The organism is Echinicola rosea, assembly GCF_005281475.1.
In the GTDB taxonomy this organism is placed as follows: Bacteria; Bacteroidota; Bacteroidia; order Cytophagales; family Cyclobacteriaceae; genus Echinicola; species Echinicola rosea.
On record NZ_CP040106.1, the window covers coordinates 2,185,515 to 2,242,833 of the forward strand.

At 43.9% G+C, this 57,319-nt stretch carries 55 protein-coding genes and 1 tRNA gene (2 of these 56 only partly in view); 28 read left to right on the forward strand and 28 right to left on the reverse strand.

The annotated features are described in order from the left end of the window. The 4 genes from FDP09_RS08875 to FDP09_RS08890 form a co-directional block, all read right to left on the reverse strand. Positions 1–1,278, reverse strand: partial view of a SusD/RagB family nutrient-binding outer membrane lipoprotein gene (locus tag FDP09_RS08875; RefSeq protein WP_137402324.1) — the 5' portion only. Its footprint begins 162 nt before the window's first position; only the first 1,278 of its 1,440 coding nucleotides appear in the window; it begins with the start codon at positions 1,276–1,278; its stop codon lies off the left edge, out of view. Between the two features lie 20 nt (positions 1,279–1,298). Beyond that, positions 1,299–4,802 (reverse strand): SusC/RagA family TonB-linked outer membrane protein, encoded by a 3,504-nt coding sequence (locus tag FDP09_RS08880; protein WP_137402325.1) that lies wholly within the window; start codon positions 4,800–4,802, stop codon positions 1,299–1,301. A gap of 71 nt (positions 4,803–4,873) precedes the next feature. Continuing rightward, a complete protein-coding gene (locus FDP09_RS08885) occupies positions 4,874–5,809 on the reverse strand; it encodes a FecR family protein (RefSeq protein WP_137402326.1) in 936 nt (311 codons plus the stop codon). 97 nt (positions 5,810–5,906) lie between these two features. After that, positions 5,907–6,488 (reverse strand): RNA polymerase sigma factor, encoded by a 582-nt coding sequence (locus tag FDP09_RS08890; RefSeq protein WP_137402327.1) that lies wholly within the window; start codon positions 6,486–6,488, stop codon positions 5,907–5,909. Positions 6,489–6,789: 301 nt separating this feature from the next. Here FDP09_RS08890 and FDP09_RS08895 point away from each other — a divergent pair. Next, positions 6,790–6,863, forward strand: a tRNA-Ala gene (locus FDP09_RS08895). A gap of 101 nt (positions 6,864–6,964) precedes the next feature. Here the strand turns inward: FDP09_RS08895 and FDP09_RS08900 are convergent. From FDP09_RS08900 to FDP09_RS08920, 5 genes are all read right to left on the reverse strand, one after another. Continuing rightward, positions 6,965–7,747: a nucleotidyl transferase AbiEii/AbiGii toxin family protein gene (locus FDP09_RS08900; protein ID WP_137402328.1), complete on the reverse strand. Its 783-nt coding sequence runs from the start codon at positions 7,745–7,747 to the stop codon at positions 6,965–6,967. Next, the gene (locus tag FDP09_RS08905) at positions 7,740–8,351 is read right to left on the reverse strand and encodes a type IV toxin-antitoxin system AbiEi family antitoxin domain-containing protein (protein WP_137402329.1); all 612 of its coding nucleotides are present in this window, start codon (positions 8,349–8,351) and stop codon (positions 7,740–7,742) included. The genes FDP09_RS08900 and FDP09_RS08905 overlap by 8 nt, the downstream gene beginning before the upstream one ends. A 358-nt stretch (positions 8,352–8,709) precedes the next feature. Continuing rightward, positions 8,710–9,048 carry a HepT-like ribonuclease domain-containing protein gene (locus tag FDP09_RS08910; RefSeq protein ID WP_137402330.1) on the reverse strand — a complete coding sequence of 113 codons (339 nt, stop codon included), beginning with the start codon at positions 9,046–9,048 and terminating at the stop codon, positions 8,710–8,712. Then, positions 9,038–9,346 (reverse strand): type VII toxin-antitoxin system MntA family adenylyltransferase antitoxin, encoded by a 309-nt coding sequence (mntA, locus tag FDP09_RS08915; protein ID WP_137402331.1) that lies wholly within the window; start codon positions 9,344–9,346, stop codon positions 9,038–9,040. The genes FDP09_RS08910 and mntA overlap by 11 nt, the downstream gene beginning before the upstream one ends. Before the next feature lie 411 nt (positions 9,347–9,757). Continuing rightward, positions 9,758–10,918, reverse strand: a complete 1,161-nt coding sequence (locus tag FDP09_RS08920; protein ID WP_137402332.1) for a hypothetical protein — start codon at positions 10,916–10,918, stop codon at positions 9,758–9,760. A 601-nt stretch (positions 10,919–11,519) separates the two neighbouring features. Here FDP09_RS08920 and FDP09_RS08925 point away from each other — a divergent pair. The 6 genes from FDP09_RS08925 to FDP09_RS08950 all read left to right on the forward strand — a co-directional run bounded on the left by FDP09_RS08925 (position 11,520) and on the right by FDP09_RS08950 (position 20,243). After that, positions 11,520–12,212 carry a response regulator transcription factor gene (locus FDP09_RS08925; RefSeq protein ID WP_137402333.1) on the forward strand — a complete coding sequence of 231 codons (693 nt, stop codon included), beginning with the start codon at positions 11,520–11,522 and terminating at the stop codon, positions 12,210–12,212. 1 nt (position 12,213) lies between these two features. Continuing rightward, positions 12,214–13,578, forward strand: a complete 1,365-nt coding sequence (locus tag FDP09_RS08930; RefSeq protein ID WP_137402334.1) for a sensor histidine kinase — start codon at positions 12,214–12,216, stop codon at positions 13,576–13,578. 108 nt (positions 13,579–13,686) lie between these two features. Continuing rightward, the gene (locus FDP09_RS08935) at positions 13,687–14,976 is read left to right on the forward strand and encodes a TolC family protein (protein WP_187328827.1); all 1,290 of its coding nucleotides are present in this window, start codon (positions 13,687–13,689) and stop codon (positions 14,974–14,976) included. A 14-nt stretch (positions 14,977–14,990) separates the two neighbouring features. After that, a complete protein-coding gene (locus FDP09_RS08940; protein ID WP_137402336.1) occupies positions 14,991–16,109 on the forward strand; it encodes an efflux RND transporter periplasmic adaptor subunit in 1,119 nt (372 codons plus the stop codon). Positions 16,110–16,114: 5 nt separating this feature from the next. Next, positions 16,115–19,210, forward strand: coding sequence for an efflux RND transporter permease subunit (locus FDP09_RS08945; RefSeq protein WP_137402337.1), 3,096 nt, complete (start codon positions 16,115–16,117; stop codon positions 19,208–19,210). Between the two features lie 28 nt (positions 19,211–19,238). Further along, positions 19,239–20,243, forward strand: coding sequence for a bile acid:sodium symporter family protein (locus FDP09_RS08950; RefSeq protein WP_137402338.1), 1,005 nt, complete (start codon positions 19,239–19,241; stop codon positions 20,241–20,243). Between the two features lie 12 nt (positions 20,244–20,255). On the opposite strand, the gene FDP09_RS24285 is transcribed toward FDP09_RS08950, so the two are convergent. Both FDP09_RS24285 and FDP09_RS08960 read right to left on the reverse strand, forming a co-directional pair. Then, the gene (locus FDP09_RS24285) at positions 20,256–20,531 is read right to left on the reverse strand and encodes an AraC family transcriptional regulator (protein ID WP_373289301.1); all 276 of its coding nucleotides are present in this window, start codon (positions 20,529–20,531) and stop codon (positions 20,256–20,258) included. Between the two features lie 238 nt (positions 20,532–20,769). Next, on the reverse strand, positions 20,770–21,093 hold the full coding sequence (locus FDP09_RS08960; protein WP_137402339.1) for a hypothetical protein: 324 nt from the start codon (positions 21,091–21,093) through the stop codon (positions 20,770–20,772). A gap of 422 nt (positions 21,094–21,515) precedes the next feature. Here FDP09_RS08960 and FDP09_RS08965 point away from each other — a divergent pair, with 422 nt between their 5' ends. Continuing rightward, positions 21,516–21,701, forward strand: a complete 186-nt coding sequence (locus FDP09_RS08965) for a hypothetical protein (protein ID WP_137401170.1) — start codon at positions 21,516–21,518, stop codon at positions 21,699–21,701. A 726-nt stretch (positions 21,702–22,427) separates the two neighbouring features. Here FDP09_RS08965 and FDP09_RS08970 read toward each other — a convergent pair. The 4 genes from FDP09_RS08970 to FDP09_RS08985 are packed head-to-tail and all read right to left on the reverse strand — an operon-like array spanning position 22,428 to position 25,986. After that, the gene (locus tag FDP09_RS08970; protein WP_137402340.1) at positions 22,428–23,108 is read right to left on the reverse strand and encodes a phosphonatase-like hydrolase; all 681 of its coding nucleotides are present in this window, start codon (positions 23,106–23,108) and stop codon (positions 22,428–22,430) included. Further along, a complete protein-coding gene (locus tag FDP09_RS08975; RefSeq protein WP_137402341.1) occupies positions 23,105–24,262 on the reverse strand; it encodes a TIGR03364 family FAD-dependent oxidoreductase in 1,158 nt (385 codons plus the stop codon). Before FDP09_RS08975 ends, FDP09_RS08970 begins: the two co-directional genes overlap by 4 nt. 46 nt (positions 24,263–24,308) lie before the next feature. Further along, a complete protein-coding gene (locus tag FDP09_RS08980; RefSeq protein WP_137402342.1) occupies positions 24,309–25,385 on the reverse strand; it encodes a zinc-binding dehydrogenase in 1,077 nt (358 codons plus the stop codon). A gap of 13 nt (positions 25,386–25,398) precedes the next feature. Continuing rightward, on the reverse strand, positions 25,399–25,986 hold the full coding sequence (locus tag FDP09_RS08985) for a helix-turn-helix domain-containing protein (protein ID WP_244940524.1): 588 nt from the start codon (positions 25,984–25,986) through the stop codon (positions 25,399–25,401). A 228-nt stretch (positions 25,987–26,214) separates the two neighbouring features. On the opposite strand from FDP09_RS08985, the gene FDP09_RS08990 reads away from it, so the two are divergent. Then, a complete protein-coding gene (locus FDP09_RS08990) occupies positions 26,215–27,513 on the forward strand; it encodes a DUF5690 family protein (protein ID WP_137402343.1) in 1,299 nt (432 codons plus the stop codon). A 192-nt stretch (positions 27,514–27,705) separates the two neighbouring features. Here the strand turns inward: FDP09_RS08990 and recR are convergent, their stop codons facing one another. Then, a complete protein-coding gene (recR, locus tag FDP09_RS08995; protein WP_137402344.1) occupies positions 27,706–28,326 on the reverse strand; it encodes a recombination mediator RecR in 621 nt (206 codons plus the stop codon). Positions 28,327–28,339: 13 nt separating this feature from the next. Beyond that, on the reverse strand, positions 28,340–28,633 hold the full coding sequence (locus tag FDP09_RS09000) for an ATP-dependent Clp protease adaptor ClpS (protein WP_137402345.1): 294 nt from the start codon (positions 28,631–28,633) through the stop codon (positions 28,340–28,342). A gap of 54 nt (positions 28,634–28,687) precedes the next feature. Here FDP09_RS09000 and FDP09_RS09005 point away from each other — a divergent pair, with 54 nt between their 5' ends. After that, the gene (locus tag FDP09_RS09005) at positions 28,688–30,139 is read left to right on the forward strand and encodes a sodium:solute symporter (RefSeq protein ID WP_137402346.1); all 1,452 of its coding nucleotides are present in this window, start codon (positions 28,688–28,690) and stop codon (positions 30,137–30,139) included. A gap of 133 nt (positions 30,140–30,272) precedes the next feature. Here FDP09_RS09005 and FDP09_RS09010 read toward each other — a convergent pair whose 3' ends face one another. The 3 genes from FDP09_RS09010 to FDP09_RS09020 all read right to left on the reverse strand — a co-directional run bounded on the left by FDP09_RS09010 (position 30,273) and on the right by FDP09_RS09020 (position 32,576). Further along, a complete protein-coding gene (locus tag FDP09_RS09010) occupies positions 30,273–30,674 on the reverse strand; it encodes a helix-turn-helix domain-containing protein (RefSeq protein ID WP_308420971.1) in 402 nt (133 codons plus the stop codon). 695 nt (positions 30,675–31,369) lie between these two features. Further along, complete coding sequence (locus FDP09_RS09015) at positions 31,370–31,708, reverse strand: MGMT family protein (RefSeq protein WP_137402347.1); 339 nt, start codon at positions 31,706–31,708, stop codon at positions 31,370–31,372. Continuing rightward, entirely contained in the window at positions 31,698–32,576 is an 879-nt protein-coding gene (locus tag FDP09_RS09020) for a mechanosensitive ion channel family protein (RefSeq protein ID WP_137402348.1), read from the reverse strand. Before FDP09_RS09020 ends, FDP09_RS09015 begins: the two co-directional genes overlap by 11 nt. Positions 32,577–32,664: 88 nt before the next feature. On the opposite strand from FDP09_RS09020, the gene FDP09_RS09025 reads away from it, so the two are divergent. Genes FDP09_RS09025 through FDP09_RS09035 form a run of 3 tightly spaced genes read left to right on the forward strand, consistent with a single transcriptional unit; the run spans position 32,665 to position 34,545 of the window. Then, positions 32,665–33,345: an SDR family NAD(P)-dependent oxidoreductase gene (locus FDP09_RS09025; RefSeq protein WP_137402349.1), complete on the forward strand. Its 681-nt coding sequence runs from the start codon at positions 32,665–32,667 to the stop codon at positions 33,343–33,345. An 18-nt stretch (positions 33,346–33,363) separates the two neighbouring features. Beyond that, complete coding sequence (locus FDP09_RS09030; RefSeq protein ID WP_137402350.1) at positions 33,364–34,059, forward strand: head GIN domain-containing protein; 696 nt, start codon at positions 33,364–33,366, stop codon at positions 34,057–34,059. 12 nt (positions 34,060–34,071) lie between these two features. Further along, positions 34,072–34,545 (forward strand): nuclear transport factor 2 family protein, encoded by a 474-nt coding sequence (locus FDP09_RS09035; protein ID WP_137402351.1) that lies wholly within the window; start codon positions 34,072–34,074, stop codon positions 34,543–34,545. Between the two features lie 59 nt (positions 34,546–34,604). Here FDP09_RS09035 and FDP09_RS09040 read toward each other — a convergent pair whose 3' ends face one another. Next, a complete protein-coding gene (locus FDP09_RS09040) occupies positions 34,605–34,802 on the reverse strand; it encodes a hypothetical protein (protein WP_137402352.1) in 198 nt (65 codons plus the stop codon). 211 nt (positions 34,803–35,013) lie between these two features. On the opposite strand from FDP09_RS09040, the gene FDP09_RS09045 reads away from it, so the two are divergent. Next, on the forward strand, positions 35,014–35,466 hold the full coding sequence (locus FDP09_RS09045) for a hypothetical protein (RefSeq protein ID WP_137402353.1): 453 nt from the start codon (positions 35,014–35,016) through the stop codon (positions 35,464–35,466). 8 nt (positions 35,467–35,474) lie between these two features. On the opposite strand, the gene FDP09_RS09050 is transcribed toward FDP09_RS09045, so the two are convergent. Next, positions 35,475–35,804 carry an META domain-containing protein gene (locus FDP09_RS09050; protein WP_229683287.1) on the reverse strand — a complete coding sequence of 110 codons (330 nt, stop codon included), beginning with the start codon at positions 35,802–35,804 and terminating at the stop codon, positions 35,475–35,477. Between the two features lie 400 nt (positions 35,805–36,204). Between FDP09_RS09050 and FDP09_RS24175 the strand changes: the two genes are divergently transcribed. The 4 genes from FDP09_RS24175 (at position 36,205) to thrC (ending at position 41,102) form a co-directional block, all read left to right on the forward strand. Further along, positions 36,205–36,330, forward strand: coding sequence for a hypothetical protein (locus tag FDP09_RS24175; protein WP_262710655.1), 126 nt, complete (start codon positions 36,205–36,207; stop codon positions 36,328–36,330). A gap of 92 nt (positions 36,331–36,422) precedes the next feature. After that, positions 36,423–38,870, forward strand: coding sequence for a bifunctional aspartate kinase/homoserine dehydrogenase I (gene thrA, locus FDP09_RS09055; RefSeq protein ID WP_137402355.1), 2,448 nt, complete (start codon positions 36,423–36,425; stop codon positions 38,868–38,870). Beyond that, complete coding sequence (locus FDP09_RS09060) at positions 38,867–39,802, forward strand: homoserine kinase (RefSeq protein WP_137402356.1); 936 nt, start codon at positions 38,867–38,869, stop codon at positions 39,800–39,802. Before thrA ends, FDP09_RS09060 begins: the two co-directional genes overlap by 4 nt. Position 39,803: 1 nt before the next feature. Continuing rightward, the gene (gene thrC, locus FDP09_RS09065; RefSeq protein WP_137402357.1) at positions 39,804–41,102 is read left to right on the forward strand and encodes a threonine synthase; all 1,299 of its coding nucleotides are present in this window, start codon (positions 39,804–39,806) and stop codon (positions 41,100–41,102) included. Positions 41,103–41,218: 116 nt separating this feature from the next. Here thrC and FDP09_RS09070 read toward each other — a convergent pair whose 3' ends face one another. Both FDP09_RS09070 and FDP09_RS09075 read right to left on the reverse strand, forming a co-directional pair. Next, entirely contained in the window at positions 41,219–43,063 is a 1,845-nt protein-coding gene (locus FDP09_RS09070; protein ID WP_137402358.1) for a M56 family metallopeptidase, read from the reverse strand. Beyond that, complete coding sequence (locus FDP09_RS09075; protein ID WP_137402359.1) at positions 43,063–43,437, reverse strand: BlaI/MecI/CopY family transcriptional regulator; 375 nt, start codon at positions 43,435–43,437, stop codon at positions 43,063–43,065. The genes FDP09_RS09070 and FDP09_RS09075 overlap by 1 nt, the downstream gene beginning before the upstream one ends. A 320-nt stretch (positions 43,438–43,757) precedes the next feature. Here FDP09_RS09075 and FDP09_RS09080 point away from each other — a divergent pair, with 320 nt between their 5' ends. Then, entirely contained in the window at positions 43,758–44,462 is a 705-nt protein-coding gene (locus FDP09_RS09080) for an NRDE family protein (RefSeq protein WP_137402360.1), read from the forward strand. Positions 44,463–44,614: 152 nt separating this feature from the next. Then, positions 44,615–45,595, forward strand: coding sequence for a YpdA family putative bacillithiol disulfide reductase (locus FDP09_RS09085; RefSeq protein WP_137402361.1), 981 nt, complete (start codon positions 44,615–44,617; stop codon positions 45,593–45,595). Between the two features lie 14 nt (positions 45,596–45,609). On the opposite strand, the gene FDP09_RS09090 is transcribed toward FDP09_RS09085, so the two are convergent. Both FDP09_RS09090 and ade read right to left on the reverse strand, forming a co-directional pair. After that, positions 45,610–46,899 (reverse strand): sensor histidine kinase, encoded by a 1,290-nt coding sequence (locus FDP09_RS09090; RefSeq protein ID WP_137402362.1) that lies wholly within the window; start codon positions 46,897–46,899, stop codon positions 45,610–45,612. A 138-nt stretch (positions 46,900–47,037) separates the two neighbouring features. Continuing rightward, positions 47,038–48,675 carry an adenine deaminase gene (ade, locus tag FDP09_RS09095; RefSeq protein WP_137402363.1) on the reverse strand — a complete coding sequence of 546 codons (1,638 nt, stop codon included), beginning with the start codon at positions 48,673–48,675 and terminating at the stop codon, positions 47,038–47,040. 184 nt (positions 48,676–48,859) lie between these two features. On the opposite strand from ade, the gene cmk reads away from it, so the two are divergent. The 8 genes from cmk (at position 48,860) to FDP09_RS09135 (ending at position 55,925) form a co-directional block, all read left to right on the forward strand. Next, positions 48,860–49,543 carry a (d)CMP kinase gene (gene cmk, locus FDP09_RS09100; RefSeq protein WP_137402364.1) on the forward strand — a complete coding sequence of 228 codons (684 nt, stop codon included), beginning with the start codon at positions 48,860–48,862 and terminating at the stop codon, positions 49,541–49,543. Positions 49,544–49,549: 6 nt separating this feature from the next. Next, positions 49,550–50,446 carry a 4-hydroxy-3-methylbut-2-enyl diphosphate reductase gene (locus tag FDP09_RS09105; protein WP_137402365.1) on the forward strand — a complete coding sequence of 299 codons (897 nt, stop codon included), beginning with the start codon at positions 49,550–49,552 and terminating at the stop codon, positions 50,444–50,446. A 127-nt stretch (positions 50,447–50,573) separates the two neighbouring features. Continuing rightward, positions 50,574–51,938, forward strand: coding sequence for a Na(+)-translocating NADH-quinone reductase subunit A (locus tag FDP09_RS09110; RefSeq protein WP_137402366.1), 1,365 nt, complete (start codon positions 50,574–50,576; stop codon positions 51,936–51,938). A gap of 5 nt (positions 51,939–51,943) precedes the next feature. Continuing rightward, complete coding sequence (locus FDP09_RS09115; RefSeq protein WP_137402367.1) at positions 51,944–53,146, forward strand: NADH:ubiquinone reductase (Na(+)-transporting) subunit B; 1,203 nt, start codon at positions 51,944–51,946, stop codon at positions 53,144–53,146. Further along, positions 53,133–53,882 (forward strand): NADH:ubiquinone reductase (Na(+)-transporting) subunit C, encoded by a 750-nt coding sequence (gene nqrC, locus FDP09_RS09120; RefSeq protein WP_137402368.1) that lies wholly within the window; start codon positions 53,133–53,135, stop codon positions 53,880–53,882. Before FDP09_RS09115 ends, nqrC begins: the two co-directional genes overlap by 14 nt. 46 nt (positions 53,883–53,928) lie before the next feature. Continuing rightward, the gene (locus FDP09_RS09125; RefSeq protein WP_137402369.1) at positions 53,929–54,612 is read left to right on the forward strand and encodes an NADH:ubiquinone reductase (Na(+)-transporting) subunit D; all 684 of its coding nucleotides are present in this window, start codon (positions 53,929–53,931) and stop codon (positions 54,610–54,612) included. A gap of 14 nt (positions 54,613–54,626) precedes the next feature. Then, positions 54,627–55,238 (forward strand): NADH:ubiquinone reductase (Na(+)-transporting) subunit E, encoded by a 612-nt coding sequence (gene nqrE / locus FDP09_RS09130; RefSeq protein ID WP_015265830.1) that lies wholly within the window; start codon positions 54,627–54,629, stop codon positions 55,236–55,238. Between the two features lie 120 nt (positions 55,239–55,358). Then, positions 55,359–55,925, forward strand: coding sequence for a DUF502 domain-containing protein (locus FDP09_RS09135; protein WP_137402370.1), 567 nt, complete (start codon positions 55,359–55,361; stop codon positions 55,923–55,925). A gap of 50 nt (positions 55,926–55,975) precedes the next feature. Here the strand turns inward: FDP09_RS09135 and trxA are convergent, their stop codons facing one another. Both trxA and dnaE read right to left on the reverse strand, forming a co-directional pair. Further along, positions 55,976–56,296 carry a thioredoxin gene (gene trxA / locus FDP09_RS09140; protein ID WP_137402371.1) on the reverse strand — a complete coding sequence of 107 codons (321 nt, stop codon included), beginning with the start codon at positions 56,294–56,296 and terminating at the stop codon, positions 55,976–55,978. A 116-nt stretch (positions 56,297–56,412) separates the two neighbouring features. Then, positions 56,413–57,319: the 3' end of a DNA polymerase III subunit alpha gene (gene dnaE / locus FDP09_RS09145; RefSeq protein ID WP_137402372.1), read on the reverse strand. 3,380 nt of this gene lie beyond the right edge of the window; only the last 907 of its 4,287 coding nucleotides appear in the window; the start codon falls outside the window, past its right edge; its stop codon occupies positions 56,413–56,415.

The following is a 57,319-nucleotide window of genomic DNA, read 5'->3' on the forward strand; positions in this document are numbered from 1 at the left end:
TTCTGGGAGTCCCGTCCGTCGTTGCTCGAACCATGCTTGGTAATCGGTAAAGAAGAGGTCGTAGTATTTTTGGAGTAAAATACGATCCAAGCTTCCGTCGTAAGCAGCGGCTGGATTGTCAAAATATCCTTCGGGAACTTCTTGGCTCCACATCTCTATCGCCGCCTTTACGCCATTCTCATAATGTTCTTGGGCATCAGTGGTATAGCCTCTTTGAGCCATTTCGGCCTTAATGAATTCCACTTCGGCATAGCTCATGATAGGGATGATCAGCGGAGCTTCCGCCAAACTTCTTTTTACGCCTGACGCGGTAGCAATACTGTCAGGTAAAGGATTTTCGACAAAGTCCGTAGGCTGTCCGATATAGCCATAATCTTCACCCTCTAGGCCTTTAGCCGTACCGGCAAAGACACTGATCCTAGGGTCTTCAAAATTATTAAGGTTATCAATAAAAAACGCTGTGTAATACCGGAACACCCCAAAATCCTGGGGCCTGTCCCAAGGGGAAAGGGTAGGTGCCACGCCATCCAAATGGAGTACTGCACCATCCTCACTTGAAGAAAATACCGGGTAGGTCTCCGGTTGGTTGATCATTTCGGTGATTTTTTCAAAAGCTCCCGTTTCGGATCGATTGGACACCCGGAGAAGCAGCCTCAAGTGGAGGGAGTTGGTGAATTTTTTCCACTTCTGCACGTCGTTTCCGTACAGGATATCACTTACGTAAGGCATGCCCTGTTCTTCATCATAGATACTGTTAGCTCGCTCTAGGTCCGCCAGTAGCTGGGAATAGATGTCTGCTTGGGGAGAAAACTCCGGATACCATACATCTTCTTCCGCTTGTAGGGCATTGGCCATGGGCACATCACCAAAACAGTCTGTCAGGACAGAATAGGCGTAAGCTTTCAAGGTCAGGGCAATGGCTTCATAATTGGGCAGTCCATCGCGCACTGCAGCCTCTTCCATTTCCGCGATATTGCTGAGGTTGGTGTAATAATTGTTCCAAGTGGAAGCCCCGATGTTTTGGTCAAAGTCATAGAAGAAAGGCGAATTGTTAAAATCATCCGTTTGCAGAAACATCTGCATCAAGGGCGCTGTGACGCTACGCATTTGTTTTGCATTTTGACTTGCCAGACTATATAAAACAGGGTTTAGGGTGCTTCCAGCGGTGATTTTGCTTAAGTTGTTCGGGTCCGTATTGGTCTCTTCAAAGTCTTTTGAGCAGGAGCTGGCCCACATACAGAAGGAAGAGACAAATAATGCATATATGTATTTTTTCATGACTGTTATTTTAGCGTTGATTAAAATCCAATGACGACATTCACTCCGTATTCATTAGGGACTGGCATTTGTCCAACTTCCACGCCCGGATGCATATTGGTTCCTCCGGCAAAACCGGCCACTTCGGGATCGTATATCGGGAAGTCCGAAAGGACTGCCAGGTTCCTGCCATACACCGAGAGGCGCATTTCGTTCAATGGTGTTTTGGACAAGAATTTTTCTGAGAAATCATAGGAAAGGGTCACTTCTCTCAGCTTGATAAAAGAAGCATCGAAGGAATTGGCTTCAGTATTGGCCAGTGGATACATCAGGTTGTAGTAATTGGCGATGGAGATCGGGGTAGTGTTTTCGGAATACGTACCGTCGCCATTGTCCACGACACCTTTGCCGACAAGTTCTCCTTCTTCCCTGCCCACGAGCGTATGGTCCAATTTTCCCTGCTGGGTCAACTTATGGTGGGTGTGGGAGTAGATGGTGCCTCCGTATTTCGCGTCAATCACTGCGTTGATGCGGAAGTTTTTGTACTGGAAGGTATTGATAAACCCTGCGACCCATTTGGGCTGGGTGTCCCCGATGTAGATGATGTCATCGGTCATTTCAGGAGAGCCGTTTTCGTCAAAGATGATCTCTCCTTCCGGGCTTCTTTTATAGCCTCTTCCGTAAAGAGCTGCTGGTGATCCTCCCTCTACAGCAACCAATTTTGCTCCAGAAGAACTTAGCATTTCGAATCGGCCGCCTTCGGCATTTTCATGCAGGGACATGACCGTACCCTTGTTCTTGGCCCACGTCAGGGTCGTATTCCAAGTGAAGTTTTTATTTTTGACAGGTGCCCCGTTAAGCATGACTTCTACCCCACGGTTACGTACTTCTCCTGCATTGATCGTGACACTTCGGTACCCTGATGAGTAGGGGAGCGGTGCATTGAAGATTTGGTTTTTACTGTTGTTTTGGTAAACTGCCACATCCAATTTTAGCCTGCTTTGGAACATCCTGAAGTCAATGCCCAGTTCTTTACTGGTGGTGATCTCTGGTTTGAAATCCGTATTGTAAAGCGAAGTAGGGGCAAGGGCTGATCCTGGGAAATCAGAACGTCTGTAATATTTGTCCGTGCTGTAGCGGTTGCCGTATTTACCCGCTCCACCCACTTGGGCGATGGAAGCTCGTAGTTTTGCGAAGCTGATGCTGTTTGGCATGGTGAAAATTTCACTCAAAATGATGCCAGAGCTTGCAGAAGGAAAGAAATAGGACTGGTTGTGTTTGGGCAAAATACTGTTCCAGTCATTCCGTCCGGTAAGGTCAAGGAATACCTTGTCCTGCCAGCCCACGGTTACCATTCCGTATAAACTGTTTACTTTGTTATATCCGTCAAATTTACTGGTGAAAAGCTGGGAGCCGTTGACCAAGTTATATTCTCCGGGGATTTCAAGTCCTTCGGCCCAAGAGTCCTGACGAAGGTAGCGGTAATCCATCCTGTTTCCACCCACATTGGCCGTCACTTCCCAATCATCAAAGGTATCGGTATAGGTCAGCAGGAAATCAGTGTTTACTTCTTGCTTAAATACGTTTGTTTTGCGGTAATATCCGCGGGCATAACGGTTGATGTCATAAGGTCTTTCCTGATCCATGTTTTTGTCGTACATGTTCAATGCTCCACGGAGCATCAAGTTGACCTTAGGGTGTAGTTCAATGTCCATTTTGAAATTACCGGTAATGGCATATTGGTCCAGGCTGTTTTGGATTTCATATACCATCGCATAGGGATTGTCGATGTAGCTACTGTAGGGTCTGATCATGTCCACCTGCTCTTGGCCTTCTTTCCAGATAGGCTCGTACCAGGCGAGGTCCACATTGGGATTTTGGAAAATCATAAAATAGGCTATGGAGTGGTTGTTGTAGCCTTGGCCAGGGAGGTTGTCACTGGTACGGTTTCTGTAGTCCACGACGGAGCTGAGTTTGATGCGGTCGGTCACTTGATAGTTTCCATTGACGGATAGCGAGAGCTGCTCAAAACCCGTATTGGGCATGACCCAGTCATTTTTGGAGTGGGTAACAGAGCCGCGCATAGAGCCTTTTTCATCTCCCCCTTGGATGGATATGTTGGTGGTTTGGGTCACGCCTGTTTGCCAAAAATCCTTACGGTTGTTTTCATAGGGTCTCCAAAGTTGTCTTTCAAGTGACTGTCCTTCCACTGTCGGATCGTACTGATAGTAGTATTGGCCGTCGAATTTAGGACCAAATGCACTACTGCTACCGGCAGTGCTGTTGCCATCTTCAGAGGCGCCATAGCTGTAATATAGCCTGTCGTTATACGGAACGGGGTTGCCATTTTCATCCGTTGCAGGCTTTAAGTATCCGCCTTTGCCACTGCCCTGGCCGTATTCATATTGCCAGTCTGGCCACCGTTGGATATTGTCAAATTTGGTATTGCTGCTGACCGTGACGCCCAGCCCCTTTTGGCCTTTGCCTGATTTGGTAGTGATGATGACGGCACCATTGGCCGCTTGGTAGCCGTAAAGTGCTGATGCCGCTGGGCCTTTTAGTACCGAGACACTTTCAATATCGTCCGGATTTAAGTCAGAAATGGCATTTCCATAATCCACGGGGGTGTCATTGCTGGCACTTCCGCCCATATAGCCGTTAGAAGGGCCCGATCCGGGATGTTCATTCTGGATAGGTACACCGTCGATAACGATCAGGGCGCCGTTATTACCAGGATCCAGAGAGCTGTTTCCTCTAAGAATGATTTGTTGCGAGCCCACTGGCCCACCCAGCCCGTTGATCTGGAGTCCGGGGACTTTGCCACGAAGGGCTTCTGACCAATTGTTTGGACGGGCATCGGTAAGCTGTCTAGCGTCAATGGTTTGCTGTGCATAGCCTAGTTTTTTTTCTTCCCTTTTCATGCCCAATGCTGTCACGACTACTTCATCCAGGGCGTTGATGTTTTCTTCAAGGATGATGTTCAGCTCGCCTGCTTTCTCTACAGGCACCTGCTGTGAATTATACCCCAGATAAGAAACGATCAAGGTCACTGGGAAGGATTCGATATCCATGTTGAATTCCCCATTGGCATCGGTGACCCCTCCTTTTGAGGTGCCTTTGATCAGTAAGGTGACCCCTGGAAGTGGTTCACCGGATGTATCGGTGACTTTTCCGGTCAGTGTTTGGCGAAGAGATTCGAGGGGTAAGACGGTGATGGTCTTGTTGGTGGCTTCGAATGATAGCCCCGCTTTTTGGCCGATTTCGTTTAGGATCTCCGGCAGTGCTTCATCGGTAAATTGGAAAGAGAACAATTCAGCATCTTGACTTACTTTTTCATCAAACACGAAGTAAAAAGCAGTTTTACGCTCGATTTCAGTAAGTACCTGGGTGATCTTGGCATCTTCCAGGGACAGTGATAATCGGACCTTTGAGAGCTTGCTCCCCTCTGCATGGGAATTTGCTTGAACGGCTATGAGGAATAAACAGGCCAATAAAAGCCCTGTCTTTCGGCTCATTGCAGCTAAAAATCGTAATGGTGTTTTCATTTTTACTGAAATTAACTGGGTTAAGTTTATTTAAGTGATATCCTTGTTCGCTAGCATTAAGGTGTATCGTTTTATTTTTCGGTTATAGTGATGGTGTTCGCATTTTGAAATTCATAAGAGAATCCCTTTAGCAGGCTGATACTTTTCATGATATTAGCAGGCGTTTCATCTTTGAATTTTCCGGTGATGCGCTCTTCCTTTAATGCGTCCGATTCAAATATGATGTTCAATCCAAAGCGGTTTTCGAGGAGCTTGGCTGCTTCACCCAGATTCGTGTTGCTAAATACAATCAGTTTTGTCCAAGCGATAGGTTGTTGGCCTTCGAAAGCGGAAACTGACGACAACCGTGATGAGGTACTGGTGACCTGTTGGTTTTTGGTCAGGAACACATTATGTTTTGGATGATTTATAGGAGTTACTTGCACCTTCCCACTGATTACACTGACGGTGGTAGTTCCAGCCGTTTTAGTGTCCACGTCAAAGGAGGTGCCTAATACCTTGACATCTGTGGTTTGGGTGTGGACTATAAAAGGCCGTTCTATATCACGTTGGATATCAAAGAAGGCTTGTCCTTTCAGCGTGACATTCCTTTTCCGCCCAAATTGCTTTGCATACGTCAGGCTACTGTTTTCGCTAAGGGTGACGACACTACCGTCATTAAGTGGAATTTCGATTTGTTCACCCATTGCTGTGGAAACAGTGGTGCCTTTGTTGTCAGTTAGGTGCTTAATGGTGATCCCCACGACAAAAATTAGCGTTATGGCAGCGGCGGCTTTTACGATGTGCCACATAGGTCTGGAGGAGGTGTTTTTCTCCTTTGGCAGTTTTCCTAAAATGGCTTGAAATAGTTGCTGTCCTTTTTCGTCTGACACCAGGCCTTCGACTTCATCTGTGGAGGTACGATGCTGCATGCTATCATAGAACTTTTCGATTAATTTTACTTCGCTTTTTGTAGCGGTACCTTGCTGGTGCTTTTCTACCAGCTTCAAGAATTCTTCCCTTTTCAAAATGTGCTCTTTAAGAGATAGTGCTGTAAATGGGAGGCACACGTAGCTGAAAAAGTGAACTTAAAGGTTTCTTAATTACAGGGGCGCGAAGGTTACATTACCATAATCTTAGGGTAATAAAAAGTATAAAATAGCTGGTTTCGCGGAGGTTGGAGCGCAATAGTTTGAGGGCATTGCTGATGTGGCTTTCTACTGTTCGTTTGGAGATGTTCAGCTCCTGGGCAATTTCACTGTTGGACTTGTTTTTTAGCCTGCTGAGGACAAATACCTCATGGCATTTTCCTGAGAGTTTATGGATTTGGTTGGTAAGTGCCTTTTCGAGTTCGAGGTATTCCATATTTGTCTTTTCACTTTCCGGATTAGTGAGCAGCTTTAATTCCTCCTCATGGACAAAGTCAAATTTCAGTTTCTTGATGTGTGCGGAGAGTTTGTATTTAATGGCTTTAAAAAGGTAGCCTTCCAAGTGCAAGATGGTGGTCTCTTTGTTGTTTTGCCATAGGCTAATGAAAATTTCCTGCACGCAGTCTTCACAGACACCTTCATCCTTATATACACTGTAGGCATATGCATATAGACGCTTCCAGTACCGGTCAAAGATGACTTGGAATGCCGTATTGTCGCCCTGCTTCAACAGCGACAAAAGTTCGGAATCAGAAGTGCTGTTATTGGATTGGTTCATGGTTTTACCTATGATAAGGCAAAGTAAGTGAATGTTAAAAATTAAAGTTTGGATATGGTTTTAAGTTTAGGTTATCCTAATGTGAACCCCGTAACTGGAACTGCGATGCTGCACAACCGGCTAGTTCTTTTTGGAGGAATAGAGATGAAATAAAAAAAGGCACCAAAAAGCTGCAAACGCTTGCATCAATAAAAACCCTGTTCTATATTTGTGCCCTCATTAAGGGGAATTAGCTCAGTTGGCTAGAGCGTCCCGACGGCTGTCGGGAAGGTCATCAGGGGTAGTTTTCGGATAAAAATATGGGGGATTAGCTCAGTTGGCTAGAGCGCTACACTGGCAGTGTAGAGGTCATCGGTTCGAATCCGATATTCTCCACAACATTAATTGTAATGTTTTAAGGTTCAAAGTTGTAAGATATGCAACTTTGAGCTTTTTTTTGGATTACACCAGTTTAGATTTTTTCAATTCACCATTTGTTATGCCAGTTTCACTTGCTCCATGTATTTTGAAAATAAAACCACCTTTTTTTCATCCTTCTGGTCAAATAAAAAGGGGCTGACATCAGCTGCCATTTTCTTCATATCCAATTGGGTACACTTCTCCAGTATCCGTTTCCGGAGTTCATCTGGGGTTTGAACACCAATTTTAGTATATAGGTATTGATAATTAGGTGTTTCTCCTTGCCCCAATAAAAAAACAATATCAAAAAAATCCCTTCCTTTATTTCTCTTTCGATTGATTACTGCATAAAATTTCTGTGCTAATAGTAAATCCTTTGGTGTTGCATTTATTTGAGTAAAGACATCAAATTTATTAAGCAATGGTTGCTCAGGTTGGTAGTCAAAATCATGTGGTTCTGTATCAAGTTGAATAAGAATTTTTTCCTCTTTATGATTACTCAATCCTTCTTTATACAATAATTCAGGAAAACGAATATAACAATGGTATGCGCCCTTTTGTACGTTACGCATTTCTACTTCATATCCCAATCTTTCCAGTTCGTTCTTAACAATTTCAGTGATGGCATTAAAATCCTCCATGGAAAGGTTGAAATTATCGAAGTCCAAATCTTCAGAAAACCGGTTATTTCCATGGACAATGCGCAAGCACGTACCTCCCAAAAATGCCAGTTTATTTTCAAATGAGCTGTCGAAAATAATTTCAAGAATTTTATATTGCAGGTATTCACGAATCATGAACCTTTCATACCCTTGTAATGATACCGGGTAATACGGTCTGATTTCTTCTAAACTAAGCATTAATCATGTTTTTAAACAGTTGCATCCTTTTATTTATTACTCTGGAATCAAATACTCTTTGATATTTATCCAACTTTTCGAAGTTTATGATTTCTTTGGCTTGAATTTCATTCAAGCGCAGTTCTTCCATTTCCTCTGGAGAATCAATCTTATTGAGGTAGAAGAAATCAAGCACTACTTTTTCGGGCTCAGCGATTTTAAAAGTGAAGCTTTGCTCCTTTAACAGTCTATATCCAAAAAATAAGCGTTTATTAATATGTCTATAATCAAAAATCCCAATCGATGTATTATGGTTCGCCGTATTTCTGGTGGTTACCGAAGTTGTTATAAATACTCCTTCTGGGATCAAATTATAAAAAGCCAAGCCACTTTCCAAGGATAAATATGACGGCGAATACATAGCATTAGCCAAGAAATACGAAAACTTTTCATCTTTTCTTTGTTCTGTAAAACAGTAGTATCCACGCCTGACTTTTAACAAATATCCTTTTTCCTGCCATTCCACTAATCTCCTGTTATCAAAATCCGGAAACCGCTTTTGAATGTCCTTAACAGAAAAGACCGGAAAATTTTGAAATGCCTCTTTAAACACTAAATATTTCATTATATATTAAAAGTTTGTTAAAAATAACAATTATCTAATATAAAACAAAAATAGAATAGTAAGATTCATTAAAAAAAATGAAAAGTTATCCCCTCCTATATAGCAGTATATCCTTTATACAGCACACTCCCCCTCTAAACTAGCCAACAACCTCAAATTCTCCGCCAAATGGTTCGAGTTCAATCCGGTCAGCTCCACGGAAAGGCTTGCAGCACTGCAGGCCTTTTTTATTTTATACCTATGTGCTATCTCTATATTTTATATTCCAGAATAACTATCAAGCTATTTCAGGACGAGACAATACCTATAATTAATACTGATCTATAAATATGGAAGCAGTTACAAAATAAAAACCGGATTATGCACCTTTTAAATTTCGAATTTCATCAGCTAAAACAGGAATGTTCTTTTGAATTATTCCCCACAACATTTCAGATTCAACCGAGTCATAAGCATGTGAAATAATATTTCTTAATCCAATAATGTTTTTAGAAGCTGTAATTTTGATGTTAGGGTTGATCTCAATCATTTTCCGTATCGCTTCTCCGATAATTTCTAAATCCCGCTCAACTGCCCGCTGCAAAATGATATCTTCAGAAAAATTGTTAAAGTTGTTTTGAGTTCTCTGCTTAATAAATTCGATCTCCTCAATAACACTTTCAATATCTAAAATGTATTTGAGTAGTTTAGGCTGCATACAAATCTACTTTTGACTTATAAACTTCTTTTTTTAGAACTGGGTTCTTAAGTGATTTGCTAGACACAAGATCTACTTTTCTATTTAAAATATCTTGAAGCTGATCTAATAACGAAAAGTAGTTGTCGGCATATTCCAAAACATCAATATCATCAGAAAACTCGACAAGCAGATCGATATCGCTGTCTTCATGCATGGCATTTTTTGCAGCTGATCCAAATAGAGAAATGGCCTCAACGTGATGTTGCTTACACGCTGTTATTATTTCATCAAGTTTATTTTGAATCAATTCAATCATAATTCCAAAGATACATGAATTTCGAATAATACCCATGCCCTGCTTAATGGTGTAACTCGTTATAACAAAACAAAAATGCACATTATCAATTAAAATCAAAGGTATAACAACACATTTTGGTGTTATTTTGTAGCTAATGAAACAGAAACCCTCTTAGTTTAACTTAAAAAGAATAACTCAACAACCTCAAATCCTCCGCTAAATGGTTTGAGTTCAGTCCAGCCAGCTCCACGAGAAGCTTGCAGAGATGCAAGCTTTTTTTATTTTTTAGGGGTGTGTTTTGGGTTAAGGATAAAAGCTGGGACGGCCAGTTTGTTTAATTGGGAAACCACGGTTAACTATAAATGCCACAAAGGCACCATGTGGACGTTGTAAACCTTATTACATATATAATATGATTATTAACATAAACTATTGTACGCTAACTTCGAAAATGGAGTAGCTTGAGAACTCAGGTTCTACATCCCCATTGTAAATATCGCGCATCAAAATTCTATTTCCTGGTAATTGCACAATTTCAGAATTTGGTTCACAATCTGGAAAAGGAAATGGAACTTCAACTTCTATCGATTTGTCATCTTTAATCAAAATTAATCCATATAATTTTGGGTCAAAAAATGGAACGTAGTTGGGATCTACACTTTTTTTAGCGACTTCAGAGGATTCATTTAATCCCTTAAAATAAAGAATACCAGTAAGACCTTGATCAAACCGAAAAAGGCCAACATTTTTGGAATTATTAGATTGGTTAAAAACATCATGATTAAAATTTACATTATATTTCAATTCAAAATTTTCACGTAAATCATAAACACCAATTTCATTAGAATGCTGAAACGTTAAATACATCAAATTTTTTTCTTTATCTAAATGATAAACCTGAACAGGCATGCTTGAATTCCCTTTAGGCAAATCAATTCTGGGAATATCGGCACTTTTAAATAATATAACTTTTTCTAATCGATCTGCCACAGGATTAAATTGCTCAACTAGAAAGTCAATATTAGTATCCTTAATACCTGCATTTGAGTTAAAACCAGAAAAAAAGTTCGTAAAGACAAAAATATCAGAACCGTTCTTCTGATAATAATAGGGAACAGCATATCTAGGACCAGTGTAAAAAACTGCATACCATTCGGAAACGAACCTAAATCTGTCATTTACCTCCCAAACATCACTATACCATATAAGGTCACGTGAACTAAGTAAAAGATACCCCCCCTTTTCTTCAAAAAAAGATGCAGCAATCAAACTAGAATTATACTCATTAGGCCCATCTCCAAACCTTTGTATTGACTCCAACACCTTACCTGTGTTATCAATAATCAAAAATTCTTTTGTCACTTGATCAACAGCCAGGTATCTACTTTTATTTTGATCAAAATCAAGGATTGTAATCTTAGTCTCCCAATCTACTCTAATTGAATCAACTTTTTCAATAGTAACAAGGTTACTTTCTTCTTTATTGGATCTTTTATCGCAGGAAGGACATAGAAATAAAAGAAGAAAAACAATAAAAAGATTAAATACTATTTTACATACTTTTAATAAATCACAAAAAAACATCTCCATCAAAATTAATGTATATTCTAAATTATTTAATAAACGCTATTTCAATTTACGATTTTAATGGATAATTATTATGATGGTACAAATCATCAATAGTTCAAAAATGATAAAATTGTTAGCATCTTGAACGAAATAGTAGGATAGTCTTGCTGCGCGTCTCCGGAATCGGGGGAGCGGGATTTTTCCTTGATTTTACTTACAAAGCCCAACTCAACAACCTCAAATCTTCCACCAAATGGTTCAAGTTCAGTCCAGCCAGCTCCACACAACCGGAATGGAGCGAAAATTTCGCTCCTTTTTTTATTTTTTGCTTCGTAACTCCTTGTCTATCTAGTGTATAGAACCATATATCAAAAATTAATGTCTGGTGACTCTTCTTGGAAAGAAGATATTTTGAAAATGGGTAGTTACGTTATTTAGTACGCTATTGGTTTCGATTTATTTAATCTTGGGATGCTAAAATTTAACAAGCAGCATTGTTGATATGTGGTGCCGGAAACATTTTATGTGATTATTCGTTTTTTTCCTTTTAGTTTAAACTTACCAAGCTCATAAAATATAGGCCTGTTTTGGGTTATATTTACGCGAGCACATTAAAGGAGCGATGAATAGAATTTTGATAGTCGAAGATGATCCTGACCTCAGTCGAAACATTACCGCGGCCTTAAAAGCTGAAGGAATCGAACCAGTGGCGGTATACGATGGGCTTTTGGCGGCCAAGATGCTGGAAAGGGAGTCCTTTGACGGGGTGATCATGGATATCAATCTTCCGGGCTGGAACGGCTTTGAGCTGTGCAGGAATTTTAGAAAAACCAATCAACAAACCCCTGTATTGATGCTTACGGCTTTTGGTGAGCTGGAAGATAAAGTGTCCGGTTACGAAGCCGGAGCGGATGATTACCTGACCAAGCCGTTTTACATGAAGGAATTGTTGATGAAAGTCCAAGTGCTGTTGAAAAGAGGACAGTTCCTCGCAGAGGGAAAGGCATTGGACGAGATCGTTGTAGCGGGAGCGTTGCGACTTGATCGCAAAAATAAGGAAGTGTTTTACAAGGACGTCAGGGTCGACCTAACACCCCGTGAGTTCCAAATTCTGGAGGCCTTGTTGGATGCAAATGGCAGCCCTGTAAGCAAATCAGCCTTGGTGAAAAAGATCTGGGGGACTTCTATGGATATTTCTTCCTCTACCAATACCATTGAAGTTTACATCAATTTTTTAAGGAATAAACTGGACAAGCCCTTTGGAAAGCAGTCCATAAGAACGAAGGTAGGCTTTGGCTATTATTACAAAGATTAAGATGACCATTCGAAACAAAATATTACGTTACTTTTCCATCAGCATCATTCCTCTATTGGGCGTTTGCCTGTTAATGGTTTACCTGGTCTTTGATGGGTATCGGCAAGAGGAATTTCGCCAAAGACAACAAGAAAAAATCACTTCCACGTTGGCGTATTTGTCAGCATACACCGAGATGGACTCCGAAATGCTGAAGAGCTTTAACAGGACGGTGATCGATTCCATGCTGAATGAAAAGTTACTTATTTTTGATGTGGACAAATCGCTTGTTTATAGGTCATTGGATGATACCCAAATCGGATCCGTAAACATGATATTGGGTAGATTGTCTCCAAATACCACTGAAATCAGCCTCAAGGAGGGTGACTATGAAGTGCTCGGGATGTATTTTGAATCAGGAGGTAAATCCTATTATGGGATTTATAAAGCCTATGACGAATTTGGGTATACGAAATTATATTTTTTAAGAAATATCCTCTTAGGTACCTTTATTGCCATTTCCGTCTTGTTGTTTGTCATGACATTCTTGCTTTCCAAGCATATAGCAGCCCCCATCCATCAGGTGGCCATGGCCATTCAACAATATAAAATCGGAGCCAAAAGCTTTAGATTGGACATGAAGGGTGGTTCCAGAGAGGTAGAGGCGCTCATCAATAAGTTCAACGAACTTCTGGACCGCATAGACTTGGCCCTGATGTTCCAGAAAAATGCCACGCATCATATTTCCCATGAACTCAAAACACCACTGGCAGTACTGGTGTCCAATTTCGAGAAAATGGAACAAATGGAAGGAGATCGTGAGCTGAAAGACTTGCTGACAAAGCAGAAATACACGACCATGGGAATCGCCGAGGTGATCAATGTATTGCTGGAGATATCAAAAAAAGATACTGGCACTGGGCTGGAAGAAAAAAGGTTAAGGGTGGATGAGTTGCTTTTTGACCTGTGCGAAGAATTGTCGGTCATTTATCCGGACTTCATGTTTTCAATAGATTTTGAAAGCAGTATCGAATCCCCTGAAACATTGGTGTTTTCAGGAAGTGAATCATTGATCCGTGCGGCACTGTCAAACCTCCTTACCAACTGCATCAGATATGGGCATAGCGGCATGGCCAACATCTTGGTGGCGGTAAGGCAAGAGACCCTGTCCATCGAATTTACCAACAAAGGGGAAACCCTTTCCAAAAAAGAAGTGAAGTCCCTGTTCAAGCCCTATTTTAGAGGCGTCAACAGTAAGGGTATTTTGGGCAATGGTCTTGGACTTGCCCTGGTCAAAAAGATCATGGAGGTTTATGAAGGAGATATTACCTACTCCATCCCAGAAAAGAACACCAATAAATTCACCTTACACTTACCTTTAAGGTAATCTTTATTTCTATTAAGGTTTTTTTAAGGTCGTTTTGTTGTCCTTTGACCTGTATAAGAACAGGCAAAGATGCGCACCAAACACATTTATCACCTATTATTCCCAATCATGCTAACAGCGATTGGTGTCCCCAGTCTTCGGGGTCAATCGCTGTCAAATCAAGTCCAGGCTGATACCCTCAGGATGGACAGGTTTTCTTGTGAGGCTTATCTCCTCCAAAACAGCGTCATGATTTTGGCCGAAAAGCTGGAGATTGAAAAAGCACTCGCCCAAAAATGGCAGGCCCAACTGTGGCCCAATCCTAGTTTGGAAATCGATGAGGTAAACCTTTGGGCATCGCCTGCACAGCTGGGGTATTTTGGGGAGGAATTACCCCCTCTGGTAGGAGGATTTGGTAAAAACCTTCAAATGTCCATGGCGCTTGAACAGCTCGTTCAAACAGCAGGGAAGCGCAGAAAACTTATCGCGGTGGAGGAGGTTGCTGTCCACCAATCAGAGGCCTATTTCAAGGATTTTCTCAGAGAGCTCAAACAGTCCTTTAGGGAACTGCTTAACCAATGGGAGTATCTGGAAAGGAACAAGGCCCTTTTGTCAGGACAATATGAATCCCTCTCCCAGTTAAAAGCTGCCATGGGCAAGCAAGTAACCCTTGGAAATACCGGTAAAGCGGAGTATGTCCGGTTGATGGCTGCCCAATTGGAACTGAAGAAGGCCTTATTTGAAAAAGAGGAAGACCTGATTTCCTTACAGCAAGAACTTTCCCTACTCATGAACCTTCCCTCAGGAACCATACTGGAATTGGTGTTGGAGGAGGGCTTTCCAGAGCTTGAAAAAATAGTCCTGGTAACGCTTGGCGAATTAGAGAACAGGGCATTGGAAAACAGGCCGGACCTTAGAGGAGCCTTGCTGGAGGAAACGATGCAAGAAAAGCAGTTGACCTATGAAAAGGCTCAGCGGGTTCCAGACCTGAACCTCAAGGTAGGCTACGATAGAGGAGGGAACTTCATGCTGGATTTTATTGGATTTGGGGCAAGTATCGATCTGCCATTTTTTAACCGTAACCAGGGTAATATCAAGCGGGCACAGCTCCACCAACAGCAGGCTGCGCTTCGGTCACAACACAAACAAGCCACTGTTTTGGCTGAAGTGCGCACGGCATACCTTTCCCTGATGAAGGAAATTGGGTTCTATCAAGACATAGACGGACAATATGATGAGGAGCTGGATAGGCTGTTGGATAATTACACGAGAAATTTCAGTGAAAGGAATATCAGTCTGGTGGACTACTTGGATTTTTTGGAAGCCTATCTCGAAAACAAGGAAATCCTTCTGGATACCAAAAGGTCTATCAAAGACAAAATCGAAACATTGCAATCAACCATTCACGGGGATATTTAAAAAGTTTAAATAAGATGGAAGTGTACAGAAATATAAAAAATTATCGGCTTTTGTCCGTTTTGTTGTTGTCCACGCTAGTTGCTTGTGGTCCTCGGGAAATGACCAAACCTGATGTCCAAACCCCAAGGCTATGCTTGGAAGGAAAGCTCAAAGAAGGAACGCATCTGGTCAGGGCGGAGAAGGTGAAAATCAAAGAATCCCTGCCCTTGACGGGGAAAATAGAGCCTGATCCCGATAGGGTGATCCACTTTACAAGCCTTGTAAGCGGGGTGGTGACCAAAACCTATTTTTCCTTGGGAGAACAAGTAATAGCAGGCCAGTTGCTGATGGACATTGTCAGCCCAGAGCTTAGCGCCCTTCAAGCAGACAAAAAGCGATTGGAAAGTGAAATCAGGGTAGCAAAACGACAACTAGAAGCCAAAAAGTCAATGTTTGAGGACAGACTTGCCTCAGAAAGTGACTTCATGGAGGCAGAGAGCCTCCAGCTTTCACTTGAGGCTGAGTTGGAGAAAGTCAATGCTAATCTATCCCTATACCGCGCCAGTCCCGAACGGAGCGTCTTTCAGGTCTTCGCTCCTTCGGCTGGTGTGGTTACGGCTAAGAATATCACCGCTGGAATGCAGATTGTTGCCGATGACACCCCATTATTCACCTTGGCAGACTTGGATGCGGTATGGGCCATGGTCAATATTTATGCAGGTAACCTTTCCCAGATCCACATAGGAATGCCAGCAGCCGTTTCGTCCCTGTCTTACCCGGATGATATTTTTTCAGGACAGATTGATCACCTCTCGGAGATATTCCAAAATCAAGAAAAGGTGCTGAAAGGAAGGGTGGTGCTGGACAATCAAAACCACCGGCTGAAACCAGGAATGGTAGTGGATGTTACCGTGGCCAATGAACGGGACGAGACGGCCATCAGCATTCCCTCCAATGCCCTTGTTTTCGATAACAGCACCTACTACGCAGTCACCTATAAGGATGATTGTGACCTTCGCGTCAAGAACATCCAATTGCTATTGATGAACGAGGGAATAGCGTACGTTAAAAGTGGCTTAGAGGAAGGCGAACAAGTAGTGGCCGCTAACCAGCTCTTGATCTATGAACAGCTAAAAAACCAGCTTAACCACTAATCGATATGCATAAACTGGTCCAGCAAATTGTTGCTTTTTCCCTTAGAAATACCGTACTGGTCTTCTTTGCCATTCTACTGTTGGTAGTAGCAGGAATCGTTTCCTATACCAAAACCCCGATCGAGGCTTTCCCAGATGTGACCAATACGCGGGCACGGATCATTACCCAGTGGCCGGGAAGGAGTGCCGAAGAAGTCGAGAAGTTTATCACTCTGCCCATTTCAAAGGTGATGAACACGGTGCCAAAGAAGACTTCGGTAAGGTCCATTTCTTTATTTGGACTTTCCGTGGTCACTATCGGTTTTGATCAATCCGATGACTTTTACGCCCAACAGTATGTGGCCAATAAGCTACAGTCCGTAAACCTTCCGGATGGGGCGGATGCTGAAATAGAGCCGCCATCTGGAGCTACAGGAGAGATATACCGATATGTTTTGCGCAGCAATCGACCTATCAAGGAAATCACCGCATTGCATGACTGGGTGGTGGAAAGGGAATTGCTGGCTGTTCCGGGAATAGCCGACATTGTGAGTTTTGGAGGAGAGGAGAAGATCTATGAAATCAAGATCAATCCTACCGAACTGGCCAATTACGACCTTTCTCCGCTAGAGGTATTTGAAGCCGTGGGCAATAGTAATGTGAATGTAGGTGGGGATGTGGTCGAGCGTGGCGATCAGGCATATGTGGTTCGGGGGATAGGCTTATTGGATCATATTGATGATATCGGCAATATCATCGTCGAAGAAAACCAAGGAACCCCAGTGCTCGTCAAACATGTGGCTTCCGTAGAGCTCTCCGCCAAGCCCCGATTAGGGCAAGTGGGGCTTCAGGACGAAGACGATCTGGTCCAAGGTATCGTGATCATGCTCAGGGGGGAAAATCCCAATGAAGTGATTGGACGTCTGAAGGAAAAAATCACTGAACTCAACTCAAGGATACTTCCTGAAGATGTAAAAATTGAACCGTTTGTGGACCGGACAGAACTGGTGGACATCACGGTAAATACCGTGACCAAAAATTTGGTGGAAGGGATCATCCTGGTGTCCATTGTAGTCTACATATTCCTGTACAATTGGCGGATGACCGTAATCGTGGCCAGTGTCATTCCCTTGGCATTCCTTTTTGCGATCATCATGCTGAAAATCTTAGGAATGCCGGCCAATTTAATATCCATGGGCTCCTTGGATTTTGGTCTGCTGCTGGAAGGGACATTGGTGATTTCCGAAACAGTCTTCGTCAGCTTGGAGCGGAAGGCACACCACTTGGGCATGGAGCGGTTCAACAAGATTTCGAAATCCGGAATCATCAAAAGAAGTGCTGGCAGCGTAGCCTCATACATCTTTTTTGCCCTGATCATTTTGATCGTGGCCTTGATGCCCATATTCTCATTTCAAAAGGTGGAAGGCAAGATGTTTACCCCTTTGGCCTATACCTTGGGCTTTGCACTGCTTGGTTCCCTTATCCTTAGCCTTACCTATGTGCCGGCCATGTGTAAGGTCATGCTGACCAAGGACATTGTGGAGAAGGATAACCGAATTACCAGGGGAAGCAGGGAAGGATTGTACCGATTGTATTTATGGAGTGCCAAAAACAAAAAGGTGACCATCGCGGTGTTTGGAGGGTTGTTGATAGCGAGTATCATAGGGTTTTCAAGGCATGGATCCGAATTCCTGCCGAAATTGAATGAAGGGGCGATCTATGCCAGGGCAACGCTTCCCAATAGCGTAAGCCTCACCGAGTCCGTCAGGATCACCAAGGAAATGAAGGAAAAGGTACGGTCCTTTGAGGAGGTGAAGTTTGTGCTCACCCAGACGGGAAGGCCAAATGACGGTACCGACCCTACAGGCTTTTTTAACATCGAATTTCATGTTCAGCTGTATCCTGAGGGAGATTGGGAAAGGGACATCTCCAAAGATGAACTGATTGGAGAAATAAGAAAGGAGTTGTCTATATATCCCGGGGTCGTGCTCGGTTTTAGTCAACCCATTCAGGATAACGTAGAGGAATATGTCGCTGGGGTGAAAAGCTCTTTGGTCGTCAAAATATTCGGACATGACCTTTTCGAACTGGAAGCATATGCTGACCAAGTGGCCAAGTCCTTGGAAGGAGTTGAGGGCATTGAGGACCTGAATGTGTACAAGAATATTGGATTGCCAGAGCTTCGTATCCAACTGCACGACCATAAAATGGCGAGGTATGGCGTAAACGTGGCCGATGCTCAGGCAGTGGTGTCCATGGCCATCGGTGGACAAGCAGCTACCAATTTTTACGAGGGTGAAAGGATCTTTGATGTCCGTGTCAGGTATGAAGAAAATTACCGGGACAATGAGGACAGGATAAGAGAAATCCTTATACCTGCGATGGACGGGGGCAAGGTTCCCCTCAAGGAAATTGCCACGGTGGATTTCCATACGGGACCGGCTTTTATCTATCGGGAGGATAACAGCAGGTATATTGGAATCGGTTTCAGTATTGAAGGGCGGGATCTTGGTAGCACCATTGAAGAAGCCAAGCAACGCGTAGCGGAAAAAGTTGATTTCCCTGCGCACCTTACCACGGTATGGGCGGGAGAATTCGAAAGCAAGGAGCGTGCTACCAGGCAATTGGCCTTGATCGTACCCGTTTCCATTCTCTTGATCATGTTTTTGCTATACATGAATTTTCAAGGGAATATCAAGGATACCTTGGTGTCTTTCTTGACCATTCCATTTGCCTTCATTGGGGGCTACCTCTCCTTATGGTTGACGGGGACTACCTTTGGGATTTCGGCTGGAATCGGGTTTATCATCTTATTCGGAGTGGCCACCATTGATGGAATTGTCCTTATTGGAAATATCAAGCAGCAACTTATGGACCGTGTTCCATTGAAAGAGGCCATCGCCAATGGAGTTTATTCCAGGATCAGGCCAATTTTGATGATCGCATTGATGGGGGCAATGGGCCTGTTGCCTGCAGCAATGTCCACGGGAATGGGGTCGGAAGTCCAAAAACCATTGGCCATCATGATCGTGGGAGGGCTGATCGTATGCATGTTGCTTTCGTTGACCGTTCTGCCACAGGTTTACTACTTGGTTTACCGAAGGGACAAAAATTTTCATTGATCATCACCGAGTCTAAAACTTATCAAACATGAACAACGTGCTCCAACGTCTGGCAAAAGTAGGGTTAAACGGTTTCTTTTTGACGTTACTGCTGGTAATCCTAATGGCTTACCTGAATCCAGCTATCGGTGCCGATCACCAAATAATGCCCTGGAAATATATGATCATGATCGGAAATGGATTGATCTTTTTCTTCTATGGTGTTAAACTGGATCCCAGGCAATTAAAGGTTGCAGTGGGTAATTGGAAGTTGCACACGGTTGTTCAATTGACCACTTTTCTGGTTTTCCCGTTGTTTGTTTATTCATTTGTTTCGCTGGGGGAACTGGAGGGAGAGATGCGGTTGGGAGTAGTGTTTCTTGCGTCACTTCCTTCCACCGTATCCTCCTCAGTGGTCTTGGTGAGCATGGCCCGGGGCAATGTTCCAGCGGCCATTTTTAATGCCAGCATATCCAGTTTGTTAGGGATTTTTATCACGCCATTTTGGATGAGCATGTTTATGGATAATGGTGATAGGGATTTTCTAATGGACTTTTTGCCTACCATTGGCAAATTGACCGTGCAGGTTTTATTACCGTTTGCACTGGGGCTTTTGCTGCACACAAAGCTGAAGAAGTGGGCTTCTCATCATGGATCATCTCTTAAGAAATTTGACCAAGGGGTCATCCTGATGATTGTCTTTACCTCCTTCTCCAATGCTTTTTTTGACCGGATGTTCGATGGGATTTCTACCAATGCCCTTATGTTTCTTGGCCTTGGGATGACGGCCTTGTTTTTGATGATCGTTGCCGTGATGGATTTTGTGGCCTATGCCTGGGGAATGGCAATGGAGGATAGGATTGCCCTGGTTTTTTGTGGCTCCAAAAAATCATTGGTGCATGGTGCCATTATCGGGAGTGTGCTGTTTCCGGACCCAGCCGTTCTAGGGGCAGTTATGCTGCCTTTAATGATTTACCATGCACTTCAATTGCTTATGGGAAGTGCGTTGGCGGGCTATTTTAAGGAGCGTGTGGAATACGTTTCGGAGACATAATGGGATTATCCATTAGGATCGATCATGTTTTATTTGATACTGCATGGGACTAATGCCAAACTCAGCCTTGAAGGTCCTTGATAAGTAGGACAGGTTTCTGAATCCGACCTGGTAAACAATTTCACTTACATTTATAATCTTTTCCAATGAGTAATTTTCTGTTCTGCGCCTTAAGGTATTTGACGTTAAGAAATCAAAAAAGTGGGCTGGAAAAGGCGCAGGCTTTCCTGCCTGGCGGCCTAGGCAGGCAGGACGTGAATCAGCACAAAAAATTCGTTTCCTGCTCAAACGGAGGAGTTTACCTGCGCGAGTACTGGCTTTGATTGTAGCCGAAATCGCTCACCGCAGCGTGGTTTTCGACCAATACGGAGATATTCGATGTCCATTCGATCATCTTCCCGTAGCCTCGAAGCTTTTTTTAATGACATGAAAAAGATGATGCCATATACTTACATCCTTAGAGATGAGGTTGTATGATCCACTATTGGTAGCGCCAGGTTTGATGAACGATAGATTAAACCCGCATTCAATGCCGTTTAGTTAAGGGGATTTCGTTCTTTTCATATACCAAAAAGTCCTTTTTTTGATTGACTTTGGTTGGGGAAACCTGATCATCCTGGTGGATTTTATCCTTTTCCTTTTTTCCATTGATGAAAAAAGAAAGAAAAAAATCCAGGCCGGTGGTATGCCTTTTAAAGTGGGACATGGATTTACCCTGCGACGTGGATCCGTCACCCATTTTAATTTCCACCCGATGGCTACGGCCTAAAAGTGAGTGGGTCTCGCTGTTCCACGACGCGAGCCAACTCACTTTCTTAACGGCCTCCACCATCGGCTGGAAAACAGGCATACCAAGGGCCGTAATAAGGAAGCGATACCTTTTTGGGACTTATTAACCTCAGTTCGATTTTAAAATCGTCACTGCGAGGCTTAGAGGGAGATATGAGGGGTGGAAGCCGTGGCAGTCTCAGTATTTCAGGATTGCCACCCCCTTTTCCAACCCACATCCTCCTTAAAAGGGTTCGTATGACGATTTTAATACAAAAATTAAGTCGAGCTCAGGTTATTAACTGAATCCGCCTTGCAGGTATTGGGCGTTAAGAAATTAAATAGCGGGTGGGCAAAAAGGCAGGCTTGTTTGACGAAGTGCTGCCCAAATGTTGGCAGCTAAAGAAGGTTTACCTGGCTTTAGATAGGCCTGCTTGGCTTTAGACAGGAGGAGTTTGCCTGCATGAGGGGAGCCTTTAATTTTAGCCCAATAGCTGCACACCTGTGCGCCGTGGCGTAGCGGCGGGGTTTTTTGGTTACTTTGTGTGTCCTGAAGTTCGGGAAACCGGACATGCTATCCAACTGATGTCGAATAGGGCGTTACAACCCTTGGCACGACGGCTGGGACTGGATCAGGCAGACCAGTCAAATTCCCCTGATGGTGCTGCGCTTTCAAGGCTGTGGTACTGAGCGATCAGAAGGGATGCGTTTCGAAAAGCTGAACGAAAGTGAACCGTTCGATGAAGTGTCGTGAAAAATACTTCCTGTCAAAACCGGGGGCTAGAGTAACTTCCGGGACAAAATAGGCAGCGCAGACTGAGAGTTGGCCTATTGGCAGGCGGCATTAAGGCGGCAGGAGTTCGAAACAGGCGGTTGGATGGAACAGGAGAACCATCCCCTTTATTAGGGATGGGGCGGATCAGTCCGTAGTAGTGTTGAAAGCTCTGGAAACGGAGAAAGAGCGAAGGGACTGAGGCAATCAGTTTTAAATGGTTACACAACCTAAAATTAGGGAAGATGGAGTTGTTTGAAACAAAATCTGGAACATCAGATTTGATTGTCAAGAGCCGTATGACGGGAGACTGTCACGTACGGTTCTGAGAGAGGCTTGGGCATAGGGCCCAGGCCTACTCGACTTTGACCTGCAGCAAAAAAGTGACAAAGGTAAAGAGATGAAAACCATCTTGGAATTTAGCAGAAAAACAATAGAACCAACATTTCCAGGTACATACTAACTAAACGGCATTGAACCCGCTTTATGCATTAGGAATCGTTATGAGAGCTGAAACTACAAGAAAATCAGGCTGTTTGGAGATTGAATCATAGCATCGCTATGGTGAAATCAAAAACAGCAGCGAAGCGATTGATTTTGAAGTAGTTTTAGGTCGCAATAGATAGGCTAATGTATAATGCGGGTTAAAGCAGTAGGGTCTTGAGGTCTGCCACACTTTCAAGAATATAATCAGGATTTGCAGTTTTTAGTTGGGCGGTGTTTTGGGCTCCAGTCAATACGCCAACAGTAAGGCCGCATTTTGCATTTTTACCTTCTTCTATGTCGATAGTGGAGTCACCTGCCTTTAGTACTTCCTGAGGATCTGAAATGGAACAGATTTCCATAGCTTTAAGGATCATATCAGGCCCTGGCCTGCCGTTGGTTACATCATCTGCAGTTACAAGTCCATCCATGTCAGGTCCGATTTGCCAGTTGAGTTTGGTAAGAAGGGAACATGCAGTTTTTTTATCATAACCGGTGTTTAGGACCACCGCAGTCCCTGCATGTCGAAGGGCTTCCATAGTTTCCTTGACTCCCGGAAATGTTTTGACATTCATCTGTTCATAGGCAAGCTTTAGCTCGGCTTTGAAATTGGCGAAAGCGCTGGCCGCAGTTTCGGTGACATTACCGATATGGGTGCAGGCCATTAGCACATCGGTAATGGCTTGATGTTTTTCCTTTCCCGCACCATGCAGCATGACTTCTTCCAAAGGGATATTGAACCCTTTATCATTGATTACCTTTTGGACGGTTTTGTACACTACATTATCTTCGTCCACGGTGGTTCCTGCCATGTCGAGGACCACAAGCCTGATGTTTTTCATGTTGTTAAGTTAAATAAATTCTGAATGTTTTCTTTGGCATATCCTGCGCTTCCGGTCATGCCTTTTCCACCTATGCCTGTCACAATGTGGATATGGTCATTGATGGTAGTTTGGAACAAGTCTTTTGTCTTGCATTGAGAATACATTCCGTACCATCGATGTGCAATTTCGTAGTTTGGTAAGCGAAAGATTTCCTTTGCCTTCCGGACCATGTAATCGTCGATTTCCATGTCCAGATCGTAGCCAAGGTCGTCAATGTCCTTTGCCTCGGCATATTGGTGGCTGTCTCCGAGGATAACCGAGCCGTCTTTGGCCTGTTTGAAAAGAATGTGGATGCCCCATTTTTTTTCTGGGGAGTCTTGAGCTTCTCGGCTTTTGATGACCGAAAAGGAAGGACATTCGCTGAAAGCTTCGTATCTCCGAATGGAAAGTCCCGTAAGGACAGATCCGGGGAGAGAGTATCCAGTGCCTTGCGGTTTGGTCTGCATCATTTGGAGCTTTGAAACCTGCAGGTCACTCTGGGCAAAAAGTGCTGGGTAGAGGATTTTAAACTCCCTTCCATTACAAATGATCACTTTGGAGCCTTTTAGGGTTGAGCCGCAGGCTGTGTCCACGTTGACTGTATTACCGGTATGCTCGCAGGATTTTACGGTTTTACCGGTGTGGATTTCAAGGTTTTTTTCGGTTTTTAAAAAATCCAACAGGCGGTGGATCATTATTCGAGGCTCTACGGTCACTTCATCAGGAAAATACAGTCCCCCTTTTGCATAACTGCTTTTTAGCCCGGGGTAGTGGTGAAGACAAGTCTGTTTGGTCAGCATTTCAGAAGTATAGCCATTTTGGATATTGATGTCATGGAGTTCTTCGATGAGTTGCATCTCTTCTTCATCAGAGGCAAGGTAGATCGTTCCGTTTTGGCGTACGGAAATATCAAACTGGGTTTGAAGGTTTTTATAAATACTCAGGCTTTCACGGCCATAATTTTGCCATTTGGAATTCATGCCCGAAGGGACTACCTGTCCGAAATTTCGGGTAGTGGCATCCTGTGGTGCCTTGTCCTTTTCGATCAAAGCCACCTTTAGGCCAGCTTCCAAGGCATGGTAAGCATGAAAAGTACCCAATACTCCTCCGCCAATTACAATCAGATCAAACATTATTTATGGTTTTGTTTTAACAATCAATGATGGTTTATTTATTCAGTTATGGTTTGATACCTACCCTGTAATAGCGTCCTTCATTGCCCGCTTCAAATGCGGAGTCCAACTCTTCTAGAGCAAACTCTTTTCCTACCAAACTTTCAAAGGGGTATTTGCGTTTTGCGGTGGATAGAAAGTCAATGGCGCTTGCCAAGTCTTGAGGGATGTAGTTGTGCAGCCCTTTAATGGTAAGGAGATTGCGGACCAGGTGTTCCGCATTGACCAACAGATCTCTTTGGGGAAAGACAGCGCCCACCAATATCATTGTTCCTCCAATTCCCAATAGTTGAATACATTTTTCCATTGCTTCAGGCACTCCTGAGGTTTCGATAATGATATCTATTTTGCCATAGGGTTTGGTCAATATCTTGCTTTCCAGATCTTTAAATAGAATGGTGTGATCAGCCCCAAAGGATTTTGAAAATGCTAATTTGTCGGGGTGGAGGTCCTGTGCCCATACCTGTGCAGCACCCTTTTCTTTTGCCATGGCGCATGCAGAAAGTCCAAGCATCCCCACACCGTTGACCAGTACGTTTTTACCTTTCAGGTTACCGGCAAGCCGGAGTGCCCCAGCGATCGTGGCATGCGTGCAGTTTAGCGGAGCCGCTTCTTTTTCGGTGAGCGAATAAGGGAGCTTAAAAATGGTCGTACCTTCCCTTAAATGGCAGTGGCTGGAAAATCCTCCGTTCAGTTTGTAAGCTTCGTTCATCTGCTCGTGGCCGTACTTATACAGTGCCTCGGATTTTTGGGGAAATCCTTTTCTTGAAGTGGGTGATTGAGGGTCGTAGGCATAAACAGACCAAGTGATTTTGTCCCCTTTCTTTAATGGATTCCCAAAATAATCTAACACACCCTTGCCCGCTAGTGCCGTAATGGTCCCGATGATTTCATGGCCCAAAATGCTATGTCCGCAGGATTTACGGCGGCCATAAAAAGTATGTAGATCACTGGCACAGATCGTTGCATAGTGGTTTCTTACAAGCAATTCCCCTTCTTTTAATTGAGGTAGATCTATTATAGTAGGTGAAAAAGGCGTATTGGCATCTATAAATACCATTGCCTTTGCGGTTGGTGCTGTCATGCTTAGTTCATAATTACCGTAATTCTATAAAGTAGATCACCAAAATGATGGCATCGGATTTTCGGGTATTGACCGGGACATGGGGGAAGTTTCCGTTGAAGAATAAGCTGTCCCCTTCTTCCAGGTCAAATGTGTGCTCACCGAGTTCATACTTTAGGGAACCTTTCACCATATAGAGGTATTCAAAGCCGTCTGTAGATACCCGTTCCCTTTGGGAATTGCCCTTAATCGTCAATAGGGAGATTTCCATGGACGATCGCTCTATTTTATGGTTAAGTATCAGCTCATAATCAAAGCCTACTGCTGCTTCTTCCTTTTTGATAGACTGGTATTGACTACGTTTTTTGAGTAGAAAACCGGGGAATTCCTTGTCTCCCTTGAGATCGGCAAAGAATGCATTCAGGTCTACCTCCAATGTACTGAGGATTTGGATCAAAGAGGGAAGTGTAGGGAACACCCTTCCGTTTTCTATCTTGCTCAACATAGCAATACTAATCCCGCTCTTGTCAGCCAGTTCTCCGAGCTTTAAATTATGGGATTTTCGGATGTCTTTTATTTTGGCACCAATCCAGCTGGTGAGGTATTCAGGATTCTCCATCATCTACTGTTTTGTCGTAATGTGAGTGTACGGTCGATTTTCCTTCTATGAAAATTCGATTGGGAATGCAATATGAATATATTTTTCCTCATAAGAAAATTAATTTCTATTAATGAAAAATTAACGCTATCATAATACTTTTAATGGTCTAGCAACCACCCGTTAAATCTACCTTTAGTGGATCATGATGGTGTAGAATCATGCCTTGTTTTATCGTTACGAAAAATTCATATGACTAAGCTTAATAAAGTCTCCATTTCCAAGACGGATTTGCTGCTCATGGGGGGTGCATTTATGGCATACACGGGGATGTATGCCGTGAGGAAGTCCTTTTTAGCAGGCCAATATGAGGGGATGGAGCTACTGAGTGATTTTCATTTCAAGACGCTGTTGATTATAAGTCAGGTGGTCGGTTATATGTTGTCGAAGTTTATTGGTATTAAGGTGGTTTCCGAATTGCCTGTACAGAAGCGCTTTATGGCGCTTGTGGGATTGGTAGGTTTTGGCTTATTGATGCTTTTGGTTTTTGCTTACTCTCCGGTTTGGCTTAAGCCTATTGCCATGTTTTTTAATGGGCTTCCCTTGGGAATGATCTTTGGATTGGTGTTGGTTTACCTGGAGGGGAGAAAAAATTCAGAACTATTGGTGGCGGGATTAAGTGCCACATTTATTTTTTCGACAGGCCTTATCAAGACGACAGGGGTTTGGTTGATGCAAGAACTTCAGGTAAGTGAGGCGATGATGCCTTTCGTGACGGGAGCGATTTATTTTCCATTCTTGGTTTTGGCAGGATACGGGCTCAGTAAATGCGGTGGCCCGACAGCGCATGATAAGCGTTTGAGGACAGAAAGGGTTCCGATGAAAAAAGCCGAGCGGAAAGAGTTTCTGCGACAACATGGTTCCGCTTTTCTGGGCTTGGTGTTGATCTATGTGGTACTGACCGTGGTCAGGGATTTCCGAGATAATTTTATCGTTGAATTCTGGGCGGAATTAGGGCTTTCCGGTCAGCCAGAATTGATTACCTTGACTGAAATCCCTGTTGCCTTAATCGTTTTGGTTGTATCTGCACTTGGGATTTTGATATGGGATAATAGAAAGGCGTTTAATATAGGTATGGGGATGACAGTGCTGGGAGCGGTTTTGATGTTGGTATCTACACTCTTGTTTAAGACGGGAATGATAGGGGCTGTTGCTTGGATGGTCAGTGCCGGTTTTAGCATTTATCTTCCCTATATCCTGTTCCATTGCCTGTTGTTCGAACGATTTATTGCAGTGTTGAAGTACAAAGGGACGGTGGGGTATTTGTTTTATGTCGCAGATGCATTTGGCTATTTGGCCAGTGTGGGCATTATGATTTTCAAAGAAATCATCCCCTATCACTATTCCTGGGTGGGATTCTTCACTAAGCTCAATTTTATTGGCGGCTTGCTGATTGTTTTTTTAGTGGCTGTTTCAGTGTTGTTGATGAATGCCGGTATCATTAAAGTAAAATTACGGAGATTATACGGACTATCGGTTGATAAGCCTTAGAAGGAAACATACTTCTTTCGAATAGAAGTAAATATACTGAGCTAAATTCGAATGGAAGGCAATAAGGGTGTATTCCTGATAGGATAACTTACTTGATGTCCTTTTATGTTGGGGGATGGGTAGTGTGTATTCTTTAATGTGGTATTGAAAAATTGGTAAAAGCAACTTCCTTATGGTTCCAGAAAGGAAAAGTCAATCCACGGAATAATTTATCCTGGTGAGAATGCTTCTGCCAAGGGTAACCTCGTCAGTGTATTCCAATTCCCCGCCGACCGGTATGCCGCGGGCGATGGTGCTGACTTTGATGCCTTTTTCTTTGAGTTTCCGAGTGATGTAAAAAGCCGTAGTGTCTCCTTCCATCGTAGAAGGCAGGGCTAGGATGACTTCGGATACAGGATTGTCTGAGTGAGGTTTGTCGATGCGTTGCAGCAAGGATTCTATTTTGAGCTCTTCTGGGCCGATTCCTTGGATGGGGGAAATTACTCCGCCGAGCACATGGTAAAGCCCATTGTACTGCGAAGTGTTTTCGATGGCGAGGACATCTGGAATGTCTTCTACGACACAGATCAGGCTTCGGTCTCGCCGGGCACCTTGGCATACACTGCAGATTTCCTGATCGGAAATATTGTGGCATATGCGGCAGTAGGAGGTTTGTTTCCGGAGTTTGGTGATCGCTTCGGTGAGGTTTTCAGAAACCGCTTCTGGTTGCTTCAGTAAATGCAGGGCAAGTCGCAAGGCTGTTTTCTTGCCGATACCGGGCAACCTGCTGATCTCATTGACCGCGTCTTCGATGAGTTTGGAGGGGAAGTTCAACGGTTGTAGGGGATTAGACGATGGCTGCTTGGATACCTGCGTCCAAGATGGACTCGCACATTGGCTTCAATTGCTTCATACTGCCTTTTTTGACAGCACATTTGCCCTTGTAGTGGATGATCATGGTGCACTGTTCAGCCTGCTCCTGGGAGTGTTTACAAACTTTGATCAGTACCTTGGTGACATGTTCAAAGGTATTGATGTCATCGTTAAATACCACGAGGTCATGCTCTTCCGTATCCACCAAATCTTCCAGCAAGATTTCCACTTCCTCTTCTACAGTATGTTCTAATGGTTGCATGCTCATTTTGCAAAGTTAATAATTATAAACAAATTAGCAGCCTTTATGATATAGCATACTATGAATTCAAATTTAATACTCCTCGTCATAACATCCTATTTTCTGTTGTTGTTCATTATTTCTTATTTAACATCCAGAAAAGTTTCGCAGGAGACGTTTTTTACGGGAGATCGGGAGTCGCCATGGTTTTTGGTGGCCTTTGGGATGATCGGTGCTTCGCTTTCTGGGGTGACCTTTATTTCGGTACCAGGGGAAGTGGGGAATACCAATTTTTATTATTTCCAAGTCGTATTGGGCTACACAGTAGGCTATTTGACGATTGCCAAAGTGCTTCTGCCGCTGTATTACCGGATGAATTTAGTGTCCATATATGCCTATTTGCAAGATAGGTTTGGGTTTTGGTCGTACAAGACCGGGGCTTTTTTCTTTATACTTTCCAGGACATTGGGCTCTTCTATCAGGGTGTTTTTGGTGGCAGGAGTGCTGCAATTGATCTTATTTGATGATTGGGGAATCCCATTTTGGGTGTCCGTACTGATCACCGTTTCCCTAATCTGGCTATATACCCACAGGGGAGGGATCAAAACCGTCGTGTGGACCGATACACTACAGACCTTGTTTATGCTGTTGGCGGTAGGGACGAGTATTTATCTGGTGGCAAAAGACCTGGGCATAAGTGGAGCGGGGGAGCTTGCTGCGAACGTAGTTGCGGATTCCCGATCGGGGATCTTTAACTGGGACTGGCAAGCAGGCACCAATTTCTTCAAGCAGTTTGCCAGTGGAGCCTTTATTACCATTGTGATGACGGGCTTGGATCAGGACATGATGCAGAAAAACCTTACTTGTAGGAATATCGGTGATGCCCAGAAGAACATGTTTTGGTTTACCATAATCCTGGTATTTGTAAACCTCTGCTTTTTAGTGCTTGGCGTTTTGCTATACCAATACTGCGAAGTAAACAACATCACGCTTCCCCTTAGGACGGATGATCTTTATCCCATGTTGGCGACGGAGCATTTCAGTGTGTTTGCTGGGACGGTTTTTGTGTTGGGGATTATTGCGGCGGCTTACTCCAGTGCAGATTCCACGTTGACTGCGTTGACTACCTCTTTTTGCTATGATTTTTTGGATATAGAGCGCAATTACCCCAAAGACCGTCAGCAGACAATCCGCAAAAAAGTGCATTTGATCTTTACCGGGATAATGTTTTTGGTAATCCTTCTATTTAGGTGGATCAATGATCAAAGCGTAATCAATACGGTATTTGTAATTGCAGGCTATACATACGGTCCATTACTGGGGTTGTACAGTTTTGGATTGTTTACGAAGCGGATAGTAAAAGATAAAGCGGTACCATGGATAGCTGCCATAGCACCGCTTTTAGCCTTCATTGTAAGTTTGAATTCTAAAAAGTGGCTTTTCGGTTATGAATTTGGGTTTGAAGTACTCATTCTGAATGGAGGGCTAATGTTTTTAGGCTTGTTGATTTTTAGCCAAAAGGAAAGGTTTTAAAGATCTCCTTTAACCTCTCTAGTTCCGCATTTGGAATGTGGCACTAGAGAGGCATTTGGAATGTACCCTTGTGGTAAAGCCGTTTCCATAGAATTGCGGCTTGATCCATGATTTTGAGCCGGCTTCTAGGATATTATACTTCCCCATGCTCGATGAGGGTATTGAGCTTCTTTAAGCGTTTCATTTGATTCTCCAACGTGTCGATGGATCCATCGAGTGATACCATGACGGAGAAATGACCTCCCTGTTTTGATGTTCCATTGATTCGACTGTGTTTGATGGCAGGGTTTCCATTGATCAGTTCTTGGATTTGCACATCATACAACTCGGAGAGTTTGATGGCATCATCCATTTTCAGGTTCGAACGTCCCTGTTCATATCTGGAGTATGCGGTGTAGTCTTTTTTGCCAAGGTAGTCCGCAATGTATTCTTGGGTAAATCCTCTAAGTACTCGGTATTTCCTGAGGTTTTCGGCAATGTGTTGTTTTAGTTCCTTTTCCATATTGGTAATATGTTTGATTTCAATTTTCGACATGCGAAAGTGTGTTAGTTTACGTTTTCCAGTAATTCACTTTAGAGCAAGTGTTATTTACATGTTTGAAGAGATCCCTATGATCCCTTCTGAATAAATCGACTGGTTTTTGGGCCCGAACACGTGATTTATAAATACTTTTAGGAGTAGTAACGTTATCTAATTAGATAATGAACTATTGTAAAATTCATGGTTTTGTGATTTTTTGTATGATATAAATGTAAATAAACCAACACATTGTGGGCAAAAAATGAGCTACGCACATGTACGCAACAGTTGAAAAATGCAGTAAAAAAGGTTTTTTATGACTTTTTTATGTGTATTTATCCCCGATTTTGTGCGTTTTTTGGCCGTTTTACATGAGGAGAGTCTAGTGAGAAGTACTATGTCCCATCGGTAGATGAGGACTGTCGGAAACCTTGATTGCTACTAACCTGAGCTCGACTTAATTTTAGTATAAAAAGCGTCATGGCGAACCCTTTTTAGGAGGATGTGGGTTGGAAAAGGGTGTGGCAATCCCGAAATACCGAGACTGCCACGGCTTCCACCCCTCATATCTCCCGCTAAGCCTCGCAGTGACGATTTTATAATCGAACTGAGGTTACTATGATCAAATCCTTGATTTCCCAATGGGGTGTTTGAAAATAGGGAGGTGAACTGCCATGGAATGAAGGGGGAGCTGATACCCGCTAAAAGTCCTACAATTCCAGTTCTTTGTTGGGATCCCAATAGACAGTTTGAAAATCAAGAACTTGGTCATTTTTGATGGTGACTCCTTCAGATTCCAGCAAGGCTTGCATCTTTTCGGGCGGGGAAAAATGAAATTTCCCTGTAAGGAGGCCTTTGCTGTTGACCACACGGTGAGCAGGTACATCGTCCATGGTGTGTGCGGCGTTCATGGCATATCCAACAGTTCTTGCACCACTTTTTGCACCAAGGTAATTGGCAATGGCACCATAGGAGGTTACCCGGCCTTTTGGGATCAGGCGCACTACTTGGTACACCAAGTCGAAGAAATTTTCCTTGTTAGTTTTCACGTGCTATCTCAATGATGGTTTGATTGATGGATCTTCTGATATCTTTTTCCGTCGCTTTGTTGGCCACTGCCATGAGAAACTGGCATTTCAGTTGTACGGTTTGGTGCTTGATTTCGGTGGTTTTCAGGGTAAAGGTGTTCTTGACAATCGCTTTATCAAAGGAAAATGCTACCTCTTTGAGTCGTTCCTCGAGTGCTGTGATTTCCAATGTCGGCTTCAGGCTCATTTCAAATTCAAACGTTAGTTTTTTATGGTGTTGCCTGGAGTAATTGATCACTTGGGAAGTAAGGATGGAGGCATTTGGGATCATGACCGTATCTGCCTCTTCATTCACCAAGATCATATTCAGTAGTGTGACATCTTGGATTTTTCCTAACTGGTCACCGATCTTGACGGTGTCACCCAGGGTAAGCTGGTCCGAAAACATGATGATGAGCCCATTGATCATATTGGTGATATAGTCCTTGGAGAGTAAGGCGATGGCGGCCGCAACGATGGTGATACTGGTGAAAAACTCTTTAGGCTCGATTCCCAGAAGAAACATCATGGAAATAATCAATACGACGACATTAAGGATGCCTGCAATATGGTTTATACCTAATATAAAGTTGCTTTTGAACGGGGCTTGTCCTTTTTTTCGAAGGTAAATACGAACAGTGATCAGCCTGCCCAGCGAGATGATAATATGGCTGCTGAGCAAAAAGATGGTTGCTTTGAGAATGTTGTCCACAAAGGAAATGTACGGTAGTAATGTCTTCGAAAGGTCGTCGGCAAACCAAAGGAGGAGGATGAATGTGATCACTTTGAAGAGGAAAAGAACTCTTTTACGCTTTTCACGCTCCTTAATCTCGGATTTGTCAGTAGTCATGCGGTTTTCAGAAATAAAGTCTTAATTTTAACGATGCCGTATTTTTATCAATACTAGTCAAAATTACTAACATAACCATATAACTATTATGAATAGGAATATCATTATTACAGGAGCCGCAGGGAATTTAGGGAGTGCTGTAGTGGATAAGTTTAAGCGAGAAGGATTTAGGGTAATTGCTACTGTAGCACCGGGAAAAGGAGAGGAAATGGAGGAAGCAAATGATATCTATGAGCTGGATGTGACCGATGAGGAGCAGGTGGCGGAGTTTGCAAAGGAATATACCGTTCAATACGGCTCGGAGCTGGAGGCGGTGGCGATGTTGGTAGGAGGCTTCTCAATGGGAGACCTTGCCAAGACGTCCAAGGCAGATGTGGAAAAGATGCTGCAGCTGAATTTTTTCAGTGCATATAACCTGACAAAGGCTTTTTTGCCCGTGCTAAAGAAGACCGGGAAGGGAACGTTTTTATTTGTGGGAGCAAAACCTGCCTTGAACCTCGGGGAAGGCAAAGCCACTGTGGCATACACTTTGAGTAAGAGTTTAGTGGTCAATTTGTCCGCGCTGGTAGCAGCAGAAACAGAAGGTACCGAGATCAGGTCCCATGTTTTTGTGCCGAGCATTATCGATACTCCGCCCAATCGGGAGGCCATGCCGGACCAAGACTTCTCCAAGTGGGTCCGGCCGGATGAAATAGCCGAATCGATGCATTTTGCGGCGACAAACCCATCTTTGAGGCAGACGACCTTTAAACTTTATGGCAGTGTATAACAACCTATTAAAAAAGTAATGAAGAACACCCTAAAATGCATGCTGGTGGCTTGGATGGCACTGGCAGTGAGTACGGTCTCCGCCCAGACCAATGACGAAGTAAGGAGCCTTTCAATCTTCAATGGAGTGGAGGTTTCCAATTCCATCGAAGCGAAACTTGTAAGGGGCGATCAGTACCAGGTAGAGATATCTGCATCCGGAACGGAGGTTGCCAATGTGGTCACGGAAGTGGAAGATAGGCAACTGCAGGTAAAAATGGGCAAAGGGAATTTTGGCTCCACGAGCGTAAAAGTAACAATTACCTATGCTGGGGACCTTGATAAGGTACAGACAAGCACCAGTGCCAGCGTCTTTGTGCAAGATGTTTTGGACAGCAAGTCATTGGCGCTAAGGGCAGAGACCAGCAGTTACATCGAAACCAGCGTCAATGTCTCCAAACTGAGCTTGGAAGGAACTACCAATGCCAAGATATTTGTAGAGGGAACGGCAGCTGATTTGAGGCTGGAGGCCTATACCAAGGCGGATATCAATGGCGAAGGCCTACAAGTGAAAAATGCCGATGTGAAGACCAATACCGCAGCAAAATCGGTCATCAGCGTTAGTGAGTCGATAAAAGGGTCTGCAGGTACTGCTGGAAAAGTCCTGTACATCGGAGATCCTAGCTTGGTAGATGTAAAAACCAACACTGGTGGTGATATTTCAAGAAAAGAATAATGAAATCACAATATGAAAACATTGAAGATTGTTTTGATGGCCCTGCTCGTTTCGGCAGGGCTTTCCTTTGGCACCTGTAGTGCTCAGGGAGTAGCTGGAGCCAAAATGGAGGTGAAAGCGACTATAGATGCACTGTTTGAAGGACTCAAAGACAAAGATCCCCAAGCGATAAAAGCCGCCTTCGCTGAAAGGGCCTCATTGGAGACCGTGAAGAAAAATGCCTCCGGGAATGCAGTGGAGCGGGTATCGGTTGGCGGATTTGTGAATAGCATAGCAGCCATTCCGCCTGAGATGGAAGTTGAGGAAAGGCTTTTGGAGTATGATATTAAAATAGATGGGGAAATGGCTTCCGTTTGGACTCCATATACGTTCTATATTAATGGAAAGCTGTCACATTGTGGCGTCAATTCCTTTCAGTTGGTGAAGCTGGACGGAAAATGGAAAATTGTGTATTTGATCGATACCCGGAGAAAGGAAGGTTGCTAGCGGCATAGGACAGTGAGCCCTAGTAGTAGTGCCATTGGCATGCCTGCAGAAATGTTTTGCTACCCTTTCCTTTTTCTATTAAGGGCTACTGCGGTAATGATAGCGATCTCGAGCACTACAAAAGCGACGGCAAAAATAATCTGGGCTTGGTCGCTCTGAATACTTCCTTTGAAGAGGATGAAAAGTAAAAAAACCGCAATGGCGGCTATAAAACCGTTTTTGATGCTCATGTCCCAAAGAAACAAAAAAATGACCAAGATGGGAAGCCTTTTGATCAAATAGGGGGCTGCATCTCATGATCCACCGACACGACTCACCTCTCCCACAAGCCACCAATATCATCGTCAAATTAACCAAAAACGGGGGGATGTCCTATAGTGACATTATCATATCGTCTATCGCTACCGAGGCGTCAAAGTGTGGCTTCAAAAAGGCAGGTAGAAGTAAGTTGTTGCTAAATCACTAACCATGTCAATTACCAAAAAAGAAGTATATCAAGAACTGTATCGATTGCTGCTAGAGAAGCAAAAAGAGATCGTAGAGAGCATCGGGCAACTCAAACAATCAGCTGCTGAGGATACCAAAAGCAGCGCTGGTGATAAGTATGAAACTGGCAGGGAGATGGTGCGTCAGGAGATCGATAAGGCAGAACTTATGCACAGGGAATACCGCGTCCAGATGGACCGGTTAAAAAGTATCGATCCCAGTGAAAAACATGAAAAAGTAAAAATCGGCAGCTTGGTGGCCACTGATCGTGCAGCGATGTTTATTGCGGTGGGTTTTGGGAAAATCGAAGTGAACGGACAAGTGGTGTTTGTGATTTCTCCCCAAGCGCCACTTGCCCGATTGATGATGGATAAAACCACTGGGGAGTCATTTACTTTCAATGGAGCTGCCCAGCAATTGGTCCAAGTAAGCTGATGCCGAATTTATTTGCCTTGAGGAATCAGCGTCATCAATTCAGAAGCTCCGTCCAGCAGGGTGAGTTTGTCCTTCCCCACTTTGAAATTGGAGACATTTTTTAAGGCATCCAAAAACTGGCCTTCACCATTGCCCGGACATGCTTTTTTGGTCATGGCTCCTGGATCCAAGTTGATGTTGGTGCCGTTAAGCTCATAGCCACCGCTGAATGAGTTGCAGCCAGTAGAACCAGACAGCTTGCCATCATCGGTAAATCCCAAAGAAGGAAGCCCTCCGCTGAACATGTCCAGTCCGCCCCCCATCAAGGAAGAAAGGACCCAGTTGTTTCCAGTTAGCATTTGGAGCGGGTTTAGGTTAGAGACTGAACTGCAAGAGCTAAAGCCTAAGAATAGGAAAAGCAATAAGGTGGATAATTTTAACTGTTTCATGGAAAAATAATTAAAAGGGTTGACGATTTATTGTTCTGGTGAAAAGTTAAAAAATAAACGGCACTTTCTTTCGGTTATTTGGTATTAATTTCTCTATTTATTGTAGAATTTAAATAAACCGTACACTTAAAAATGATTTGTCTGCCCAATAAAGTACCGCCTTGGCTAGCGAAGATTGGGTAAAGTTCTGTGGTGACGATGGTGTTGTTTTGTTAATGTTTTAATAGATGAAACTTTATATTGAGGATTTGTTAACGAAAAATTTGGCATAATAGAAATTTGTGATTAAGATTGTCCCGTTAATAAGTAAATGATGTTTAGCACAGTCAAAAACCATATCGCCATCGAACGCTCTTTTACACCTGAGCCAGTGGACTGCGCCACTTTTTTTACCATCATTATCCCTACCGTTTTTACGACCACCATTACGGGGTAATCCCGTGTCTATCTATTATATTGCCGCTAATTCCGGTCCGCTACCAGCGGACGTATAAATCCATAAACAAGCCATAAAAAATACTCATTTTCATGAAAATCATAAAATTCGGAGGATCATCCATCGCAAATTATGAAAACATCCAAAAGGTGTTTTCCATAGTGGAGCAGAAATCGGGAAAGGAAGCGTTTGCCCTGGTGTTTTCAGCTTTTGGTGGAGTCACTGAACAATTGCTGCAATGCGCCAATATCGCGCAACAAAGTGAGGAAAGCTACCATACCATCCTTCAGGAACTGGAAAAAAGGCATTTGGAGATTGTCAAAAAGCTGGTACCCGTACAGCAGCAGTCAACTGCCTTGACATTTGTAAAAGTCCGCTTCAATGAATTGGGGGACCTGTTCCATGGGATCTATTTGATAAAGGAATGTTCTGATAGGACAATGGACTATGTGCTTAGCTTTGGCGAGCGCCTGTCCAATTTTATATTAGCCGCAGGTCTTCAGGCCAAAGGCATGGGTACAACCTATGTGGATGCCCGTGATGTGGTAAAAACAGACGGCCGATTTGGCCATGCCAAGGTGGATTTTGCTACCACCAATAGGCTGATCCAGGAATATTTTGAAAAGCACGATGGGATCAAGGTGATTACTGGTTTTATCGGGTCCACTGAGAAAGGGGAAACGACTACCGTCGGCAGAAGCGGATCAGATTATACAGCATCTATTTTTGCAGCAGCACTGGGAGCAGAACAAGTAGAAATCTGGACGGACGTTTCTGGTGTGATGACAGCAGATCCAAGGTTGGTTTATACTGCTTTTACGATCCCGCAGCTCAGCTATAACGAAGCCATGGAGCTTTCCCACTTCGGGGCAAAAGTGGTCTTCCCGGCCACCATGCAGCCGGCAATGAAGGAGGATATTCCGATATACATTAAGAATACTTTTAAACCCGAGGAAGAGGGCACCCGAATCAGCAAAGAGTCAGGTGAAGGAAAGATCATAAAGGGGATTTCCTCGATGGACAATATCTCCATCCTGAATGTCCAGGGACCGGGCTTGGTAGAAGTCGTTGGGGTCAGCCAGCGTTTCTTTGGCACTTTGGCCAGCAATGGCATCAATATCATCTTGATCAGCCAGGCTTCTTCAGAACACAGTATCTGTGTGGCGATTGCTTCCAAGGATGCCAGTCGGGCCAAATCAGTGATCGAAGAGGAGTTCAGGTACGAAATCCAAAGCGGTGAAATGTCCGAGATTGAGGTAGTTCCTGAAATGGCCGTCATCGCTGTTGTGGGTGAAAACATGCAGCATAACCCAGGTGCCAGTGGACGGATGTTTCAGGCCTTGGGAAGAAATAACGTCAATGTGGCCGCGATTGCCCAGGGAAGCTCCGAGTTGAATATCTCTGCAGTGATCACGCAGGCTGACTTGCAAAAGGCACTGAATGCATTGCATGAGGCATTTTTCTTGTCAGATTATAAAGTGCTTCACGTATTCTTGGTAGGAGTAGGCCTGATCGGCAAAGCTTTGACCAAGATGATCAATAACCAGCTTAAGAACCTCCAGGAAGAAAATATGCTGGACATCCAGATCCATGGAATGGCCAATTCCCGCTATATGAAATTTCACGAGGATGGCTTTGACCTGGCCACCGTGGGGGCGCCGGACGAAAATGACGAGCCGATGGATATGGATAAGTTTATTGGCATGATGACAGAGATGAATTTCTCCAATTCAGTATTTGTGGATTGTACCGCCAGTCAAGATGTGGCCGATATATATGAGCAAATCCTTGATTCCAAAGTGGGGATCGTCACGCCAAACAAGAAGGCCAATTCGGGGCCTTTGGATACGTATAAGAAGCTTAAAAAATTAGCGGGCCAACGTGGTGTTAGGTTTTTCTATGAGACCAATGTGGCCGCAGGTCTGCCAGTAATCAACACCCTTCAGGACTTGATGCTGAGTGGTGATCATGTGCACCGTATCGAAGCCGTGCTGAGTGGGTCGATGAACTATATTTTCAGCGAATTGGAAAATGGCATGCCATTTAGTGAAGTGGTGGCGCAGGCCAAAGAAAAAGGTTATACCGAGCCAGATCCTAGGGATGATTTGAGCGGCATGGATGTGGCGCGTAAAATCCTTATCCTTGGTCGTGAAGCCGGCCAGGACCTGCACTTCGAAGACGTGGAGATCCAGAGCATGGTGCCGGAGGATTGTGAGGATGCGGCTTCTGTTCCGGAGTTTTTCGAGAAGTTGCAAAAGCACGACGGTCATTTCCAGCAGCTATTGGATGAGGCAAAAGCCAAAGGAGAAAAGCTCCGTTTTATGGCGACTTTAGAGAATGGCAAGGCCAAGGTAGGACTGAATTCCCTGGATAGTGAGCACCCGTTCTTTACCCTTAAAGGCAGTGATAATATGATTTTGTTCACCACCGAGCGTTACAACGATTTCCCAATGATCGTTAGGGGGCCCGGAGCCGGCGCAGATGTGACGGCCGCTGGAGTATTTGCTGATATTATCAGGTTAGGAAATTATTCAAGATGAAAAAAGTAACTGCTTTTGCTCCTGCCACTGTGGCCAATGTTTCTTGTGGATTTGATATTCTGGGCTTTGCTGTGGAGGAAATGGGAGACAAGGTCACGGTTTCTTTGGCAGATGAGCCGGGGGTACGTGTTGTTGGAATAGAAGGTGATGGGGGAAGATTGCCATTTGATGTGGACAAAAATACTTGTGGAGTAGCCTTAAAGGCTTTTACGGCAGCCATAGAATTTAAAGGTGGATTGGAGGTAGAACTGTACAAGGGCTTGCCGCTTGGAAGTGGTATGGGATCCAGTGCTGCCAGTTCTGTCGCAGCATTGGAGGCTGCCAATCAACTACTGGGCAACCCACTGGAAAAAAAGGCTTTGCTGCCCTTTGCCATGAAGGCAGAAGGCGTGGCCTGCGGGGCGGAGCACGCTGATAATGTGGCACCTTCGCTGCTGGGAGGATTTGTACTGATCAGGAGCTACCATCCCTTGGATGTGACCAAGCTCCATGTCCCAAAAGGGTTGTATTGCACTTTGGTGCATCCCCATTTAGAGTTGAATACGGCAGATTCCAGGAGTGTCCTGCGACAGCAGGTGCCGCTTAAGGACGCTATTACCCAATCGGGGAATATCGCTGGATTGGTGGCAGGACTTTACCAAGAAGATATGGGCTTGATCAGCAGGTCGCTACAGGACGTGATTGCAGAGCCTTCAAGGTCCGTTTTGATTCCCTGCTTTGATGAAATTAAAGCTGCCATAAAGGAAATAGGGGCATTGGGAGCGGGCATTTCAGGTTCCGGCCCTACGACCTTTATCCTTGCTCCCAGCAGGGATATTGCCGAAAAGGCCAGTGAGATTTGCCAAGAAGTATTTGATAAAATAGGACTGGAAGTGGACCTGTATGTTTCGGCCGTAAACACCAAAGGGACCTACGTCATCAATAAAGCATAACATGAAATTCTACAGTACAAATAATAAAAGCCATAAGGTTTCCCTTAAAGAAGCCGTTATCAAAGGCCTGGCGCCTGATCAGGGGCTATACATGCCAGAGCGGATTCCTCAATTGTCTGCGGATTTTATCGATCAATTGCCCCATTTGTCCTTTAAGGAGATGGGGTATGAAGTGATAGGAGCGCTGTATGGGGAAGATCTTAGCCGTGAACATATCAAGGAACTGGTTGACCATACGTTGGCTTTTGATGCTCCTTTGGTAAAGGTGGAAGAGGGCGTGTTTACCTTGGAGTTATTTCATGGCCCTACCTTGGCATTTAAGGATTTTGGGGCACGTTTTTGTTCCAAATTGATGAGCCTTTTGGTAAAGGATGAAAAGGTGCGGGTATTGGTAGCGACTTCAGGTGATACTGGAAGTGCCGTGGCCAATGGTTTTTATAAAGTGCCCAATGTCGAGGTGATTATTCTGTACCCTTCGGGTAAAGTAAGTACGCTGCAGGAGAAGCAATTTACCACCTTGGGAGAGAATATAACCGCCCTTGAAGTGGACGGGGTTTTTGATGATTGTCAGCAAATGGTAAAACAGGCCTTCTTGGATAAGGATCTGAATGAGAAAATGCTGCTGACATCTGCCAACTCCATCAATATTGCCCGGTGGATACCACAGTGCCTGTATTATTTCTATGCATATAGCAGGTTGCCGAAGACGCATGGAAAGGTGGCTTTTTCCGTGCCAAGTGGAAATTTTGGAAACATTGCAGCAGGGATGCTTGCTGAGCGAATGGGCTTGCCGATCACCACGTTCGTGGCAGCGACCAATGTCAATAAGATCGTTCCGGATTTCCTGAAAGGTGTTCCTTTCCGGCCAAGGCCATCCTTGCAAACCATCAGCAACAGCATGGATGTGGGCAACCCAAGCAACTTCTACCGTTTGCTGGACCTGTATGGAGAGGAATCAGAGCTTAAGGAGATGGTGAGAGGGTACTTTTTTGATGATGCTACCACGAGAGAAGCCATGGCAGCGGTGAAAGCAGAAACTGGGTATGTCATGGATCCCCATGGGGCAGTAGCTTATCTTGGACTAAAGGAATTTATGAAAGAACATCCGGACTTTACAGGTGTTTTCTTGGAAACTGCACATCCCGGTAAGTTTGGCGATGTGGTGGAAGCTGTCCACCAAGAGAAGGTGGAATTGCCCGACCGATTGGCAGCATTTTTGGAAGGAAAGAAAAAGACCCAATTGATCGGTAATGACTATGGTGAGTTTAAGGAATTCTTGTTGTCAGGAAAACGGCATTGATAAACCAGGTTATAAATTTTGGTTGTCAAAAAAAAGCCGTCGCGATGCTCCGAAAAGGGCCGCGGCGGCTTTTTGACATATTAGGCTAATGTATCTTTTCCTGATCACCTTTAGAATTAGGGATTGGATTCTTTCTGGCGTTCACGTTGCCGCTCCTGCCAAGCCTCCATTTTGGCTTCGAATTCCTTTATTTTAGGCTCGTTCGCTTTTTCCCAAGCTTCGATTTTTCTCTCGTATTCTTCCATTTGGGGCTCATAGGCCGCTTCCCATTCACTTTGCTTGGTTTCCATTTCTTTGCCCCAGGCTTCCATTTTAGCTTCCCACTCTTCCATTTGGGCCTCATGCTCTTCTTCCCAGATTTCCATTTTTTCTTCGTAAACCTCGGTTTTAGCTTCCATTTTTTCCTGCACTGCTTCGAGCTTAGCCATTAGTGCTTCACGTTTCTGTTCCGCTTCTTGGGAGTCGTCACCTTCTAGCTGGCTGATTTTGATGGACAGGTTGCTTATTTCCAAGGCTTCTTCGTTAATGTCCAGTTGGAAATCGGGCATCGGAGGAATGAAATTCATCCCTTCAAACGGAGGAACAGCAGGCACTGGTGGTATCTGTAAGTCCATCTGCGGCATAGGGCTTAGGTCAAGGACAGGCATTGGGTCTGTTGGGTGACTGCCGCTAACTACTTTTAGTTTGACAGCAGGTTTAGGAGCAGGAGACGTGTCTGTTTTATAAGTGTAATGATAAGTGTTGGTTTTACTCTTGATTGTTTTCTTAACGACTTCATGGCTGTTAATTACCGCTGTATGTGGTTCTCGTACTTCACAAGGAAGGGATACTTTTTTGTTAATGGATTTATAAGTGATTTTCGTGAGCAAATAGTTATCCGAAAATATATTTTCCTTTGAGGGGATAGCTCCCATTACCAAGGAAGCGCTTACCATTAGTGAGATGATCATGGTCAATGTAATTATAGGTGAGATTTTTTGTTGGTCGGGTTCCTTTCCCAATATCCGTTTGATCCTATTGAGGAAAGAATGTTGGTTTCCCGTGGCGGCAAGGGCCATTTCGGGGGTGTATGTTTGGGCTTGCTCAGCCACTTCTGCTAGTGCATGGGCAAGTTCTGCTGGGGAGTAGCCGAGGGACAATACGAGGTCATCACAGGCATTTTCCCGTTCCACATCGATCATTTCATTGATCCACCAAAAGCATGGATGGAAAAAGAAAAACACTTCCATGATGCGTTGGAGGATGTTGGCGAGGTAATCGTAGCGTTTTATATGGGCCAGTTCGTGAGCGATGATCGCTTCCAGATGGCGTGGAGAAGTACTTAGCAAAAGCCCAGCGGGTATGAGGATTACAGGTTTCAAAAAACCAAACGTTACAGGGACTTGGATAAGGTCGCTTTTCAGTACCTTCACTCCCCTGTAAAATCCCATAGCGGCGATCATGGAATTGACCTTTTTGACCAGTGGTGCAGGGACAGTTTGCTGGTGCTTTTTGTGGAGGTTTCTCAAATCAAGAAGCCCTCCAGAGAGTTTGAACAAATAAAACAAAGCACCGAGGAGCCAGAGGTTTACCAAGGAGGGAAGGTATTTTTCAAGTCCGGAAAACCACGTTCGGTCCAGTAGTTTTTTTTCAGTATCCAGGGCAGCTGAAATGGTGGCAGGTTGTGGCGTGTCCACTTGCCGGTGCGCTGTTTCAGCTATTGCCACTGTGACTGCCTTAGAATTGGGGGGAATTGAAGCGTTTTTCAAAGCTGCCGAAAAGGTGATCCCACTGGACAAGATAATGATCAGCAGTGCGCTGAGCCCGGCCCCATGGCGGAGAGCCGAATTTCTGTGTGGAATGGCCCGAAGTACTCCCCAAAGCAGCAGGCTGACCAAGACTATCTGCCATACCGAGTGGATCAGTGTCCATCCAATGGCCTGTAGATAGGATTCATGGATAAAGTCGTTGATGAAGTCCATTATTTTTGGTTTTCTAGTTCATTGAGCAATTTTCTGATTTCATCGATTTCTTCTTGTGAAGGATTGCTTTGACCAAGGGCTTTCATGACGAGCTTCTTGGCTGAGCCACCAAAAGTTGTAGCCATAAAACTACTGAGCAGGGAATTCTGTGTTTCACTTTCTGTGATGGCTGGCATATAAATATGGCTTCTGCCCTGATCAGTCCTTTCCAACAATTTTTTGGCATACATGATCTGCATGATCTTTAGCGTAGTAGTGTACCCGGTTTCTTTCGTTTTGGAAAGCTCTTCATGAATCTCTCGCACACTCGCTTGCTTGCGCTTCCAAAGGATGGAGAGAATCTCAAGTTCCGAGTCTGTAGGTTTATATTTCATTAATGAATTACGATTATCTTCGTAGTAAAGATATACGATGCTTTTCGTAATTCAAATTTTTTCTACGACAAAGTTCGTATATGATTGTTAAAATCTGTTAAAAACACTGTAAGTGAGTATTTTACGATGTGTGTGTTGAACTTTGGGTGATATAACTGGGTTTATTGATTAGTTGAATCTAGACAATTAGATAGTTGATAGTAATGTAAAATTGAACGTTTAGTTCATGTAAGAATATCCAACTCATTTCAAATAAGGAGAAAGTTGTTTATTCACCCTAAGGCCGGTAATATCCGGCCTTTTTTTTATCTTGAGCACTTATGTGTTTGATTACGTTTAACTGGCAAAGCCACAAACGCTACCGGTTGATATTGGTGGCGAGTAGAGACGAGTTTTTCGGGCGTCCTACGGCACGGTTGCACCAATGGGAAAGTGGCATATTCGCAGGTAAAGACCTCAAGGGCGGAGGGACTTGGATGGGGATCCATCCCGGGGGGAAATTTGCCGCATTGACCAATTTCAGAGATTTCAGGAATGTGAAGAATAATCCCATTAGTAGGGGCAAGTTGGTGAGGGGTTTTTTGGAGGGAAGGAAGTCTCCTGAAGCGTACTTGGTAGCTGTAGAGAAATGTCAGGATCGATTTGAAGGATTTAATTTACTGGTGGCGGAGCAGGATGACTTTTATTATTATTCAAATTATGGCGATGGCGCTCAGGATATTTCTCCAGGTGTCCATGGGCTGAGCAATGGCCTGCTGGATGAGTCTTGGAAAAAGGTGGAAGAATCCAAATCTAAGTTGAATTCGCTTCTGGAAGAGGATGGGGTTTCGTTGGAAGCGTTGGTGGAGCTACACCTGTCCACGGAGGTAGATGAGCTTGGCAATTTGCCCGACACAGGACTAAAGCCTGAAGTGGAGCAATCCCTCTCGGCTGCATTTATCAGGGATATCCAAGGTTATGGAACAGTAAGCATTACGGGGATGCTTTGGGGGTATGATGGTGAAGTGTCCATTTTGGAAAAGTAAGTAAGGAAAGATGGTGTTTTTGCCAAAGAGGAGCGGGTTACTTTTACCATGAAATAATATGTACCGGTTTTCATTTATGTTTACTTCCATGTTTTCCGTTAATTTTAGGTGTCTTGACGAACCATCAGTAGCAAAATCTGTTGTATAGTATTATGAAAAAGATTGATGTTTTGATAGTGGGTGCGGGTCCTATTGGCTTGGCCTGTGGTATAGAAGCTGGGAAAAACCAGCTGGATTACGTGATCCTCGAAAAAGGAACACTGGTCAATTCTATCTATAATTATCCCGTAAACATGACCTTCTTTTCTACCTCCGAGAAGTTGGAAATGGGGGGGATTCCCTTTATGTCGGTCAATAAGCAGCCCACCCGACCGGAGGCATTGGAATATTATCGGCGTATCGTAAAACACTTTGATCTGAATATCCACTTGTATGAAGGCGTTCAGCGTGTGGAGCGACAGGAGGATGGAGCATTTTTAGTGTATTCAGAAAAGGATACATATCTCGCTGACAAATTGGTGCTATCCACGGGCTTTTATGATATTCCAAACAAGCTCAATGTCCCTGGGGAAGAATTGCCGAAAGTAACGCATTACTATAAAGAGCCTTGGCCCTATATCGGCCAGAAGGTGATTGTGGTAGGAGGTGGTAATTCTGGCGTGGATGTGGCCTTGGAGACTTGGCGAAAAGGAGCAGAGGTGACGATGGTACTAAAGGAACCGATGGTGGATCAGAATGTGAAGTATTGGGTTTTGCCTGATATCGAAAACCGTATCAAGGAAGGTTCCATCGGTGCGTATTTTAGCAGTTCCATTAAAGAGATTCGCGAACAAGAGGTGGTGATCGATACACCAGAGGGAGAAAAAACCATCGAGAATGATTTTGTGCTTGCCATGACTGGGTATCGTCCAAATTTCGAATTGCTCGACCAGCTTGGAGTGGAGTTGACCCTTGATGAGAAGCGAAGGCCTTGCTTTGATGGCAACCAAGAATCCAATGTTCCAGGGCTTTATTTGGCAGGAGTAGTGTGTGGAGGGTTGAACACCCGGGAATTTTTCATTGAGAACACCATCGTCCACGCAAAGGCTATTTTTACAGATATTATGAAAAAGAAAAAGCAACTGGTGAAATAGATAGTTGGATGCATTTATGAGGTGTTTTGCTTGGATTTGGAGGGAGTTATGGGGAGTTTTAGGGTGAATATACTGCCCCTCCCCAACTCGCTTTTTACGGAAAGTGAACCTCCTATTTTTTTTGCGTTTTCGTTGCTGATATATAACCCAACACCTGTCCCTTTCTCCATGGATGTGCCGCTTGTGGTTACAAATTTCATGTTGAACAATCGCTGGAGGCGTTCTTTGGGAATGCCTTTGCCGGTATCTTCAACGGTGATGACAAATTCTTCCTCAGTTTTTTGGCAGGAAAACAATATTTTACCTTCCTCGGAAGTAAATTTAATGGCGTTTTGAAGGAGATTTCTGACGATCAGCATCAGCCTGTCAAGATCCGTGACAATTACGGCGTCTCCACCAAATTGCGTGTCGAGGACAATGTTTTTTTGGCGGGCCATGCCTTTATAGACCAGAAGCATAGAATCGCAATATTCCTTTAAATTTACCTTACGGAATTTGGGAGAGGTGTTTTTTAATTCCAATGTAGCCCATTCCAGTATTTCTTCCGACATTTTTTGGGCATTATTGGCGATGATGTAAAGTTCTTTGAGTACGGCTTCCATCTCTGCCTTATCCAACTCTCCTTCATTGATCATTTCCAATATTGTAGTAATGGAAAGCAAAGGGTTTTTAAGGTCATGGGAGATCAATGCGATGATCTTGTTTTTTTGTTCATTGGTGCTGGACAATTCACCGATGGCCGTTTTCAGCGCGTTGCCTTTTTGTTCACTTTCGAGTTTTTGCTTTTGATAGTTCCATTTAAGGGCCGTGACAATCGCAATGATACCGATAATACAAGCGAAATAGGTGATGGCATGGTCAATGAATTGCAGATAGGGAGAAGGATAGCTTGGGGCAATCAAATCAGGATAGTAGGCATCAATATAGAAAAGACCAAGAAAGAAAATGAAATTGTAAGCGCCCCAAAACCAATAGGTTTTGATTTGTGTCACCGAAAGGATTATAATGTGGACCATTAAGAATATATAGAATGTAGGTCCTTGGATGCCATCATTATAGAAAAAATTAATCGCAAGGATGGGATAGCCCAGTAATGCAAGAAGATTTATCCCCCATCTAAAATTCTTTTTTGACTTACCAATGAGATAAAAAACCAGTACTATAGCAGAAGTCGCCAAGAGGATGATGCTCAGGAGGTATTGCCCAAGGATCAAGTTGAATACAATCATTGCCTTGAGGTAGATCACGATGATGAGTGCTGCGGAATTGAAAATCTTCGTTTCCATTTCCTGGGCAGGCTTCATGTAGGTGACTTTATTCCAGAAGTTCCTAAGCGTTTCTATCAATTTAGCTATGAATACGTCGGTGAAAATGTAAATTGAATACAAGGATTTGTATTCAGTAATATACACGGATTTATTGAAATAGCTAAATGATCGTGCTTAATTTTTAGGGTGAAATACAGTGGTAAACTGAAAATTACTGCCGTCAAAAAGTCCTTTATCACTTAATTTCAAAGCTGGGATGACCAGCAGCGCCATAAAACTCAATGTCATGAACGGGGAGTCCAGCGTGGCGCCCATTTTTTTTGCCAGACGGTCTATTTCTGTATAGGCCTTGGCGACTTCATACCCATCATCTGCAGACATGATGCCGGCGATCGGTAGTGGTAGTATAAGGCTTTCGGCAGCAGAAACGGCCGCAATACCACCTTTTTCTCTGATGACCATGTTGACGGCTTTAGCAATGGCTCCGTCATCAGTGCCCACGGCTAGGATATTGTGCGAGTCATGTCCTACAGAAGAGGCGATTGCCCCTTCCTTAATCCCAAAGTTTTTGATAAAAGCCATGGCAGGGGCAGCGTCTTGATACCGGTTGACAACGGTAAATTTTAAAATATCCTCGGCTACATTGGCCTCAGCAAAGCCGTCTTTTACCAAAATGGCAGCAACGAGCTCATTGGTGATTAATTGGCCGTCCTTCGCTTCAATGATCCTGGCAAGGGAAGAAGAAGCTTTTAGTCTAAAATCTTCCGGCTTTTTTAGGGAAGTATCAAAATTATTAATCGGAGAAGTGGTGACCGAAGAGATGAGGGATTTTCCATTTTCAGCTACCTTTTGGCCTTTGATATAGGTGGCTGCTACTTCGAAGTCAGTCAAGTTTTTGCAGCATATAAAGTCAGCAGGATCGCCAAGCTTTAATTGGCCTACATCCATACGATAGTGTGCGATGGGGTTGAGACAGGCAGCTTTTAGTACGTTGAACATGTTTTTTCCTTTGCTCACCGCCCTGGCCACCAGTTGGTTGATGTGTCCGATGGCAAGGTTGTCAGGATGTTTGTCATCGGAGCAGAACATCACGTTATCAGCGTTTTTATCCATAAGGTCAATCAGCGCGTCGAAGTTTTTGGCGGCACTTCCCTCGCGAATGATGATTTTCATGCCATGCTGTAGCTTGGATAGTGCTTCCTCCTCGGTGAAGCATTCATGGTCCGTGGAGATTCCGGCTGCGATGTATTTTTTTGCAGCGTCTCCTTTCAGGCCTGGTGCGTGACCATCGACGGGTTTCTGGTGTTTGGCTGCAACAGCTATTTTTTCCAGCACTGCCGGATCTTTGTTGATCACTCCCGGCCAATTCATCATTTCTGCCAAATAAGCGACTTCTTTTCGGCTGAGGAGCTCATCGATGTCATCGGCTGTGATTTCTCCACCGGCGGTTTCAAAAGGCGTGGCAGGGACACAAGAGGGCGCGCCAAAATAGAAGTTGAAATTTACTTTTTTGCCATTTTCTATCATGTAATCCACGCCTTCTTTGCCACAGACATTTGCGATTTCATGAGGATCCGATACCGTGGCGACCGTGCCATGGACAACGGCCAGCCGGGCAAATTCAGAAGGAATCAGCATGGAAGATTCTACATGGACATGAGCATCTATGAATCCAGGCATCAGGTAGTGTTCAGGGGCACTGTCGATAGGTGTGATGGAAGAGATCTTTCCGTCTTTGATGGTTATTTCAGAAGGAGAAATGCTTTGCTCCATGATATTAACTAGCTGACCTTTAATGGAAAAAGTGCTCATTTTAAGGTTGATTTTAGATGGAATAATTCTAAATATAGGGAATTTACATGGATTTTTTGGATTCAGTGGGGTGTGAGGCTGCTTCTTCGTAGAATGGCTGTATTAGTCCCTGATTATCCATAATTATCCACCCAAAAACTTTATATTTGCACCGTAAAAGAGTTTAGTACCGTGAATTTTTGAAATGAAGAAAATTGTAATTGCCATAGATGGCTTTTCAGGCTGTGGTAAAAGTAGCACGGCCAAACAGGTGGCCAAGAAATTAGGCTACACTTATATTGATTCTGGAGCCATGTATCGGGCAGCTACCTTGCATTTCATCAACAAGTTCACGGAACTGACCAACCCAAAAGACATCCAGCGAGCCTTGGATAGCCTTGAGATCGCTTTTCACCAGAATGAGGCAAGTGATCACCAAGACACCTACCTGAACGGGCTTAATGTGGAGAAGAAAATCCGGAGCATGGAAGTTTCCGAAAAAGTCAGCGAGATAAGTAAGATCAAAGAAGTCCGGCAAGAACTGGTAGCGCAACAACAACGTTTGGGCAAACACAAGGGAGTGGTTATGGACGGCAGGGATATTGGTACGGTGGTATTCCCCGGTGCGGAACTAAAAGTGTTTATGACTGCAGATACCAAGATCCGGGCAGAGCGGAGGCAGAAGGAATTGTTGGAGAGGGGAGAGTTGGTAGAGCTGGATAAAATCATCCACAACCTACAGGAACGTGACAGGATCGATTCCAGTCGCTCAGAAAGTCCCTTAAAAAAAGCTGATGATGCTGTAGAAATCGACACGAGTTTATTGGATTTTGAAGAGCAGATATGCCAGATTACGGATTTGGCCAAAAAGAAAATTGAAGAAAACTAATAAAAGATGCAGGTAACGATAGACAAAAACTCAGGCTATTGCTTTGGGGTGGAATTTGCCATCAAGATGGCAGAGGATGAGATGGAGGATGGAGGCCGTCTGTACTGCCTAGGGGATATCGTCCACAACGATATGGAGGTGAAGCGTCTGAGTGATAAGGGGTTGGTCGTGATCGGCCGGGATGAGCTCAAGGAACTGAAAGATTGTAAGGTGCTAATCAGGGCACATGGGGAGCCACCGGAGACGTACAGATTGGCCATTGAAAATAACATAGAGCTGATCGATGCTTCGTGCCCTGTAGTGCTCAAGCTCCAGCACCGTGTAAAGACGGCATTTGATAAAATCGAGAAAAAAGATGGCCAAATCGTCATTTATGGAAAAAAAGGTCATGCCGAGGTCATCGGACTTACCGGGCAGACCATGGAGAAAGCCATTGTGGTGATGGAGGACAAGGACTTGGAGAAGATCGATTTCAGCAAGCCAGTGACCCTCTTTAGCCAGACTACTAAAAGTACAAAGGGATTTTATGCCCTAAAGGCCAAGATCGAAGAAAAGATGGCCGCAGCTAACCAAACCTTGGAGGAGATTGACTTTACGGCGAACGATTCCATTTGCCGCCAAGTGTCCAACAGGGAGCCGCAGTTGACACGATTTGCGAATGAAAATGATGTAATTATTTTTGTGGCAGGCAAAAAAAGTTCTAACGGCAGGGCGCTTTACCAAGTTTGCAAGGCTCAAAATCCGCGGAGTTATTTCATCGAAAATGAAGGAGAAATCGATCCGGATTGGTTTGGCAGTGATGACAAAGTGGGGATTTGTGGTGCTACTTCTACGCCCATGTGGCTAATGGAGCAAGTAATGGCGTATATCAACTCGCTGGACCAGCCCGTAACACAGGTCTAAAAGTGGGTGTAAAATCAAAAAAGACCAAGTGCCGCCTGTAAATATTCGGCCAATTAGCTTCTAATAACTAATGTATTTTATTAGATTTGAGGCGTTTTTCAAAGGACCATATAGTTTCAAATAAAATATGTCAAAACTAGTTAAGCTTAAGAAGGGATTTGATATTAAGCTGGAGGGAAAGGCAGAAAAGAAAACTGAAGCTTTCCAGCCGGCTCAGACCTTCGCGATCAAGCCTACAGACTTTGTAGGTATGCAGCGTCCAAAAGTAACTGTCAAGGAAGGAGATACCGTAAAAGCGGGCACTCCCATTCTATTTGACAAAAAACTTGAATCCGTTCTTTATGCAGCTCCCGTTTCAGGAGAGATTGTCGAGATCAAAAGAGGTGAAAAAAGAAAACTATTGGAGATCAAAATCATGGCCGATAAAGAGATCAGCTATGAGGCGTTCACCAAGTTTTCGGAGTCAGACCTCAAAAGCCTCACAAAAGAGCAAGCTGTTGACGCTCTCCTAAAAGGTGGTGTATGGCCACAAATCATCCAGCGCCCATATGGGGTCGTGGCCAACCCAGAAGATGATCCTAAAGCGATCTTTATTTCTGGCTTCGATTCCCACCCACTTGCACCCGATTATGGAGTGTTACTCAAAGGACAAGAAAAGTATTTTCAAGCTGGCCTTAACATCCTCAAAAAACTTACTTCCGGAAAAATCCACCTCAACCTAGACCAGGATTCTGAGGTGTCACCCGTATATGCCGGTGTGCAAGGTGTAGAAGTGAACAAGTTTTCAGGCCCACACCCAGCAGGAAATGTAGGTGTACAGATTCACCATTTAAATCCAATCAACAAAGGAGAGGTGGCATGGACCATCAATCCTTATGGGGTGGTTCAGGTAGGCAAACTGCTCCTTGAGGGGATTTACGACGCTTCTAAAGTGATCGCTATTACTGGTTCTGAAGCCAAGAAGGCTGTTTATGCTAAAACCTATCAAGGTGCCTGCGTGGATAAATTGGTCGTGGACAACACCAAGTCTGATCATTTTAGAGTAGTTTCTGGAAACGTGCTTACAGGAGAAAAAATCAATCACGATGGGTACTTGGGGTACTATGACCACCAGATCACCTTGCTTCCTGAAGGCGACTATTACGAGTTTATGGGCTGGGCCAAACCGACCAGTAGTAAACTGAGTTTCCACCGTGCACTAGGCTTATTGTCTTTCCTTTCTCCAAGCAAAGAATTTGTATTGGATACCAACACACGAGGTGAGGAAAGGGCATTTGTGCAGACAGGGGTATTCGAGCAGGTCACTCCAATGGACATTTTCCCAATCTATCTTCTGAAAGCCATCATGGCGGAGGATTTCGATGAAATGGAAGAATTGGGGATTTATGAAATAATCGAGGAAGATTTGGCACTTTGTGAATTTATCGATGTGTCCAAACACCCTGTTCAAGACATTGTCAGAAAAGGAATAGAACTAATTCAATATAGTTAATCAATATGAAGTTTCTACGTGATCTGTTAGATAAACAGAAGCCGCTCTTTCAAAAGGGAGGTAAATTTGAGAATTTATATTACTTGTATGAGGCCGGAGAGACGTTTATGTTTTCTCCCAACCATACAACGGGTATAAAAGGTGCTCAGGTAAAAGATGCCATCGATCTGAAGCGGATGATGATCACCGTGGTGGTAGCCCTTTTGCCTTGTCTGCTATTTGGTATTTATAACGTTGGCGAGCAACATTATCTAGCGGTGGGTGAAGCTGTTGGTTTCGGCGAAAAATTCCTGCTGGGCTTGAAATTGGTGCTGCCAATTGTTATCGTAGCCTATGCGGCAGGGGGGATTGTAGAGGCGATCTTTGCCGTAATCAGGAAGCACCCTATCAATGAAGGATTCTTGGTGACAGGGATGTTGGTTCCTTTGGTAGTGCCTGCTTCTATGCCGCTATGGCAAGTGGCCTTGGCTACCATATTTGCAGTAGTGATTGCAAAGGAAGTATTTGGAGGTACCGGGATGAATATATTGAACGTGGCCATGACGGCCAGGGCGTTCTTGTATTTTGCCTACCCTGCCCAAATCTCCGGAGATCAGGTTTGGACGTATCTGGGAGAGAAAACCGCCGTGGACGGATTTTCCGGAGCGACAGCACTTTCTGTAGCTTATGGAGCCGGTCAAAGTGGCGAGGCAGTTACGAGTGCCCTTGCCTCCCATAATGCGAGCATTGGTGATCAGCTTTACAGCTTTGCCAATATGTTCTTTGGTTTTATCCCAGGTTCTATTGGTGAGACATCTACTTTGATGTGTTTGATCGGTGCATTGATCCTGATCGCTACTGGCGTAGGAAGCTGGAAAATCATTGTAAGTGGATTTGCAGGTACTTATATCATGGGATTGATCATGAATGCTTTTGCTGCAAATGAGTTTATGGCAATGCCTGCACACTACCACTTGGTCATGGGCGGTGTGGCTTTCGGTATCGTATTTATGGCTACTGACCCTGTTTCAGCATCACAGACCGAAAAAGGAAAGTGGCTATACGGCCTACTGATTGGTTTCTTGACCGTGATCATAAGGGTGACCAATCCCGCTTACCCAGAGGGCATTATGTTGGCAGTTCTATTGATGAACGTCTTCGCTCCACTTATTGATTATTATGTTGTAAAAGCAAACAAGAAAAGGAGGTTACAACGTGCAACAGTCTAATACATATATCATAACATTCTCGGTAATTCTTACCGTAGTGCTCGGATTTTTACTTTCTGGAACCTCCCAGCTGTTGGGGCCGATTCAGAAGGAAGCCGTGGCACTGGACAATAAAAAGCAGATCCTAGGAGCTGTAATGGAAGCGGAAAAAATCGCCGCCATGAAGCCTAAGGAGATCAATGAATACTACGAGAATACCATTTCCTCAAAAGTGGTAAATATCAATGGTGAGGAAGTAACAGAGCAAGATGGTGCAGAAGTAACTGCAGAAACAGTGGACGTGGCCAAAAATTATAAGAAGCCTGCTGACGAGCGACTATTCCCTGTGTACATTTATCATGAGGAAGGTAGTGAGGACAAAGTAGTCGCTTATATCTTGCCACTCTATGGAGCAGGACTATGGGACGCTATCTGGGGCTACCTGGCCTTGCAAACCGACCTGAACACCATCGAAGGGGTGACCTTTAGCCACGCTGGGGAGACCCCAGGTCTTGGTGCCAGGATCACTTCAGGTGAAGTGCAACAAAGGTATCAAGGTAAAGAGATATTTGGTGAAGGAGGAGAACTGCAGGCAGTAGAAATGCAAAAAGGTGAAGGGAAGGATTATTCATCAGAGCCACATAAGGTGGATGGCATGTCTGGAGCCACTATTACTGGTGATGGAGTGAACAAAATGCTACAAAACTACTTGGGATATTATCAATCTTACCTGGACAAAGTAAAAGGTAAGTCCTAATAGTTTTGCTTTAAAAATATTGTAGAACGTCTCAACATAATATGATATGAGTACAGAAACAGCAGAAAAGACAGAAGTCAAAAAGCCCGCCGAGGCGCTCCTGTCCAAGCGAAGAAAAAAATTGATTTCTGACCCGTTGGTAGATGACAACCCGATTACCATACAGGTATTGGGGATTTGTTCTGCATTGGCGGTGACCACTCAGATGAAGCCTACCTTGGTAATGGCACTGTCGGTGATCTTTGTGATCGTGATGTCCAATTTGACCATTTCGATCATGAGAAATACCATTCCTACCCGTGTTCGGATCATCGTACAGTTGGCAGTAGTGGCTACTTTGGTGACCTTGGTAAATGAGATTCTGAAGGCATTTGCCTATGATATGTACAAGGAGTTGTCCGTATTCGTAGGCTTGATTATTACCAACTGTATTGTGATGGGCCGACTAGAGGCATTTGCATTGGGCAATAAGCCCTATGATTCTGTATTGGATGGCTTTGGCAGTGCGTTGGGATATTCATGGATCATTCTTGCAGTAGCCTTCTTCAGAGAGCTGTGGGGATCAGGTTCAGTATTCGGTATTCCTGTTTTCGATACCGTTTCTTCTTGGTTCGGAGAGGACTTCTCTTTGGCCACCAATGGCTTGATGGTTAGCCCGGTGGGTGCCTTTATCATCCTTGGATTGATTATCTGGGTACAGCGTACCAAGACAGGATATGTAGAACATTAAAATATCGCTAAGAGATGGAATTATTTAGCTTAGGAATCCGGTCAATCTTTATTGACAATATGGTATTTGCTTACTTCTTGGGAATGTGCTCTTTCTTGGCCGTTTCCAAAAAAGTGAGTACCGCTTTAGGCCTTGGTGCAGCGGTAATCTTCGTATTGACGATTACCGTGCCTTTAAACTGGCTTTTGAATGAATTTGTATTGAAGGAAGGGGCATTGTCCTTTTTAGGAGAATCTTTTGCCACCATTGATCTTACCTTCTTGAGGTTTATCATGTTCATCGCTATTATCGCAGCGATGGTGCAATTGGTGGAGATGGTGGTAGAAAAATTTGCCCCTGCACTCTATGGTGCACTGGGGATTTTCCTTCCGCTGATTGCCGTAAACTGTGCGATTCTTGGTGGATCCCTTTTTATGGCGCAGAGAGACTATACCTTGGCTGAAGCAGGTGTTTATGGATTTGGTTCTGGCACTGGCTTTTTCCTTGCAATTGTAGCTTTGGCTGCGATTCGTGAAAAATTGAAGTACTCAAATGTACCTAATGGTCTTAAAGGTCTAGGTATTACGATGTTGATTACTGGACTGATGGGCATTGCCTTTATGTCATTTATGGGCATCGACCTGTAAGATTTTCCAGTATCATAAAATATTATGAGAAGCCCTTCCTTTTTGGTTGGGCTTTTTTATTGTTATCACTGATTCAGGCATTATTTTTATGGGTAATGTGAAAACCAAAACATGGAATCTATGTCATTCACCTCTAAGCGTATAGCAAATTACTTCTTTAAAGGGTTACTTTTTGTGGCTCCCCTGGCATTGACGGTATATATCATTTATTATATCGTTCAGTTTTTGGACAATCTATTGCCTGTACCGGTGCCAGGGCTGGGAATTTTGATCGTTTTTGGGTTGATTACATTTATTGGCTACTTGGCAAATATATTCATTACCAGACCTATTTTTGAACTTGTAGAAAGATGGCTTTTCAGAATCCCATTGGTCAATATTCTCTATACGAGTATCAAAGACTTGATGTCTGCCTTTGTCGGAGACAAAAAGAAATTCAATACACCAGTTATCGTCAAGTTATCAGAACATGTTAGCCGCTTGGGTTTTATTACTCAAGAAGACCTGTCCATGATCGACGAGGAGGACTTGGTGGCTGTTTACCTTCCTCATTCCTATAATTTCAGCGGTAATTGCTTTTTGGCTCCAAGAGAGAATGTCCGTATCCTGAAAGGCGCCAACAGTACGGAGGTGATGAAGTTTATTGTATCGGGGGGTGTTTCGGAGTTGAGCCAGCCCAAAAAGTAAAAAAAAGCTCCGGTAAAGGAGCTTTTTGATTTAAAATTATATACTCACGATTAAATTTGAGCTTCTAGTTTTTGGGCAAGTACAGCTTTAGGGACTGCACCTACTTGCTTGTCCACCACTTCGCCGTTTTTGAAGAAGAGAAGGGTAGGGATACTCCTGATGCCAAATTTAGAGGCTACAGCAGGGTTTGCATCTACATCGACTTTACCTATCACCGCTTTTCCGTCATATTCGCCAGCAATTTCTTCTACTACTGGCCCGATCATTTTACAAGGTCCACACCACTCAGCCCAGAAATCTACTAATATGGGTTGGTCTGATTTGATGATTTCCTCAAAGTTTGCGTCGGTAATTTCAATTGCTTTTGCCATTTTATTATTTGTTTAAGTTTCAATTTTCCTCAAATATAATATTCTAAAGTATTTTAGGTTTTATTTAGTTCCTTAATGGAGCAAATATTTCAACAAATACCTTAGCATTTGCAGCATTAAATGATTTTGTATTGTACTTCCGGGATGCTTTCCAGCTCCTGAATCATGTCCTGTGAAGGGTCGATCAGGAATTTGGTGGACCTCAGGTCCACGGCGATTTGCTCTTTGACGTCAGTGATATTGATAAAGAGCTTGGCTTCACCTTTGTACTTAGAGGTGATGGCTTCCAGTCTTTCCATTAAGTCCAAGGTAAGGTCATCCAGGCTGATGTTTAGCCGGAGGCCTTTGACCATTCTGCTGCGGACCTCATTGAGGAGCATGATATTGCCTATTTTAAATTCCAATTCGTCAGGATTCCACCGTTTTCCCTGTACACTCCCCGTGAAGTAAAGAAACCATCCAGTCATGAAATACTCCTTGTATTTGATGTAATCTTCTCCAAATAAAAAGAATGTGTGCCCACCATTGTAGTCCTCAAGGGTCAAGGTGCCAAAAGGGTTGCCATTTTTGGTCGTACGGTGGGCAAAGGATGTGACTACTCCAGCAGCTTTGATTTCACCTTTGGCTTTCAGTGCATCTGTATTGGAAAATTCAGACAGGGGGGTATTGGTAAATGAATCAAATTCTACCTTAAACTGATCCAAGGGGTGGCCAGAGATGTACAGTCCAACCACTTCCTTCTCGATATTGAGCTGTTGTAGTTGGCTGAATGGCTCTATAGGGGTAATGCTAGGCATAGGCACTTCCATCCCTGATCCACCGCCAAATAACGACACTTGGGAGCTTTCGGCTTCCTGGGCTTTCTTTTGGGCATACTTCACGGCTTTTTCGATAAGGGTAGCGTCATGCTCTGGTGCTTCCAGGTATTGCCGCCTATGGTGGTCAGGGAAACAATCAAAACCTCCGGCCATGGCCAGTGACTCCAGCGTCTTTTTATTGACTGAGCGGAGGTTTATGCGTTGG

What these genes read in the sequence shown, in the direction of transcription:
- FDP09_RS08880 (WP_137402325.1), bottom strand. Translation starts at nt 4,802, where the DNA reads ATGAAAACACCATTACGATTTTTAGCTGCAATGAGCCGAAAGACAGGG.
- FDP09_RS08890 (WP_137402327.1), bottom strand. Translation starts at nt 6,488, where the DNA reads ATGAACCAATCCAATAACAGCACTTCTGATTCCGAACTTTTGTCGCTG.
- FDP09_RS08900 (WP_137402328.1), bottom strand. Translation starts at nt 7,747, where the DNA reads ATGCTTAGTTTAGAAGAAATCAGACCGTATTACCCGGTATCATTACAA.
- FDP09_RS08905 (WP_137402329.1), bottom strand. Translation starts at nt 8,351, where the DNA reads ATGAAATATTTAGTGTTTAAAGAGGCATTTCAAAATTTTCCGGTCTTT.
- FDP09_RS08910 (WP_137402330.1), bottom strand. Translation starts at nt 9,048, where the DNA reads ATGCAGCCTAAACTACTCAAATACATTTTAGATATTGAAAGTGTTATT.
- mntA (WP_137402331.1), bottom strand. Translation starts at nt 9,346, where the DNA reads ATGATTGAATTGATTCAAAATAAACTTGATGAAATAATAACAGCGTGT.
- FDP09_RS08920 (WP_137402332.1), bottom strand. Translation starts at nt 10,918, where the DNA reads ATGGAGATGTTTTTTTGTGATTTATTAAAAGTATGTAAAATAGTATTT.
- FDP09_RS08925 (WP_137402333.1), top strand. Translation starts at nt 11,520, where the DNA reads ATGAATAGAATTTTGATAGTCGAAGATGATCCTGACCTCAGTCGAAAC.
- FDP09_RS08930 (WP_137402334.1), top strand. Translation starts at nt 12,214, where the DNA reads ATGACCATTCGAAACAAAATATTACGTTACTTTTCCATCAGCATCATT.
- FDP09_RS08935 (WP_187328827.1), top strand. Translation starts at nt 13,687, where the DNA reads ATGCTAACAGCGATTGGTGTCCCCAGTCTTCGGGGTCAATCGCTGTCA.
- FDP09_RS08940 (WP_137402336.1), top strand. Translation starts at nt 14,991, where the DNA reads ATGGAAGTGTACAGAAATATAAAAAATTATCGGCTTTTGTCCGTTTTG.
- FDP09_RS08945 (WP_137402337.1), top strand. Translation starts at nt 16,115, where the DNA reads ATGCATAAACTGGTCCAGCAAATTGTTGCTTTTTCCCTTAGAAATACC.
- FDP09_RS08950 (WP_137402338.1), top strand. Translation starts at nt 19,239, where the DNA reads ATGAACAACGTGCTCCAACGTCTGGCAAAAGTAGGGTTAAACGGTTTC.
- FDP09_RS08960 (WP_137402339.1), bottom strand. Translation starts at nt 21,093, where the DNA reads ATGCCTGTTTTCCAGCCGATGGTGGAGGCCGTTAAGAAAGTGAGTTGG.
- FDP09_RS08970 (WP_137402340.1), bottom strand. Translation starts at nt 23,108, where the DNA reads ATGAAAAACATCAGGCTTGTGGTCCTCGACATGGCAGGAACCACCGTG.
- FDP09_RS08975 (WP_137402341.1), bottom strand. Translation starts at nt 24,262, where the DNA reads ATGTTTGATCTGATTGTAATTGGCGGAGGAGTATTGGGTACTTTTCAT.
- FDP09_RS08980 (WP_137402342.1), bottom strand. Translation starts at nt 25,385, where the DNA reads ATGACAGCACCAACCGCAAAGGCAATGGTATTTATAGATGCCAATACG.
- FDP09_RS08985 (WP_244940524.1), bottom strand. Translation starts at nt 25,986, where the DNA reads ATGATGGAGAATCCTGAATACCTCACCAGCTGGATTGGTGCCAAAATA.
- FDP09_RS08990 (WP_137402343.1), top strand. Translation starts at nt 26,215, where the DNA reads ATGACTAAGCTTAATAAAGTCTCCATTTCCAAGACGGATTTGCTGCTC.
- FDP09_RS09000 (WP_137402345.1), bottom strand. Translation starts at nt 28,633, where the DNA reads ATGAGCATGCAACCATTAGAACATACTGTAGAAGAGGAAGTGGAAATC.
- FDP09_RS09005 (WP_137402346.1), top strand. Translation starts at nt 28,688, where the DNA reads ATGAATTCAAATTTAATACTCCTCGTCATAACATCCTATTTTCTGTTG.
- FDP09_RS09010 (WP_308420971.1), bottom strand. Translation starts at nt 30,674, where the DNA reads ATGTCGAAAATTGAAATCAAACATATTACCAATATGGAAAAGGAACTA.
- FDP09_RS09020 (WP_137402348.1), bottom strand. Translation starts at nt 32,576, where the DNA reads ATGACTACTGACAAATCCGAGATTAAGGAGCGTGAAAAGCGTAAAAGA.
- FDP09_RS09025 (WP_137402349.1), top strand. Translation starts at nt 32,665, where the DNA reads ATGAATAGGAATATCATTATTACAGGAGCCGCAGGGAATTTAGGGAGT.
- FDP09_RS09030 (WP_137402350.1), top strand. Translation starts at nt 33,364, where the DNA reads ATGAAGAACACCCTAAAATGCATGCTGGTGGCTTGGATGGCACTGGCA.
- FDP09_RS09035 (WP_137402351.1), top strand. Translation starts at nt 34,072, where the DNA reads ATGAAAACATTGAAGATTGTTTTGATGGCCCTGCTCGTTTCGGCAGGG.
- FDP09_RS09045 (WP_137402353.1), top strand. Translation starts at nt 35,014, where the DNA reads ATGTCAATTACCAAAAAAGAAGTATATCAAGAACTGTATCGATTGCTG.
- FDP09_RS09050 (WP_229683287.1), bottom strand. Translation starts at nt 35,804, where the DNA reads ATGCTAACTGGAAACAACTGGGTCCTTTCTTCCTTGATGGGGGGCGGA.
- FDP09_RS24175 (WP_262710655.1), top strand. Translation starts at nt 36,205, where the DNA reads ATGATGTTTAGCACAGTCAAAAACCATATCGCCATCGAACGCTCTTTT.
- thrA (WP_137402355.1), top strand. Translation starts at nt 36,423, where the DNA reads ATGAAAATCATAAAATTCGGAGGATCATCCATCGCAAATTATGAAAAC.
- FDP09_RS09060 (WP_137402356.1), top strand. Translation starts at nt 38,867, where the DNA reads ATGAAAAAAGTAACTGCTTTTGCTCCTGCCACTGTGGCCAATGTTTCT.
- thrC (WP_137402357.1), top strand. Translation starts at nt 39,804, where the DNA reads ATGAAATTCTACAGTACAAATAATAAAAGCCATAAGGTTTCCCTTAAA.
- FDP09_RS09070 (WP_137402358.1), bottom strand. Translation starts at nt 43,063, where the DNA reads ATGGACTTCATCAACGACTTTATCCATGAATCCTATCTACAGGCCATT.
- FDP09_RS09075 (WP_137402359.1), bottom strand. Translation starts at nt 43,437, where the DNA reads ATGAAATATAAACCTACAGACTCGGAACTTGAGATTCTCTCCATCCTT.
- FDP09_RS09080 (WP_137402360.1), top strand. Translation starts at nt 43,758, where the DNA reads ATGTGTTTGATTACGTTTAACTGGCAAAGCCACAAACGCTACCGGTTG.
- FDP09_RS09085 (WP_137402361.1), top strand. Translation starts at nt 44,615, where the DNA reads ATGAAAAAGATTGATGTTTTGATAGTGGGTGCGGGTCCTATTGGCTTG.
- FDP09_RS09090 (WP_137402362.1), bottom strand. Translation starts at nt 46,899, where the DNA reads ATGAAGCCTGCCCAGGAAATGGAAACGAAGATTTTCAATTCCGCAGCA.
- ade (WP_137402363.1), bottom strand. Translation starts at nt 48,675, where the DNA reads ATGAGCACTTTTTCCATTAAAGGTCAGCTAGTTAATATCATGGAGCAA.
- cmk (WP_137402364.1), top strand. Translation starts at nt 48,860, where the DNA reads ATGAAGAAAATTGTAATTGCCATAGATGGCTTTTCAGGCTGTGGTAAA.
- FDP09_RS09105 (WP_137402365.1), top strand. Translation starts at nt 49,550, where the DNA reads ATGCAGGTAACGATAGACAAAAACTCAGGCTATTGCTTTGGGGTGGAA.
- FDP09_RS09110 (WP_137402366.1), top strand. Translation starts at nt 50,574, where the DNA reads ATGTCAAAACTAGTTAAGCTTAAGAAGGGATTTGATATTAAGCTGGAG.
- FDP09_RS09115 (WP_137402367.1), top strand. Translation starts at nt 51,944, where the DNA reads ATGAAGTTTCTACGTGATCTGTTAGATAAACAGAAGCCGCTCTTTCAA.
- FDP09_RS09125 (WP_137402369.1), top strand. Translation starts at nt 53,929, where the DNA reads ATGAGTACAGAAACAGCAGAAAAGACAGAAGTCAAAAAGCCCGCCGAG.
- nqrE (WP_015265830.1), top strand. Translation starts at nt 54,627, where the DNA reads ATGGAATTATTTAGCTTAGGAATCCGGTCAATCTTTATTGACAATATG.
- FDP09_RS09135 (WP_137402370.1), top strand. Translation starts at nt 55,359, where the DNA reads ATGTCATTCACCTCTAAGCGTATAGCAAATTACTTCTTTAAAGGGTTA.
- trxA (WP_137402371.1), bottom strand. Translation starts at nt 56,296, where the DNA reads ATGGCAAAAGCAATTGAAATTACCGACGCAAACTTTGAGGAAATCATC.